We start from the raw sequence: 55,154 nt of genomic DNA on the forward strand, positions 1-55,154 counted from the left end.
TGACGAGCTGCACTGGTTCAACGATTATCATGCCCGCACCCGCGAGGCGCTGATGCCGCTGATCCACGACAAGGACGTCAAGGCATGGCTGGAAAATGCGACCCTGCCGCTGGAATATTGAGGTTTAAAGCCGCGCGGCCCTAGAATCCGATCGTGCGGCGCCAGGCCATGACGGCGAGCCAGGCCGCGACGAGCATCCAGGTGTGCGACACCTTGAGACCGACGATGAGGGCGACGACAAGCGCCAGCTTGGAATCCCAACCGCCGTCGAAGAAGGCCGGTGCGACGATGGTCGTCAGCACTGCGGCAGGGACGGCGTTGAGGGCAGCCTCCATACGCGGCGGGATGCGTTTCATCGTGGTGATGAGCACATAGCCGCCAATGCGCGTTGCATAGGTCGCAACAGCCGATGCGAGGATCACAAGGACCATCTGAAGATCGAATTCCATGTCAGACCTCGTGCGGTTCGTTTTCGGGTTCGGGCTTGAGCGCGCCAGGCAATGGCAGCAGCGCAGCCAAGGTGATGCCGGCCGCAGCACCCAGGCTGACATGCCAGGGTGAGCCGACATAGTGGTAGGCGATCGCAGAGGCGACGGCGCTGACGAGGGCGACCGGCAGGAAGTTGTCGCGGTTGCGGAAGCCGAGCACGATACCGAGGAAATAGGCAGGCAGCAGGATATCTAGGCCGAGCGCCTTCGGGTCGCCGATGAAGCTGCCGAGCAGCCCGCCGAGAAGGCTGACCAGCACCCAAGGCACGTAGATGATGATGCCGAAGCCGAGGTACCAGATGAAGGTGACCGGCTTGCCCTCCTCGCCGCGCTTCACCATCTCGGCGAATTGCGGGTCGACGAGCAGGAAGAAGGTGAAGAACTTCTGCAGCGGCGTGAAATGGCGGAGGTAGCGCGCGATCGCCGCCGAATAGAGAACATGGCGGAAGTTGACGGCGAGAATGGAGGCGACGACGAGCCAGGCCTGGACGTTGTTTCCGAAAAGCTCGATGCCGACCATCTGGCTGGCACCCGCATAGACGGTGGCGCTCATCAGCGTCAGCTCGCCGAGCGACATGCCGTTATCAACGGCAAGGGCGCCGAATAGCGCTGCGAAAGGCGCGGACGCAACGGCGACGGTGAAGCCGCCCCGCAAACCCTCGACGAAATCCGCGCGACTCATCGGCACCTGTCCTTCTTCAAAAACGAACCTGCTCTATGTGCCCAGCGTCTCTGCCGCAATCGAATTTCCTTGATCGATCGATCGATTTCGCTGAACGGTGGGCAGCCCAGACAATGGCAGGAGACAAGACGATGAAGCCGATAGACTTTTCCAAGGAAGATAAGGCGGCGCTGATTGGGCGGATCCAGCACTTCTTCGACAAGGAACTGGATCAGCCGGTCGGGCTGCTCAAGTCGGAACTGGTCCTCGACTTCTTCGCCAAGGAGATCGGCGCCGCCTATTACAAGCAAGGCCTGCAGGATGCACATGCGGCGTTTCTGAAGCGTGCCGACGACCTTGCCGACGATATCTACGGGTTGGAGCAGGCGGCGCGGGACTGAGCCTCAGCCGGCGAGAGCCTTCTGGCTGTCGATGATCTCGATGCCGCGTGCGCGCATCTCGACGATTGCGGCAGCCACCCCTTCCGGCGTGATGCCGCGGCTTGCATCCTCGATGAAGCGGACCTTGATGCCGGGCATCATCTCCAGCGCGTCGAGCGCCGAGAATTTGACGCAATAGTCTGTCGCCAGGCCGCAGACGTCGAGCTCTATTACGCCCTGGTCTTCGAGGAAATCGGAAAGCCCGGTCGAGGCATCCTGGTCGTTGTCGCGGAAGGCGGAATAGCTGTCTACCAGCGGATTTTCGCCCTTCTGCTGGATGAGGTCGATCTCTTCGGATTTCAGCGCCGGATGCAGTTCGGCGTCGAGGGTGTTCTTTACGCAGTGATCCGGCCACATCATCTGCGCCTTGCCGGAAAGCTCGCCCATTTCGAAAGGCTTCTTGCCTGGATGGGATGAGGCAAAGCTTCCGTGGCCGGGTGGATGCCAGTCCTGCGAGGCGACGATCAGATCGTATTTGCCGCTGTCGATCAGCTTGTTTGCGACCGGCACCACCTGATCGCCGTCCGGCACCGGAAGATTGCCGCCCGGGCAAAAACCATTCTGAATATCGACCAGCAATAACGCTTTCATCAGGCGACTCCATACGTTTGCGGTGCAGCATGCCAAGCGGATATGCAGCTATCAACTAGTGGATTCGCAGGTGGTCAAGCGCAAGCTTTTTTTGGAGGAAGCGCGCATGTGCCGCGAGTGAGATGGCAGGACGCGGCCTGCCGGCGCCTCATTCGGGGAAGGCAGGCCCCCAAGCCAATACCAGCGGCACGGGCGGCGATTCAATCGCCGTGCGTTTCGTGGAAGTCGGCCTGGCCGCGCTTCCAGTAGCCTGCTGCTTTGATCCAGGCTTTCGGATGCTGGCGCTCATCGACCATGATGGCGCGCAGGCGCTTGGCGATGAGGATTTCGCAGGCGATCCAGACATAGCCGTCGCCGACGGGAAGCGTGAGGCCACGCAAAGCCTGGTCGAGCTGATCGGTGGTACCGGCCGGTGACGCGCCGCGATGAAGCCAGAGTGTCGTCAGCCTGGCCTTGCTTTCCAGCGCCTGCTCCTCTTCGGGACCTGCAACTTCGGCAACGACGAGCGCATGGGCGGAAGCCGGTAGTTCCTCGAGGCGGCGGCCGATGGCGGGAAGGGCGGTCTCGTCGCCGACAAGCAGATACCAGTCGAAGTCGGTCGCAACCACGAAGGAGCCGCGCGGGCCGCCGACGCCGAGCATATCGCCGGGTTGTGCACGCAAGGCCCATTCGGTTGCGGGGCCTGTTTCGTGGAGCGCGAAGTCGAGATCGAGCTCGCCCGTCACCGCGTCGAAGCGCCGGGGCGTATAATCGCGCAGCGCGGGCTTGTTGGCCGGATCGATCCTGCCTTCGGGACTCATGTCCGGAAAGACCGGTTCTTCGCCGGCGCGCGGCACGAGAATCTTGACATGATCGTCATGGCCGAGGCTGACGAAATCGTGAAGATCCGGTCCGGCGAGCGTAATGCGCAGCATCTGCGGCGTCAGCCTTGCAATGCGGCGGACCACCAGCACGCGCCGCGTGACATCGCGGCGGACGCGCTCGATCCGGTGGCGATTTTCGGTGGTTTTGGAAGCGGTATCTACCGTCATCGGGGGTTCCTTCGTTCGGAACCGGGGGCGCGGGACGCAGACATGCCGCGCCGCTCGCAACCCGGCTCGGGTTCGATCAGCGCGTTGGTTGACGTTAACGCCTACGTGCCGCCGCGTCAGGCGATGCGGCATATGTCCCCGTGTCTAACCGTCGCTCGGCGGCTTGGCAAGGACAAAACATGATTTTCAAATGAAGGTTTTGTATTCCTTCTCTGCATGCCCGGCCGCGAGCGGATTGGACGCCGACCGGCTCATGCATCCACGGGGTGTGTCTCGCCCGCTGGCGAAAACACGGCCATCGCGCTAGATATCTCGTCCGGCCAGGCGAGGAGACCACAATGGCAATCAGCATCGTGCAACTGGGCTCGCCAAGGAGCAAGGACGAGGGCCTGCGCATCGGCACCGTGCGCCGCCCACCGCGCGGCGTGCCAAAGGAGGAGTTTGCGAGCCGCGACTATTACGACGTCTGGCTGCCGATGCTGTCGCCGAGCCAGGAGCTGGTGGCCGAGGCGAAGGCAGCGCAAACCGAAGCCGAGTGGAAGGCCTTTTCCCGGGCCTATCTCAAGGAAATGGCCGCACCCGACGCCAGCCGGGTCCTCGACACGCTGGCCGCACTCTCGCACACCGCCAACTTCGCCGTCGGCTGCTACTGCGAAAACGAAAGCCGCTGCCACCGCAGCCTGCTGCGCGGGCTTCTTGCGGAGCGTGGCGCGCAGCTCAGGGCGAAAGCCAGTGCCTAATCGGCAGATGCGCTCTCTTGCCGATCCCGGTTATTTCTGCCTTCCTTGGCCAAGAACAACAGCCGGGAGCAAGCCATGATCGAGCCAGGGCCAGAAGAGAAGATCGACGCCACCTTCCGCAATGGCTCGCTGACGGCTGCGGGCATCATTCTCGGCTTTTCGCTGAGCTTCATCAGCCGCTGGGTCTCCAACCCAAACGACTGGAGCCGCATCGACATCCTGCCGATGCTGCTCTTGACCGTCGGCATCGCTCTGCAGGTGAAGGTCTTCGCCGACCTTTTGGCGCGGGATTCGCTGATTGCGGCCAAATACGACCGGTCGCGGCGGCTCTTCCTGATCGGATTGGGCATCGTCGCCGTCGGCATCGCGATCGCGCTCGTCAACGATATTCTGGGGATGGGCAAGATGCCGATGCTGGGGTGAGCGGGCATTCATGCCCGCTCCACAAGACGTTCGCCACACGCTTCTACCCGGCCGTCAGGTTTTGCGCAGCGCCGTCGCGTCGCCGTCCGCATGGATGGTTGAAGAGGTCAGGTCCCAATAAGCTTGTTGCAAGCTGCCAGTGCAATGCCCGGATTGCTGAGAACGGCAATCACCAGAGACAGACCAATCACCGATAGTGAATAGCGTTTCATCTCTATCCTCCTATTCCAGCCCGAAGGGAGTATGGGGGGAGGGAGGGCGGAGGGGGAAGTCACGAATGGGTGAGGTGCAGTTGACGCCGATGTCGGAATGAGGCCTTACCCCCCGTTTAAACAACGTCTGGAGCTCTCGTCTGCAACGATTGCCAAATACCGATATACTCAACCTAAATTCCCGGTTGTATTGCAGTGCCTATACGACGATCAAGCTTGGTCCGTATTCAACGGCGCAAATTACTATACGAAGGTGCTTCAAAACACGCCAAGATGAACGTCGCATGGATGATGAAATCAAGGTTGCGTGTGGCGGACCCGAGATGGCGTTTTGCTTCAAGCCATGGGGCGGCATAAACGCGAAAAAAGCTGGCCGTGATGTTTCAGGGTCAGACTTGGGACGAGATGTCTCGTGCCGCGCAGGCCGGCTCGTCAAACCCGCTCCACAAACCCATCCAACACCCTCTTCTGCCCGGCCCGATCAAAATCGATCGTCAGCTTGTTGCCCTCGATCCCGGTAATATTCCCATTGCCGAATTTCAGATGGAAGACGCGGTCGCCCATCTGGAAGCGGGAAGGTTCGGTGGAGGTCGATTTGGCGACGAGTTCGCCTTCGATGGTGCGGCCCTTGGGGCCGCTTTCGCCGTAGCCGATACGTTCGACCGCGTGGCCCGAGCGCGTGCCCCAATTGTCGCGGGTGGCCTCGGTCTTGTTGGCTTGGGCGCGTTTCCAGCCGGGGGTGGAATAGGAATTGGCGAAGGGGTCGGCCTTGTCGAAGCGCGACTGGCCGTAGCCGCCGCGGCCGTAACCGCCGTAGCTCTGCTCGACTTCGGCGACTTCGACATGGGTGTCCGGCAGTTCGTCGAGGAAGCGCGAGGGGATGGTCGATTGCCAGAGCCCGTGGATGCGGCGGTTGGAGACGAACCAGATGTGGCAGCGGCGCTTGGCGCGGGTGATGCCGACATAGGCGAGGCGGCGCTCCTCCTCTAGGCCGGCGCGGCCGCTTTCGTCGAGCGAGCGCTGATGCGGGAAGAGGCCTTCTTCCCAGCCTGGCAGGAAGACAGTGTCGAATTCCAATCCCTTGGCCGAATGCAGCGTCATGATCGAGACGGCGTCGAGGTCTTCGTTCTGCTCGGCATCCATGACCAGCGCGACGTGCTCCAGGAAGCCACGTAACGACTCGAAGCTCTCCATCGAGCGGATGAGTTCCTTGAGGTTTTCCAGCCGGCCGGGCGCTTCGGCCGTCTTGTCGGCCTTCCACATGTCGGTGTAGCCGGACTCCTCGAGGATCTGCTCGGCAAGTTCGGTATGCGGAGTCGTTTCAAGCCTTTGCTGCCAGTTCCTGAAGCTATGCACCACGTCGAAGAGCGCCTTGCGCGCCTTCGGTTTCAGCTCGTCTGTTTCGATGATGTCGGCGGCTGCGGCGAGCATCGGGATGTCGCGGGCACGGGCGTAGTCGTGCAGCGAGCGCACGGTCGTGTCGCCGAGGCCGCGCTTTGGGGTGTTGATGATGCGTTCGAAGGCGAGGTCGTCGGCGGGCTGTGCGACGAGGCGGAAATAGGCCATGGCATCGCGGATTTCGAGGCGCTCGTAAAAGCGCGGGCCGCCGATGACGCGGTAGTTGAGGCCGAGCGTCACGAAGCGATCTTCGAATTCGCGCATCTGGAAGGAGGCGCGCACCAGGATCGCCATGTCGTTGAGGTTATGCTGCTTGCGCTGCAGGGCCTCAATCTCCTCGCCAATGGCGCGGGCTTCCTCTTCGCTGTCCCAGGAGGCATGCACCTGCACCTTGACGTCTTCGGGATCGACGCGGTCGGTGAACAGCGTCTTGCCGAGCCGGCCTTCGTTGTGCGCGATGAGATGCGCGGCGGCGCCGAGGATGTGTTCGGTCGAGCGGTAGTTGCGCTCCAGCTTGATGACCTTGGCGCCCGGGAAATCTTTCTCGAAGCGCAGGATATTGTCCACTTCCGCGCCGCGCCAGCCATAGATCGACTGGTCGTCGTCGCCGACGCAGCAGATGTTGATGGTGGTGCCCATGATCTCTCCCCTTGTGGGGGAGATGTCGGAGGAGCCGACAGAGGCGGGTGTTCTCGCGCCGGTGCCTGAGGGGATATCCCCCTCTGCCCTGCCAGGCACTTCCCCCCCAAGGGGGGAGATCGACTTGCGGCTCGGCCGCTGTGCCAGCAGCCGCAGCCACATGTACTGCGCGGTGTTGGTATCCTGATATTCGTCGACGAGGATATAGCGGAAGCGCTGGTGGTATTCCTTGAGCAGGTCCGGGTTCTTGCGGAAGATGGCAATGGGATGCATCAGCAGATCGCCAAAATCGCAGGCGTTCAAGGTCATCAATCGCGCCTGATAGGCGACGTAGAGTTCGCGTCCCTTGCCGTTGGCAAATGCGCGGGCGTCGCCTTCGGGAATGTCGGCGGGGCCGAGGCCCTTGTTTTTCCACGTATCGATCATGCCGGCGAATTGCTTGGCCGGCCAGCGCTTGTCGTCGAGACCTTCGGCCTGGATCAGCTGCTTGACGAGGCGCACGACGTCGTCGGTATCGAGGATAGTGAAATCGGACCGCAGGTTAACGAGCTCGGCGTGGCGGCGAAGCAGCTTGACGCCGATCGAGTGGAAGGTGCCGAGCCAGGGCATGCCTTCGACGGCGCCGCCGACGAGCAGCGCGATGCGCTCCTTCATTTCGCGCGCCGCCTTGTTGGTGAAGGTGACGGCGAGGATCTGCGAGGGGAAGGCCCGGCCGGTGCTCAAGATATGCGCGATGCGGGTGGTCAGCACGCGGGTCTTGCCGGTGCCGGCGCCCGCCAGCACGAGGACCGGGCCTTCCAGCGTTTCGACCGCTTCGGTCTGTTCGGGGTTCAGGCCTGCGAGGTAATCCGGCCGCTTCCCGCTGTCGCGGGCGGCCATGGCGCGGGCGGCGATCCCTCCTCCGGCTGCAGGGGCGGGCGCCTGCGGCTTGCGCGGCGCTTCGCCCGGTTCTTCGTCGAAGAAGGGGATATCGTCGAAACTATTGCTCATGGCGCGTAATGTAGTGATTCGGGATGGAAAGGCCAGAAAAGATGTTCTCGGTTCATTCCAGCGCCTCCAGGACGAAAGCCGACCGTTGCCGTCGCGGCGCATTGAGGCCGGCGGCAGATGCTTTATCCAATCCCCTAAAGTAGCGATTGGCTATTCAGGCCGGAAATACGCTTCCGCTCAAGCAAAAGTGACCTGTTTTCGTGAGGATGGAGATTACAATTCTGTAATGACCGGCACGTGCGCTTGATGGCCGCTTGTAAAGGGGCGATATTGCCGCAGTCAGGTGGGGAATATGTCTAAAGGCGCTCTTTCGATCGTCCCAGGTCTGCCCCCGCGGTCCCTTCGGAGACGTGAATGGCTTTTTGGAAGCAGTTTGTTCTTTCTCTTATCGTTATTGCGGCCGGCTTTGCCGGATGGATTTTTCTTGTGCCGCGTGCGGCTGATGTTTTGAGAAATGCCGGCGTCCCGGAAAACCTTGTCGCCAAGGTGGCTCCTCCCGTGGAGCCCGGTGGCGGTGCGTCGGGGCAAGGCGAGGGCGCCCAGGGCGGCGGAGGACGCAATGGCGGCGGGCGCAACAACGCCGTTCTGGTCGTGACACAGGCCGTCGTGCAGGGCGTGGTCAACGACCGGCTGAACGCGATCGGCACAGGCGACGCGATCCGCTCGGTGGCGGTGACGCCGCAGGCAATGGGCACGATCCGCGAAATTCTCATCAAGTCCGGCGACAAGGTCAAGCAGGGTCAGGTGCTTGCCAAGCTCGACAGCGAGGAGCAGGTGATCGCCAAGGGGCAGGCCGAAGTGGCGCTGAAGAGCGCGATCGAGAAATCCAATCTCTATCACAACATCAAATCCAGCGTTGCGCGCATGGACGTATTCGATGCAGAGATCGCCGAGCAGGGCGCGCGGCTGCAGCTGCAGGCCGCCGAACTCAATCTCACCCGGCGCAATATCGTGGCGCCGATCGACGGCATCGTCGGCATCGTCCCAGTCAACATCGGCGACAACGTGACCACCAGCACGCCGATCGTGACGCTCGACGACCGCTCGGAAATCCTGGTCGACTACTGGGTGCCGGAGCGCTTCGCCAATACGGTTTCCGTCGGCCAGCCGGTTGAGGTAACGTCGGTCGCGCGGCCGGGACAGGCGTTCAGCGGAGAGGTCCAGGCAGTCGACAACCGCATCGACGCGGCCAGTCGGACCCTGCGCATCCGCGCCAAGATCGACAACCGCGCGGACGAGCTTCGCGCCGGCATGTCCTTCAATGTCAGCATGAAGTTCGCAGGCGACAAATATCCTGCAGTCGATCCGGTTTCCGTTCAGTGGGATTCGCAGGGCTCTTTCGTCTGGCAGGTGGTCGACGGCAAGTCGCACAAGGTGCGCGTCAGCATCGTTCAACGCAATCCGGATTTCGTCCTCGTGAAGGCCGGCATCAAGGATGGGGACGCCATCGTGACGCAGGGCCTGCAGCGTGTCCGCGAGGGCGGGCCGGTGCGGACTGGCAATGAACTGGCCTCGAACAACGGGGTCAAGACACAATGAACGTGACCGTCACCGACCTTCCAGAGAGAGCCTCCGGCAAGCAGACCTTTACCGCACTCTTCGTGCGCCGCCCGATTCTGGCGCTGGTTTTCAATACGCTGATGGTGGTGGCGGGTCTTGCTGCCTATGCCGGGGTCGAAGTGCGCGAACTGCCGGATGTCGACCGCCCGGTCGTGACCGTGCGCACCATGTTCGACGGCGCTGCACCGCAGACGATCGATCAAGAGGTGACGAAGGTCATCGAAGGCGCAGTTGCGCGCGTCAGCGGGCTGAAATCGATCTCCTCGCAATCGCAGTTCGGCCAAAGCCGCGTGACGCTGGAGTTCTCCGATGCCGTCGATCTCGCCGTCGCCGCAAACGACGTGCGCGATGCGATCGGGCGCATCATGGAGCAGCTTCCCGACGATGCCGACGCCCCGCAGATCGTCAAGGCGGATGCGGATTCACAGCCGATCATGCGTCTTGCGGTCACCTCGACCAAGCTCAACATGGATGACCTGACGCTCCTCGTCGAAAACGAGATCGTCGACCGGCTGGCCTCCGTCGATGGCGTTGCCGATGTCGAGCAATATGGCGACCAGGAAAAGATCTTCCGGGTCGATGTCGATCAGGGCGCTCTCGCAAGCCGCGGGCTGACGGTCGGCGATCTGACGGAAGCGCTCGACAACTCCGCCCTCGACGTTCCTGCCGGATCGCTGAAGAGCACGACACAGGACATCGTAGTGCGCGCCACGGCGAGCCTGCAGAAGCCGGAGGATTTCGCCAATGTCATCCTTCAGGACCGCGTGCGTCTCGGCGACGTCGCGACGGTGACGCTCGGGCCGCGTGATGGCGATACGGCGCTGCGCTCCAATGGCAAGCGCGGCATCGGCCTCGGCGTCATCCGCCAGGCGCAATCGAATACGCTCAATATTTCGAGCGGCATCAAGACGGTGGTCGAGCAGCTTTCGAAGACGCTGCCGGAAGGCACGAAGATCGCGATTACCAGCGACGACGCCGTGTTCATCCAGGGAGCGATCCACGAGGTCGTGCTGGCGCTGATCCTTGCCGGCGTCATCGTCACCGGCGTCATCTACCTCTTCCTGCGAGATTGGCGGGCAACCTTGATCCCCGCGGTTAGCATGCCGGTGGCATTGATCGGCACGCTGGCTGCGATCTATCTCGTGGGCTTTTCGATCAATATCCTGACGCTGCTCGCCATCGTCCTGGCGACGGGTCTCGTCGTCGATGATGCGATCGTGGTGCTCGAGAACATCGTGCGGCGGCGCGCCGAAGGCATGGGTCCGCGGGCGGCGGCCGTCCTCGGCACGCGCGAGGTCTTCTTCGCGGTCATCGCGACTACGGCAACGCTTGCCGCCGTCTTCATTCCGCTGTCATTCCTGCCGGGACAGGTGGGCGGTCTCTTCCGGGAGTTCGGCTTCGTGCTGGCCTTCTCGGTCGGTCTCTCGTCGATCGTCGCGCTGACGCTTTGTCCGATGCTCGCCTCGCGCATGCTGACGAAGCCAATGCTGGAGGATCATGGCGCGCTCGGCCACTTCGGCGGGGCGTTTGCACGTGTCTATCAATGGAGCCTGCAGCGTTGCCTCAACGCCCCCTTGGTCGTCATTGTCGCGTCTGTCTTCTTTGCCGGGGCGGCGCTTGTCGCCTTCTCGACGGTCAAGAGCGAGCTTACGCCGAACGAGGACCGCGCCATGGTGATGATGCGGCTCACCGCGCCGCAGGGATCGAGCCTCGAATATACGCGAGACAAGCTGCAGCTCGTCGAAGAATACCTGCAGCCGCTGGTCGACAGCGGCGACATCAGGAACGTCTTTTCGATCTCCGGCCAGGGCGGCTCGGCCAATAGCGGCTTCATGGTGCTGACGCTGGCGCCCTGGGGCGAGCGCGACCGAACGCAGGCGGAGATCGTCCAGGATATCAACCGGGCGGCATCGCGCGTGCCCGCACTTCGCGGTAATGCGATATCCTCGAACAGTCTGCGCATACGCGGCGCCGGCAGCGGCCTGCAGATGGCGCTCGTCGGCAATGACTACGACCGCCTGACGGCTGCCGCCGTCAAGCTGGTGCAGGCGCTGGATGCGACCGGGCAGTATGATACGCCGCGCCTCACCAACGAGCCGACGCAGGCGCAGGTCTCGGTCACGATCGACCGCGAGCGGGCTTCCGATCTCGGCATCGATATCACCGGGCTTTCGACGGCGATGCAGTCGCTGCTCGAGGGACGTTCCGTCGTCGACGTCTTCGTCAATGGCGATGCCTATCCGGTTCTGCTCACTTCGACCATGCGGCCGATCGATGATCCGACGGATCTCGAAAACGTCTTCCTGAAGACCGGCGAGGGCAAGATCGTACCGATGTCGGTCATCGCTTCGATGAAGGAAGGCGCGGTTGCGCCGCAGCTGAACCGTGAATCGCAACTCGCTTCCGTCGCGATCACGGCAGGCCTCAAGGAGGGCATGTCGCTCGGCGATGCCGTCAAGCAGGTGACGGAACTTGCCGAGCCGATCCTGCCGCCAGGGGCGCGTCTTATTCCGCTTGCCGAAGCGGCAACCCTCGAAGAGAACTCCAGCGGCATGGCACTCACCTTCGGCTTTGCGATCGTGATCATCTTCCTGGTGCTGGCGGCGCAGTTCGAAAGCGTGCTGTCCTCGCTGATCATCATGTCGACAGTGCCGCTTGGGCTTGCCTGCGCCGTCTTCGCGCTCATTATCACGGGATCGAGCCTTAACATCTACAGCCAGATCGGCCTCGTGCTGCTCGTCGGCGTCATGGCGAAGAACGGCATCTTAATCGTCGAGTTCGCCAACCAGCTCCGCGATCGCGGGGTAGAAGTGCGCGAGGCGATCGAACGCGCCTGTGCGCTGCGGCTGCGCCCGGTCATGATGACCATGATCGCCACCATCCTCGGCGGCGTTCCGCTGGTCTTTGCGCATGGCGCAGGCGCGGAAGCGCGTATCGCGCTCGGCTGGGTGATCGTCGGCGGACTGGGTTTCGCAACGCTGGTCACGCTCCTTATCACGCCGGTCGCCTATCTGCTGGTGGCGCGCTTTGCCAAGCCACATGCGCATGAGGAAGCCCGTTTGCACGAGGAGATGGCGATTGCGGCACGGCCGAAACCGGTGCCTGATCCCAAGCATCTGCAGGCCGCGGAATAGATTTGACTCCGTCTGCTTTAAACGGCGCCTCCCATCGCGGCGGCGGTTTCGTGGTCAATGAACGGTTGCAAAACAGAATAAATTTCTTCTGAACGTTAGATGTTTCTTAAGCATAAAACGCAATGATCTACCCGTAACCGATCAGATGCCTCCAGCGTTTTGGAGGCTTGCCCACCCGCTGATTTCAGCGCCCGAACATGACGTTTCGCGGACACGGTTCGCTGTTTGTAAGTAGCATGTAGTTGTGTTCGGAGTTCTGTTCCCGTGAGTATTTTTCAACGCACATCTGTCGATGCGGCGCTGCATACGCTTCGTGATATCAACCACAGCCTGACGCGGACGCAGAACCGCGTCTCGTCCGGCTTTCGCGTCGAACAGGCCCGCGACAACGCCGCCTACTGGTCGGTGGCGACGACGGCCCGCTCCGACAATAAGGCGCATGCTGCCATTCAGGATGCGCTCGGTATGGCGGCCGCCACCATGGGTACGGCCTATACGGGCGTTGCGAACGCCGTTGACGTCGTTTCCGAAATCAAGGCGAAACTTGTCGCTGCGACCGAGCAGGGCATCGACAAGGAAAAGATCAATGAGGAGCTGACGCAGCTGAAGGCACAGTTGCGCTCCGTCGCCGAAGCGGCAGCCTTCAACAGCGACAACTGGGTCGTCCTGACGGATGAAGACAATCCTACCGAGCCGAAGCGGATTCCGGCGTCGTATATCCGCAATGCCGACGGCACCGTCACCGTCGGCACGCTGACCTATCATATCGACCTGCCGTCGACGGGCGTCACCACATCGAAGGATGCCCGCTACCTCGTCGACGACCGCTCCGGCGGGAGCGGCGAATACGGCGCTTTGACATCATCCTATTTCGCGACGGAAATGGGCGCTTCGCAGAATTACGTCATGATTTTGAGCAAGGCGGGCAATACCGCCGGACAAGTGGAGATCGGGCTTTCATCCTCGACGACAAAAGATCAGGTCGATGAGATGATCAGCGTAGTGGACGGCATTCTCAGGCAGACGGCCACCGTGGGCTCGGCTTTTGGTGCGCTGGAGAAACGCATCGAGCTGCAGAACGAGTTCGCGAAAACGCTTTTCGACGCGTACAGCTCAGGCATCGGGCGTCTGGTCGATGCCGATATGGAAGAGGAGTCGAGCAAGCTCACGGCGTTGCAGACGCAGCGGCAACTTGGCCTGCAGGCGCTCTCGATCGCCAATGCCAGCTATGACACCGTAAGGCAGCTCTTCCAGAACTTCTAAGCGCATCCGGTCCCGCCTGTCTCGATATTATCAAGCCTGTCGAGACTGCTGTGGCAAATTGGCGATATCCTCGGGATTTGTGCAAGCGAGACGTGTCCATTCCGCTGATTTTGTTTTATCGGAGGGGACGCGTTCATCTTGTTGCCGCATTCCATAATATTTGCTCGGGCCAGCTTCGAACGGAGAGCTTTCTGTCCATGATCAAGAAATTCGTACTTCTGGCGATGACCGCCAGCTACCTGACCGCCTGCACCACGACCGACCCCTATACGGGCGAGCAGAAAATGTCGAATACTGCAGGCGGGGCAATGCTTGGAGCTGTCGGCGGGGCGCTTGCCGGTGCCGCCCTTGGCGGACGCGGGCATGGCCCGCGCAATGCGGCGCTGATCGGCGCGGGCCTCGGCGCGCTCGCAGGCGGCGCGATCGGCAACTACATGGACCAGCAGGAAGCGGAACTCCGCGCCCAGCTCCAGGGCACCGGTATTTCGGTGACGCGTAACGGCGACAACATCATCTTGAATATGCCCTCGAACATCACCTTCGACATCGACCAGGACGCCGTGAAGCCGGGCTTCTATCCGACGCTGAACTCGGTAGCGATCGTGCTCAGGAAGTTCAACCGCACACTGATCGATGTCAACGGCCATACGGATTCCACCGGCAGCCTGCAGCATAACCAGGATCTGTCGCAGCGCCGTGCCCTTTCGGTTGCCGGTTATCTCGGCGGACAGGGTATCGACCAGCGTCGCGTCTCTGCCGTCGGCTTTGGCCCGTCGCAACCGGTCGCGTCGAACGCGACGGAGGCTGGCCGCGCCCAGAACCGCCGTGTCGAGATCCAGATCGCGCCGATCACGCAGAGCTGAGCTGCGCCACATTTATCAACAACGGCCGGGTCATCGCCGGCCGTCTTTCGTTTCAGGCATGCATTGTCGCGCCCTTAGTGATTTTGTCGACGATCTTCTTGCCGGCGCGCAGAGCGACGCCCACGACCTTGGCATCTTCCGGTGCGTATTCGGCAAAGACAGCGCGATTGGCGGCGTCATGGCCGGTTGCAAACATCTCCTCGATGAACAGCGAGGATGAAATCTCGCGTTCCAGCACGCGGCGGTGTATCGCTGAAATCGTCGCCTCATCGGCCGATAGGACGATGATCGGCTGGACTGACATGGCATTGTAGGTGTTGCCGGAGCGGTCCCTGTAGGCCTCACCGATGATCGCCGGATTTTGCCCGGCGATGCCGCTCATCAAAAAGGCGGTTACATTCAGCTTCTGCCATGACGCAAGATTGTTTCGCAGAACGATCGCAATTTTGGTATCAAACATTCCATTCTCTTTCATGCGGTTTCGAGGTCGCGTTGAGCCAGGATGTAACGCCGCAGGTTTTCGAAGGTCTTGAACGTTTGTGCGTGCCAACGGGCGGCGACGGCATTGTGGCCGCGCCAGCCTTTCCCGGCATCGAGCGCATCGAGGCGAAATTCAGCGGAAATGCCTTTGAGCCGCACCGGCACGACACCTATGCGCTCGGAGTGACGCTGAAGGGCGTGCAGACCTTCTCGTATCGCGGCGAAAGGCGCTTCAGCATGCCCGGTCAGGTGATCGTGTTGCATCCAGATGAGGTGCATGACGGCGGGGCGGGCACCGATGACGGGCTGCAATACCGCATTCTCTACCTGGAGCCCGCGCTGCTTGCCGAATGCCTGGAAGCCGAGAAACTCGGGCTGCCTTTTGTCGATCAGCCCGTTATCAGCGATGCGGTTCTTGCCGACGTCCTGCTTGGCGCACTGACCGACCTCGATGGAGAGCTTGACGAGCTTTTCGTCGACGATTTCCTGATGCGCATAGCCGACGGGCTTGTAAGGCACGCGAATGCATTGCGCAGGCTGCCCGCCAGTATAGCCTGGAACCAGGCCCGTTGCGCCCGCGATTACCTTGAAGCCCATGCGACGCGAACGGTGCGTTCCGGCGAGCTTGAATCGTTAACAGGACTCGACCGCTTTACATTGTCGCGGCATTTCCGGGCCGCATTCGCGACCAGTCCCCATCGCTATCTTTTGATGCGGCGGCTGCAGCAGGCACGGACGATGATCGGCGAGGGCGGCGAGCTATCGGACGTCGCCTTTGCCACCGGCTTTGCGGATCAGAGCCACCTGAACCGGCATTTCAAGAAAGCCTACGGCATGACGCCCGGCCAGTGGGCCGCGCTCAGGCGGGGTTTTCAGCCAGGCCGCTCCGCCGCGCGATGAAGCGCGCGAGCATCGGCCCGGTAAACAGGATCACCACAAACCGCCCCACCTGCATCGCCATGACGAAGGGCAAGTCGACATCGCTAGAGGCGGCGATGATGGCAACCGAATCCGCACCGCCAGGGCTGGTCGCGAGATAGGCTGTCAGCGGATCGATGCCCGCGAACATGTGCAGGGCCACGGCCATCAGCCCGCAGATCGACATCAAAAGCAGGATGGAGGCGGAGACGCGCGGCAGAGCGCGGGCAACATGCTTCAGGATCGAACGGGTGAAGCGCAGTCCGATGCTCCAGCCGATCAGGGCATAGCTGATCGCGAGCAGCCACATCGGCAGCTCGATCGTCAGGAGGTCGAAACCCTGCAACAGAGAGCCTGCGAGAAGCGGCAGGATGATGGTGCCACCCTGGACGCGGAAACGGAAGGCGGCATAGACGCAACAACAGGCAAGCAGCACAGTCGCGGCAAATGCCGGCCAGTCGATCGGCGGGAAGAGAACGAGCGGTGGCAGCTCGCCCTCGGCGTCGACCCAGAGACGCGAGACGCCGGAAGCGGCAACGCAGACGAAGACGACGCGCAGATACTGCATGAAGGCGACAAGGCGGGCATCGGCGCCATAGGCCTCCGACATGATGACCATGGCCGAGGCGCCGCCGGGGGAGGAGCCCCAGACGGCTGTGGTGCCGGGCAGCACCTGCAGCCGGGTCAGGAGATAACCGAGCACGCCTGCGATGGCGATCACCGAGACGATGACCAGCATGAAGAGCGGTGCATCCTTGGCCATCGTGGCGAGAATGTCCGGCGTGATGGCGCGCGCCATCATCAGACCGACCAGAGCCTGCCCGAATTGCAAGGGCCAGTAGGGTACGCGCATCTGGCCCTTGCCGATCACCAAGGCGAGAAAGATCGCTGCGATCATCGGCCCAACGAGCAGCGATGCCGGCAGGGCGAAAAGTTCAAGAACGACAACGAGAGCGGTGGAGAGGCTAAGCAGCAGAACCCATCTCGGCAGGCTGGCTTCTCGTATGGCTCGGCTTGTGGCTTTAAACGGCATCGAACGCCTGTCTTTTCCGACCGATGGGCCGCGGTGAACGGCATAGAAATTCATCGGCAGCAACATAAGGACCGGCGGCAGCAGCCGGAAATCTATCGCCGGTATATGGGCAGGTTCAGCCGGCCGCAATTGCGAAATATGGCCAGCTTGGCGAAAATTCCGCCTGGCACGCGCCAGCCGAATAGCAGCGTTGCGGCAGGGGCAGGCTCGGCCTAGAGGCGAACGTTGGCTGCGAGAAAATCGAGCAGTGCGCGGACGCGGGCGGGCAGCGGACCGCCTTGGCCGATATAGACGGCATAGAATTCCTCAAGGTCGCCCGGGTTCAGATCTTCAAGGACAGATACCAGTCTTCCTGCGGCGATATCGGCGCGGACGGTGAAGACGGCAAGGCGCGCGAGGCCGGCGCCGGAAAGTGCCAGGTGGCGCATCCCTTCACCGTCGCCGATCTGAATGCCCGGCGTCACCGGCAAAAGCACCGTGTCGTCTTGATCAAGTAGCGGCCAGCCGCCGATGGCGCGGGAATAAGAAAAGCCGACGCGGCAGTGCCGTTGGAGATCGGCAATCGACTTCGGTTCACCATGGCGGCCAAGGTAGTCCGGCGAGGCGACAATGAACTTGCGGGCCGCACCGAGCTTGCGGGCGATCAGGCTGGAATTCTTCAGCGGTCCGGCGCGGATTGCGACGTCGGCGCGCTCCTCCATGAGATCGACGATCTTGTCGGTGTAGGAAATGTCGAGCGTCACGGCCGGATGAAGCGCCATGAAGGATGGTATGAGCGGGGCGAGCACATGATTGCCGAAGGACGCGCTTGTATTGATACGGATCGGCCCGGCCGCCTGTTCGCCTGCTGAAGCGTAGCGCTCGGCTTCGGCGATATCGGCGAGGATGGAGACGCTTCTTTCGTAGAACGCGCAGCCTTCCGGCGTCAGTTGCAGGCGCCGCGTCGAGCGGTTGATGAGACGTGTGCCAAGCCGGGCTTCGAGGCGGGCGATGAGTTTGCTGACGGCCGACGGCGTCATTCGGCAGGCGGTCGCCGCAGCGGTAAAGCCGCCGAGTTCGACGGCGCGCACGAAGACGTCCATTTCGCCGGAGCGATTGATGTCCTGACGGCTCATGATGAATTCAAATCACAAATGACTTTCTGGCTGGCAATCTATATCGCGCGTTAGTGAGTGTCTATCTCTCCTCAAGACAACAGGAGACAGTCCATGGAATACAGAAATCTCGGTGCATCCGGCCTCAGGGTGCCGGTCTTGAGTTTCGGCGCAGGCACCTTCGGCGGCAGCGGCCCATTGTTCGGCGCATGGGGCAATACCGACGTTTCGCAGGCGCGGCGTCTCGTCGATATCTGCCTCGAGGCAGGCGTCAATCTCTTCGATACCGCCGACGTCTATTCGGCGGGCGCATCGGAGGAGGTTCTGGGGCAGGCGATCGGCGGCAAGCGCGACGCCGTGCTCATCTCCACGAAGATGGCCTTGCCGATGGGGGACGGGCCGGCAGATTGGGGAACCTCGCGCTCGCGGCTGATCAAATCCGTCGATGACGCGCTTCGCCGCCTCGGCACAGATTATATCGATTTGCTGCAACTGCATGCTTTTGATGCCTCGACCCCCGTCGAGGAGATGCTTTCGACGCTCGATCGACTCATTGCTGCCGGAAAGCTCCGCTATATCGGCGCGTCGAATTTCGCCGGCTGGGAGCTGATGAAATCGCTCGCCGTCTCGCAGCGGCACGGCTACGCGCGATACGTAGCCCATCAGGTCTATTATTCGCTCGCGGGCCGGGACTACGAATGGGAGCTGATGCCGCTCGCTGCCGACCAAGGCGTGGGTGCGCTTGTCTGGAGCCCTCTTGCCTGGGGAAGGTTGACCGGCCGGATCCGCCGCGGCCAGCCGCTACCGGAAGGAAGCCGGCTGCACCAGACAGCGGAATTCGGCCCGCCGGTTGATGACGACATGCTCTTCAACATTGTTGACATTCTCGATGAGATTGCCGCGGAGACGGGCAAGACAGTGCCGCAGATCGCCATCAACTGGCTGACCGCCCGGCCAACCGTGTCCAGTGTCATCATCGGGGCGCGCAACGAAGACCAACTGCGCCAGAACCTCGGTGCCGTCGGCTGGTCGCTGACGAAGGAGCAGGTCGAAAGGCTCGAAAAGGTCAGCGCGGTGCCGGCGCCTTATCCGTATTTCCCGTACAGGAGGCAGGAAGGCTTCGCTCGGCTCAATCCTCCGCTCGTTTGAGCCATCTCACGAGACTCTTGACTGGACAGGCGCCATCCGTTGTCCCATACCAACCTGCCCGTGACGGCGGATAGTATGGGAGATCAACAGGATGGCGCTCAGCGATGCAAAGGCTGGAAAACGCAACGAGGAGGGCATTTCGGCGGTCGTCGGCATCTTGAAACAGCGCTTCGGCGAGCGCTTCCAGACCGGCTCATCCTTCCGCGCCCAGCATGCGCATACGACCACCTACATTCCGGCGCAGTTGCCCGACGGTGTGCTGTTTGCCGAGACAGCCGATGACGTGAGGGCCGCCGTCAAGGTCTGTGCCGAACACCAGGTGCCGGTGATCGGCTTTGGCACCGGTTCTTCGCTGGAGGGGCAGGTGAATGCCCCGAACGGCGGGATTTCGATCGACTTCAGCCGGATGAACCGGGTTCTCGAAGTGAATGCCGAAGACCTCGATTGTACCGTCGAGCCGGGCATCACACGCGAGGAACTGAACGTTTATCTCCGCGATACCGGCCTTTTTTTTCCCATCGACCCCGGCGCGAATGCCTCGATCGGCGGCATGGCTTCGACGCGGGCGTCCGGAACCAACGCCGTGCGCTATGGCACGATGAAGGACAATGTGCTCTCGGTCACGGCCGTGACGGCGAATGGCAAGGAAATCCGCACCGCGCGCCGGGCGCGCAAATCCTCGGCGGGTTACGACCTGACGCGCCTTTTCGTAGGCGCCGAAGGCACGCTCGGGATTTTGACCTCGGTGACGCTGCGGCTGCAGGGAATTCCCCAGAAGATCGCAGGCGGGGCTTGCTCCTTCCCGACAATCAAAGCCGCCTGCGACGCGGTCATCATGACAATCCAGATGGGCATTCCGGTCGCGCGCATCGAATTGCTCGATGACGTGCAGATGCGGGCATGCAACGCCTATTCGGGTCTGACTTACGCCGAGAGCCCGACGCTCTTCCTAGAATTCCACGGAAGCGACGAGACCGTCGAGCTTCAATCGGCGCAGTTTGCCGAGATCGCGGCCGAATGCGGTGGCGGCGAATTCCTTTGGACGGCAAACGCCGAGGAACGCAGCAAGCTCTGGAAGGCACGGCACGATGCTTATTGGGCCTGCCGCGCGCTGGCGCCCGGGCTTGCCGCACTTTCGACCGATGTTTGTGTTCCGATATCACGGCTTGCCGATTGCGTTGCCGAGACGCAGGCCGATATCCAGGAACATGGTCTGCTGGCGCCGATCGTCGGCCATGCGGGAGATGGCAATTTTCACGTGCTTCTCCTCTTCGACGACAAGACGGCGGAAGGTGTCGCAGTTGCGGAGAATTTCGTGGTGCGGCTCAACCAGCGGGCTCTCGCGATGGATGGAACGTGCACCGGAGAGCATGGAATAGGACAGGGAAAGATGGCGTTTCTCGAGCAGGAACTCGGCGGTGCCGTCGATCTTATGCGGCTGGTGAAGCAGGCGCTTGATCCTGACAATATCTTCAATCCGGGCAAGATTTTTCATCTTGTCTGAAAACGGAACAATCTCATGATCTTCGGCTTTGCTCCCGGCATGAATGACAGTAGTGTCGGCAACGGAATCCCGAATGGAGAATGCTTGATTTGATGGGCCGGTTCCTCGTCTTTTTGGGGGGAGTGATCGTCGTAGTGCTCTTCGTGGCACTGCTCGCGCCGCTTTTCATCGACTGGACTGACTTTCGCAGGAATTTCGAAGATCAGGCAAGCCGCATCATCGGCAAGAAGGTGACGGTGCATGGCACGGTCGATGCGCGCCTTTTGCCTTTCCCGTCGGTAACGCTGCATGACGTGCGTGTCGGGCAGGAATCCAACGGCCAGCCGATCGTGCAGATCGAGCAATTCGCCATGGATGCCGAACTTGCGCCGTTCCTTTCCGGCGAGGCGCTGATTTTCGATATGCGCGTCGTCAATCCGAAGCTGCGCCTGCGCCTGCTGAAGGACGGCACGCTCGATTGGATGCGCGGCAGCCGGCCGGAGATTCCTGCAAAGACCGTCGTTCTGGAAAGCGTGCATATCACCGGCGGCGACGTGCAGTTCATCGATGATCAGTCGGGCCGCGCCCGCAGCATTACGGGGCTGAACGCGGAAATGTCCGCCCGGTCGCTGGCAGGCCCCTGGCGGATCGAAGGCGATGCGGCGCTCGACGGCGAGCATGGCAGCTTTTTGATTTCCAGCGGACAGCCCGACGAAACCGGGGCGCTGCAGGTCAGGACTCAGCTGATACCCGATCAGCGTCCGGTCAAAATCGATCTCGATGGTCAGCTGAAGCTGGCCGACAGAAAGCCGAATTATCAGGGCCTCATGTCGGCTGCGGTCGAGAACCGTGGCGCAGCCAAATCCGACGACAAGAATGCACTGCCGCCGCGCCTCAAGGGCCGCTTCGAACTGACCAACGAGCGCATCCGGCTTTCCGAGTACCGGATGGAAATCGGCTCAGTGGACGATCCTTATGTGATCACCGGCGAGGCGACGCTCGATACCGGCAACGCGCCCGAGTTCCTGCTGATCGCCGACGGCCAGCAGATCGATGTGAACAGGATCGGCAATCAGGGCGCAGGCGGCAAGACCGCGCGCGATCCCGGCCTGTCCGCCCGGCAGCGGCTCAATTCGCTGATCAGCATCATCGCCCAGATTCCCGTGCCGCAGGTGCAGGGCAAGGCGAGCGTCAAGCTGCCGGCGATCGTTGCCGGGGACACAACCATCCGCGACGTGCAGCTCGATCTGCAGCCGGCCGGCAACGGCTGGACGATCGACAACGCCGTCGGGACGCTGCCTGGGCGCACCCAGGTGGAGGGCCAGGGCCAGCTGACGCTTAGGGGCGACCCTTCCTTCAACGGGCAGATTACCGTTGCCTCCAATCAGCCCTCGGGGCTTGCCTCCTGGCTTGCGGGTTCGGTCGACCCCGCGATCCGTCAATTGAAGCAGGCGGGCTTTTCCGCCGATGTCAGCCTGACGCATCAGCAGCAGCGCTTCAACAATCTGGAGATTGCCATCGGCCCCGCTACGCTGAAGGGCAAGCTGGAACGGCAGGCGCTGGAGAACCAGCCGCCCCTGCTGAACGTCGACCTTGCCGGCGATGCGATCGACCTCGATGCGCTGAGGGCGCTGACGGGCCTGTTCACGGGGCAGGACGCAGGCGAAAATGTGCTCGACCACAAGATTACGGCACAGCTGAAGGCGGATAAGTTCAGCGCCTTCGGCGTCGAGGCAGAGAATGTCGAGACCAGCTTTACGATCGCTGACGGGGCGCTTGCGGTCGACAAGCTGGTCGCCAAAAATCTGGCAGGCGCCGAAATCACCGCCACCGGCCGGGCCGAAGGCTCCTTGCTCGATTACAAGGGCTCGGGGGAGATCACCTTGAAGTCCGCCGATCCGGGACCCTTCTTCACGATGCTGAAGGAGCATTTGCCGCAGCATCCGGTGATGGACCGGCTGGTGCGCAATGCCGCCTGGTACACCAACACGGCGCTGCGCGGTGCGCTGACGCTTGGCGGCGACGAGGGCGACGGGCTTGCGCTGACGCTTGCCGGCGTTTCCAATGGAAGCCGCGTGAACCTCGACTACCGCATGTCGGATCTGTTGGCGCTGACGGGCAAGGGCACGACCAATCTGGAGGCGACGCTTGAAAACAGAACGACTTCGATCCTGTTCGGGCAGGCGGGCCTCGATCCGCTTCCGGTCGAAGCTGACGCCAACGGCCGGCTCGCCCTGAAAGTCCAGGCAAGCGGTACCGATCCGGCCGATGCATCGCTGACCTTTGCGACGGACCGGACGTCCTTTACTGCGAATGGCAAGGTCGATGTCCGTCCCGGGAATTTCATGAACGGCCAGATCGGCGTCTCGCTCGAGAGCGCCGATCTCGATCCGTATCTCGTGATGAACGGCATTGCGCTGCCGCAGATGGGAACCGGGCTGCCTTTCGGGCTGCAAACAACGGCAACCATCGATGGCGACAAGATTGTCTTCTCCGACCTCAAGGGTCATGCCGCCGAAAATCAGTTTTCGGGTGCGCTGACGGTCGATCGCAAGACAGACAGGACGACAGCGAGCGGCGAACTTGCGCTTGACCGCGCCGATGCGACCTGGCTGGGCGAGGCCGTCTATGGCCCGATGACAGATGCTGCGACGGGCGACTTCTCGACCGCAGTACTTGGGCAGCCGGTGTTCAAGGATATGGATGTCAACCTGAAGTTTTCGGCTAAGGAATTCTGGCCGGGATGGTCGGCAGCCGTAACCGGCTTCACCACCAATGCTGTCTACAAGGGCGACGAACTGCAGCTCAACGATGTGAAGGGCGGCTGGGACGGCGGCCAGCTTTCCGGCAACCTGCTTTTCACCAATGCCGAGGGCACCGGCTTCTTCCAAACCAAAGTTTCGCTGTCCGATTCCGATCTTGCCGGCGTCGTCTGGCCGCGCGACGGCGCGCCGGTTGCGAACGGCAAGTTCGGGCTTTCTCTCGGTATGGAAGCCTCCGGCAAGACGATGACGGACCTCGTGAGCTCGCTCACGGGCTCCGGCGAGCTGCGGCTTGGCGAGACCACCGTGCGCGGGTTGAACCTTGCGATCCTGCCGCCGCTACTTGCTGCAACGGATCCGATGCAGGACCAGCTCAATGCCGGAAAGATACATCCGATCGTCGAAACGCTGCTCAACAATGGAGAGGCGAAACTTCCGCCGACGGGCATTCCGTTCAACATCACCGACGGCGTGCTTCGCGTGCAAAACGTCACCGTTGCCAACGAACTCGCCAAGGTGACCGGCAATGCGCAACTCAGCCTGCCGCAGGAGCGCATCAACGCATCCCTGAACATCACTCTCAATCCGGGCGAGGAAGCGCTTGCAGGCGCGGAGCCCGCGCTGCGGCTCAACTATTCCGGATTGCTCGCATCGCCCGGCAGGACGATGGATGTAACCGATCTCGCCGGATATCTGTCGCTTCGTGCATTCGAACGCGAACGCCGCCGTGTCGAGCGGCTGCAGTCGAACGTCCTGGAAAAGCAGCGGTTGCGGCGCGAGGTGGCGCTTTACAAGTTCAACGATGCGCAACGCGTAAGAGCCGCGGCGATCGAGGCCCAGCGCAAGGCCGAAGAGGAGCGCCTGCGCGCGCTTGCCGCGGAAGCTGCGCGGCAAAAGGCCGAGGCGGAGGCGAAGGCCAAAGCGGAGGCTGAAGCAAAGGCGAAGGCGGAGGCCGAGGCGAACGCCGCTGCTGAGGAGGCGGCGCGGCGCGCGCAGCAGCTCAACCAGCCGCCACCGATAACCGGCAACCGGCTGAATTTCGATGCCTTGCCGGGCGTGCCGTTGCCGCAGTAAAGGCTCGCTCTAGCTGCGATTTTTCAACCAGCTCAAGACATGGATCCGCAGCGCGGAGGAGAGGTTGCTTTCCGGCTCTCGCCGGTCGTCGATTTCGGATATGAGGGCCGCAAGCGGAATGGCGCGGGCTGTGGCGATCGCTTTCAGCTCGGCCCAGAATTCGTCTTCCAGCGAGAAGCTAGTGCGGTGTCCATGCAGGCTGGCGGAATGCTTGCGGATCATCGGGCCTTCCACAGGCCGTTTTCGCAGAGTTGACAGATTGAGGGAGGAAATACCGCCAAGCGATTGACTGCGGATTCTTTTCGGCCCCTCTGCGCCGTCATTCGCCGCCTTCGTCCTTTTCGATCCGGCCCTGTCGGTGTGCTTTTTCGGCCTTCTCGTTCAGCGCTTTGGTCAGCTGCTTCTCGGTCTTGGTGCGGCCGAAAAGGATACGATTCTGCTCGGCCTGTTTTTCCTTTTCGGAACGGGCCTGCTTCTTCTTGAACTGGCGGAGATTAACGATTTCTGCGCTCATGGCTTGCCTCCGTCCGGCTGGAAAAGGGCACATGAAAAAGGGAAGCGTCTGCTTCCCTTGATATTTACTGCTTCTTGCGGAAGGCGTCGAGCGAGACGACGGATCCCGGCTTCTTCTCGTCGCCCTCGGCGGGTTTTGCCGCGGACGGTTCCTCGCCTTTTTCGGGTGCGACCGGATAGGCGGTGATTTCGGCCGCGGGAACTTCCTCGCCGTCCGTCAGCGGCACGTCGAATTCGAGTTCAAAATTGACCGAAGGGTCATAGAAGCCACGGATGGCATTGAAGGGGATGACCAGCTTTTCGGGCACGTCGGAGAAGGAAAGGCCGATCTCGAACAGCGATTCGGTGATCTTCAGATCCCAGAACTGGTGCTGGATCACGATGGTCATCTGCTCCGGATACTTGGATTTCAGATGCTGCGAGATGCGGACGCCAGGTGCGCCGGTCAGAAACGTAATGAAGAAATGATGGTCGCCGGGCAAGCGGCCCGTCGTTGCGACTTCGGACAAGACCTTGCGGATCACGCCACGCAGCGCGTCCTGTGCCAGAATGTCGTAGCGGATGTGGTCCTGCCCCATACTTTTCCTGTCTTTCTTTGGTTCGGAAGTCTTTTCACAAGGGTATATGCCATGTCCGGCGGCCTTGGGAAAGGCTAAGTGTCCGAGTCAGCTTCACAAACAATACATGATTTGGACGGCAGGGAGAAGGTGAAGGCTTCTGTTGCCAGGTGCCTTCGGACCCCGCCTTAAGGTGCTAACCAAAAGGACTTAGAGCGGAATTCCCGCACCGCCGTTAGGCAGCGAGAGCATATTCCTTAGCGTTGTTGTCGTTTGCAACTACACTTGTGACCCGATAACGGCGGTATCATGCCGAGCAAAAAGTCGATCTTTACACCCTTGTCGATCCTGTTTCGCCCCCATCAAAAGCAGTCGTGAACCGGCTGTTTTTGGTGGAGGCGCCGGGTACCGCCCCCGGGTCCAATAGGTTTATTACACCGCTCATTTATCGCCATAGCCGGTCCGAAAACCGGCAAGGCTGATATAGTGTTTTCCGAAGCGCATGGAAAGGGGATACGTCACAAAACCGTTGCAGGCAGCATGAGAATTGCCGGGATAAGCCTCCGCACAGTTGGTTTCAGCGGCAGAAGCGCCTAAATTGGGAAACGGAATCGACCGCGACCATATGCTCGCACACGGGGAGACACGGATGCTGCGTCATCCTGAATATCAATATCTAGACATCATGTCCCATCTGCTGGAGAAGGGCGATCGGCGGATGGATCGCACCGGCGAGGGCACACTTTCGACGTTCGGCGCGATGATGCGCTTCGATCTTTCGGACGGCAGCTTCCCGGCGTTTACGACCAAGAAGGTCTTCTGGAAGACGGCGGTGAAGGAGATGCTCTGGTTTTTGACCGGGCAGACGAACATCCAGTCGCTGCTTAAGGAAAACGTCAAGATATGGACGGACTGGCCGCTTGCTGCATACCGCAAGGCGACGGGCGAGGAGATATCCCAGGACGTGTTCGAAAAGCGTGTTCTCGAAGACGACGCTTTCGCGGCGAAATGGGGCGATCTCGGACCGGTCTACGGCAAGCAGTGGAGGCGGTGGCTTGACCGGAACGGGGTGGAGCACGATCAGATCGGCGCGCTCATCCATAGCCTCAAGACCAATCCGACGAGCCGGCGCATGCTGTTCCACGCCTGGAATGTGGGCGAGATTGATCAGATGGCGCTTCCTCCGTGCCATATGACCTATCAGTTTCACGTTGCCGGACTGCAACGCGGCAGCGGCCGGCCGCAGCTTTCCATGCTCGTGAACCAGCGCTCCTGCGATATTTTCCTCGGCGCGCCGTTCAATATATGCCAGCAGGCAGCATTGCTTGCGATGGTCGCCCAGCAGGTGCAGATGGATCGGGGTGAACTCATCTGGGTCGGAGGCGATACGCATCTCTACCTGAACCACCTCGATCAGGCCAAAGAGCAGCTTGCGCGCAAGCCCATGGCCTTTCCCAAGCTGGTGCTGAGGCGCGAGCCCGACGAGATCGACGGTTATCGGATCGACGATTTCGAGGTCGTAGGATATCAGTCGCACGATCGGATCGATGCCCCGGTCGCCGTTTGACGGACGGTCGTCCTAGCGGACCGAGCGCTTGCCGTTGCGATCGGCAAGTGCTTGCTGACTTCCGTGAAGCTCGTTCATGACTTCCGCGAGCCGGCCCGCCTCCTGCTCGTCCAGCCCGTCGAGGATCTGTCCGCCGAACGACGCAGGCGACTCCGTGACGTGGTCCCAGACGATCCATTGATTCATCGGGTCGCAGATCACGTCAAATCGAGGCATCGCATTCGTCATTCACATCAGCCTTCCGTCATCTTTCCGGATTAGTCCGACAGCCGTTAACAGACGCTTTCCGAACCTGCCGAGCATGCGTTCCGTGCGTTTGACGGGGATGATCGGAAAGCCCATAAAATGCCAGGCAAATGCCGTGCCAGGCCTGTCGTTACCGGAGAACCGGCCTTGCCGCCTGTGACAACCCACGCGAAAAGTCCCGCCCCCATGGCGACGATGACGAGGTCGATGCGGCTCGGCCGATCTCTGTCTCCCATAAAACTCAACTTAACGTAGCATTTTCCGGAGTAAAATTGAAACGTACGGCGTGGTTTACGAAATGGTTATGCTGCATTGCGATATCTCGCATTCGGACGTGCCCGCAGGCGTGGACGGGATTTCATCGAGCGTCACTTGCTTGTTGGCCCGCCCGGCGGTAGATCCGGCGGGCCAAGCCGTCACTTCAACCTCAGGAAGTTCATGTCCGACATTAGAAAGACCATCGTCGTTGCCGTGGCCGAAAATGGCGTCATCGGACGCGACGGCGATATGCCCTGGCGGCTTTCGACCGATCTCAAGCGCTTCAAGGCGATGACGCTCGGCAAGCCGCTCGTGGTTGGGCGCAAGACATATGAGAGTTTTGGCAAGCCGCTGCCCGGACGCCCGCATGTGGTGATTTCCCGGCACGCGACGATCGAGCAACCGGATGTGACAATGGCGCGTTCTTTTTCCGAGGCGATCGGCATTGCCGAAAGGCTGGCGCGCGAGACTGGCCAGACCGAGATCATCATTGCCGGCGGCGGAGAAATCTATGCGCAGGCAATGGCGCTGGCAGACCGGATGTGCGTCACGCATGTGCAGACCCATGTTGCGGGCGACACATCCTTCCCTTCGATCGACCCTGCCGCCTGGATGGCAATTGAAGAAATCGATGTACCGGCAGGGGAAAAGGACAATTATCCGACGCGCTTCGTCGTCTATGAGCGCCGCAGCGCCTGAAAACGAAATATTTATCAATAAATATCGCCAAGTTCTTCATGCCGCGTTGAAAGCAGCAGCGGCGATACCTATAACGGTCACAATCGCTTAAAGCCTGCCGCCCCCGCGGGCACGATGCGATTGGGAGTTTAACGAACAACGAGGTTTTGATGCCCTGGAGCAATCAGAATGGCGGCGGCGGCCCATGGGGCGGCGGCGGCGGTAATAATCAGGGACCGTGGGGGCAGGGGCCGAACCGCCCGCGCGGCGGCCGGGGCGGGCCGCCCGATCTGGAAGATATCATCCGGCGTGGCCAGGATCAGCTGCGCAATATCGTACCCGGCGGTTTCAACGGCGGCGTGGCGGTGATTATTGCGGCGGTTCTCGTCGTCTTCTGGCTTTTCCAATGCATCTACATCGTCCAGCCGGACGAGCGTGGTGTCGAGCTTCGCTTTGGCCAGCCGAAGGAAGAGATTTCGACGCCGGGGCTGCATTTCCACCTCTGGCCGATGGAAACCGTCGAGATCGTCAAGGTGACGGTGCAGCAGCAGAATATCGGCGCGACGTCGGCTTCGTCTTCGACAGGTCTCATGCTGTCTGGCGACCAGAATATCCTGAACGTCGAGTTCTCGGTCTTCTTCACCGTGATCGATCCCAAAGCCTATCTCTTCAACGTCGAAAACCCGGCCGAAACGCTGCAGCAGGTGGCTGAAAGCGCCATGCGCGAAATCATTGGCCGGCGCCCTGCGCAGGATGCCTTCCGCAACAACCGCCAGCCGATCGAAACGGAGGTTGCCGCCATCGTGCAGGGCACGATGGACCGTTACAATGCGGGCATTGCGGTAACCGCGGTCACTATTCAGGACGTAGCGCCGCCGCGCGATGTCGCCGATGCCTTCGAAGAGGTGCAGCGCGCCGAACAGGACAAGCAGCGCCTCGTCGAAGAAGCGAACCAGTATGCCAACCAGAAGCTCGGCCAGGCACGCGGCGACGCGGCCCAGATTCGCGAAGCAGCGGCTGCCTACAAGGACCGTGTCGTGAAGGAAGCGGACGGTGAGGCGCAGCGCTTCACTGCCATCAACGAAGAATATTCGAAGGCTCCCGAAGTGACCCGCAAGCGCCTGTTCCTCGAGACGATGGAACAGGTGCTGAAGAATTCCAAGAAGGTCGTGATCGATGAGAAGCAGGGGATCGTTCCCTACCTGCCGCTCAACGAGATCGGCAAACCGGCACAGCAGGGAGGTTGAGCCATGACATCGAACAGACTTCCCGTTATCATCATCCTGCTCGCCGTTGTGCTTGTCATCGCTTATTCCTCGGTCTTCGTGGTCAATGCGCGCGAGCAGGCAATCGTCGTGCGCTTCGGCCAGATCCAGTCGGTGAAGACGGAGCCGGGCATCTACTTCAAGCTGCCTCTCGCCTTCATGGATGCCGATCGCGTCCAGATCGTCGAGAAGCAGGCGCTGCGCTTCGACCTTGATAATATTCGCGTCCAGGTTCGCGGCGGTTCGACGTTCGACGTCGATGCTTTCGTGATCTACGACATCAAGGACGTGCGCAAGTTCCGCGAGACGGTATCGGGCGACCGCGAGGCCGCCGAAGCGCGACTTCGCACCCAGCTCGATTCGTCGCTCCGCCGTGTCTACGGTCTGCGCGACTTTGATGCCGCCCTTTCGGACGAGCGCGTGGCGATGATGCTCGAAGTGCGCGACGACCTGCATGGCGACGCCGAAAATCTCGGCATCAATATCCAGGACGTGCGTATCCGCCGGACCGACCTGACTCAGCAGGTGGCGCCGCAGACTTATGGCCGCATGCGGGCCGAGCGTCTCGCCGAGGCCGAGCTGCTGCGCGCGCAGGGCACCGAAGAGGGCCAGCGGCGCCGGGCTATCGCCGATCGCCAGGTGGTCGAGATCACTGCGGAAGCCCAGCGCGATGCGGAAATCATCCGCGGTCAGGGCGATGCGGAGCGCAACCGCATCTTCGCAGACTCCTTCGGCAAGGATCCGTCGTTCTTCGAGTTCTACCGCTCGATGGCGGCCTATTCCTCCGCGCTGTCGTCCCAGGATACGACGCTGGTGCTGTCGCCGAATACGGAATTCTTCCGGTATTTCGACAATTCCAACGGCACGACGCCTCCGGCTCCACCTCAAGCCCCGGCACCTGCGGTCCCATCAAACTGACGCATCCGGATGCAGGATTTCCTAACAGGAATCGCATTCTTTCTCATCATCGAGGGGCTGGTCTACGCACTGGCCCCTCGTTTTCTTGTCGAGATGGCCCGGCTGCTTCCAACGGTTCCGGAGCGCCAGCTACGCATCTTCGGACTTGGCGCCGTCGTGCTCGGTGTCGTACTTGTCTGGTTCGTCAGACGCTGACGCAGATTGCACGGGATTTCGCGAAAAGGTGATTTCACGCTCCATCATTCCGCCCTATGTTGATGGTCAGACTGCCGCTTTGACCCATAAGAGGAAGCTTGATGGCCCCCACGACACGCCCGACCTTCAGACGATCGCTCGCTCTCCTGGCCGGGGTTGCACTTCTGGCAAATATTGGCCTTACCGGCGCCGCTGAAGCGCAGAGCACGCCTCCGTTGAATGGTCCGGCCTCTGTTGCCGACCTTGCTGAAGGGCTTCTCGATGCGGTGGTGAACATCTCCACCTCGCAGAACATCAAGGGCGATGAAGGTTCCGGCCCGGCGCCGCGCGCACCGGACGGCTCGCCGTTCCAGGAATTCTTCAACGACTTCTTCAATAAGCAGCAGGGCGGCCCGGGCGGCAACCACAATGTCAGCTCGCTCGGCTCCGGCTTCGTCATCGATCCATCGGGTTATATCGTCACCAACAACCACGTGATCGAGGGCGCAGACGACATCGAGGTCAATTTTGCCAATGGCACCAAGCTGAAAGCCAAGCTCATCGGAACGGACACGAAGACCGATCTTTCGGTGCTGAAGGTCGAACCGAGGACGCCGCTGACGGCCGTGAAGTTTGGTGATTCCAGCGATATGCGCATCGGCGACTGGGTGATGGCGATCGGCAATCCGTTTGGTTTCGGCGGGTCGGTGACCGTCGGCATCATTTCCGGCCGCGGCCGCAATATCAACGCAGGCCCGTACGACAACTTCATCCAGACCGATGCGGCGATCAACAAGGGCAATTCCGGCGGTCCGCTCTTCAACATGAAGGGCGAGGTGATCGGTATCAACACGGCGATCATTTCGCCGAGCGGCGGCTCGATCGGTATCGGCTTTTCAGTGCCTTCGGAGCTTGCTGCGGGCGTGGTCAACCAGCTTCGCGAATTCGGAGAAACGCGCCGCGGCTGGCTCGGCGTGCGCATCCAGCCGGTCACTGACGACGTGGCCGACAGCTTGGGTCTCGATACCGCCAAGGGTGCGCTCGTCGCCGGTGTCATCAAGGGCGGGCCGGTCGACAACGGTTCGATCAAGGCGGGAGACGTCATCCTGAAATTCGACGGCAAGCCGGTCAATGAGATGCGCGACCTACCGCGCGTCGTGGCCGAAAGCCCAGTCGGCAAGGAAGTTGACGTCGTGGTCCTGCGCGACGGCAAGGAGCAGACTGTCAAGGTAACGCTCGGTCGTCTGGAGGACAGCGATCAGGCCGCTTCCAACGACGCTGATACCTCTCCGGATGGTGTGATCAATCCTGATCCTGAGGAGAACGACGACATGGACGAGCCGAATCCCGATCAGGATCAGGTTCAGCCGGCACCCGACGGCAAAGGCCAGACCGATCAGCAGGCGCCGGTGACGCCCGATGCCAGGACGCCGAAGGATGTGCTCGGCCTATCGCTGTCGCAGCTCAGCCCCGAGATCCGCAAGACTTTCGGCATTGCGGAAAGCGTGGACGGCGTCGTGGTGACGGAGGTGGCGCCCGGCTCGGCGGCCGCCGAAAAGGGCCTGAAGGCCGGCGATGTGATTGTCGAGGTCGCCCAGGAATTCATGAAGTCGCCGGATGCCGTGGCTGCGAAGGTGCAGTCGTTGAAGCAGGAAGGCCGCCGCAACGCGCAGCTGATGATCGCCTCGGCAAACGGCGATCTGCGGTTCATCGCAGTGCCAATGGAATAACAATGCGCGGAATGGCTGATCCTTTCAGGAACTGCTGAACCGTTCCGCACCGGTGTCTGCGCCGGTGACGTCGACACGACAACAGCACGACATTCTCCTGTCTCTGTCGCGCATGGGTAATCGGTGTCAGCCGATTTTTCGTTCCCATTGCTGACGGCTGATCGCATAGAGCACGTGGCGTTTCAGGTGCGGATGCGTGTCGGGAACGCGGGGATGATCGAAATCGCGGTCCGGATCGTGATGCAGGCCGAGTCGGCGCATGACGGCGGTGGAACGATGATTGTCGGCTACCGCAAAAGAGACGATTTCGGGAGGATCGAACTGGGTGAAACCATGGCGAAGTGATGCTTCTCCTGCTTCCGTCACGTATCCCTTGCCCCAATGCCGTTTCGCAAGACGCCAGCCGATTTCAATGGTGCCTGCCGGCAGGAACGGTTCGAGTTCGGGCTTCCAGAGGCCGCAAAAGCCGATCGGCTCATCGGTTTCCTTCAGTGCCATGGCATAGAAACCAAGCCCTGCCGTGGCGATGGCATCGCGGATATTATCAAGCATCGAATCTGCTTCGGCGCGGTCGCGGCGAAAGGCGAAGAATTCCATCACTTCAGGATCGGAATTTATCTCGTGGAAAAGCGGTCGGTCCGCATCTGTCCAGTTGCGCAAAAACAGGCGGTCCGTCGTCGCGATCACTGTCATGGGGTCACAAAATCCGTCTTTCGGTAGCCCTGGATATAAAGCAGCGCGGTCAGATCGCCGTGGTTGATGCGCATTTTCGCTTCGGCGGCGACGGTGGGTTTGGCGTGCAGGGCGACGCCGGAGCCTGCGAGGTGGATCATGCCGAGATCGTTGGCGCCGTCGCCGACGGCGATTGCGTCTTCGGTGGAGATACCGAGCCTTGCGGTAATTTCGTTGAGTGCATCCACCTTCGCCTGCTTGCCGAGGATCGGCTCGGCGACGAAGCCGGAGAGCAAGGCTCCCTCTTCAAGAAGAATGTTGGCGCGGTTTTCGTCGAAGCCGAGAGTTGCGGCGATCCGGCTGGTGAAGACGGTGAAGCCGCCGGAGACGAGGGCGGTATAATAGCCCTTCGATTTCATCGTGGCGATCAATTCCGGACCGCCGGGCGTCAGCGTGATGCGCTTGGCGATAACCTCATCGATGACTGAAACCGGCAGGCCTTTCAGGAGTGCAACGCGTTCGCGCAGTGCGGGTTCGAAGGCGATCTCGCCGTTCATGGCGCGGGCGGTGATCGCGGCGACCTTGTCCTTGAGGCCGACCTCGGCGGCGAGCTCGTCAATGCACTCCTGCCCGATCATCGTCGAATCCATGTCGGCGATCAGCAGTTTCTTGCGGCGCGTTTCGGCCTCCTGGACAACCAGATCGATCGGTGCGCTGGCGATGGCCGCGAGGATATTCGCCTCCGCCGCTTGCGTATCGGTGCCGTCGCGAAGGGCGATATCGCAGGCGATGCCGTCTGCCAGCCAGTAGAGCCCGGATGCCTTCACGGTTTCGGCAGCCTGTTCGGCGAGACTCGGCGTGAGTACGGGATTTGACGGATTGGCAACAAGCGTGGCAACGAGAGCCATATGGAAAACCTTCTGAGCGCAACAAGTGCGATCCTGATAACCGGGCCGACCGCCAGCGGCAAGTCCGCGCTTGCCGTGGAACTGGCAAAACGCCACGGCGGCGCTGTTGTCAACGCCGACAGCATGCAGGTCTACGGCACGCTGCGCATCCTGACGGCGCGGCCGTCCGAGGCGGAGATGCAGGGCGTGCCACATCATCTGTACGGCCATGTGCCGGCAGGCGCTGCCTATTCGACGGGGACCTGGTTGCGCGATGTCACGGCATTGCTGCCCAATCTGAGTGCCAAGGGACAGTTGCCAGTGTTCGTCGGCGGGACGGGGCTTTATTTCAAGGCGCTGACAGGCGGCCTTTCGGATATGCCGGCGATACCGGAAAACATCCGCAACCGGCTACGGGCGCGCCTGCAGAATGACGGCGCGGAAGCGCTGCATGCCGAACTGGCCATGCTCGATCCAGCCGCTGCCCGCAGTCTCAGCATCCAGGACGGGCAACGCATCGTGCGTGCCTTGGAGGTGCTGGGGGCAACGGGGCAATCGATCCTGCGCTTCCAAGGGCAGGCGGGGCCGCTGATCGTCGATCCGGCGCGTGCGGAAAAGATCATCGTCCTGCCGGAACGCGCCGTGCTCCACCAGCGCATCAACGGGCGCTTCGAGAAAATGCTGGAGCAGGGTGCGGAAGATGAGGTCAAGTCGCTGCTGGCACTCGGCCTTTCATCGGAAATGCCGGTGATGAAGGCGATCGGCGTTTCGCAGATTGCAGCCATGCTGAAGGGCGAGATGACGCGCAGCGAAGTGATCGAGAAGGGTGCTGCTGCGACACGGCAATATGCCAAGCGGCAGATGACCTGGTTTCGCAATCAGATGGACGAAAGCTGGAAGCGCCTGACATCGCCGCAGCCGTGATCAGGGCGTAAGCTTCAAGTCTGTCGGCGCGTTATCATCATTGCGAACGGAAACCGTCGGCCAGGAGATGTCATGAATAATTTTCTCGCAAAAACGCTTGCTTCCATCAATGCTCTGATTGCAATCGTCATTCTGGCGTTCTTCACGCTGTCCGGTGCAACCGCGGCCTCGGCTCAAGGCGGGTCCGGAATGTTCGTGATCGGAGTGATTTTCGGCGCGATCGCCGGCATCGTGGTCGCCGCTCTGGTCTGCGGAACGGTCGCCTTTCTGACGCTGATAGAGCGCCACCTGAGTGTCATTGCCGCTGCAGCCAGGCAATCTCAGGGGCAATGAGCCTCAATCCTTGTTATGGAGGCTCCTGAGCGGCTTCTTGAGAATGCTCTCGCGGAGCGACATGCCGGGTTCGCGGTGCGGGCTGGCAGCCGGATCTTGAGAGAACACCGGCCGCTGGGACGTTGTCTCCTCGCGGCGCATCTCTCGCCGGAGAGCTTCCAGGCGGCTGTCCAAAGATGTTTGCGGTGGTGCGGTTTGCGGCTCGCGCGGCGCATGGCTGCGCGGCAGCATGTCCGGCCTATAGGAATCGGTCGGTGCCAGCGGCGGCGCAGAGACGGATGCCGCATAGGGAGCATCCTCCGACGGCTCTTCGTCGTCGAACAGCATGTCGCTCTGCGCGGCACTGTAGCTTTGCTGGAAAGACGAAATATCCGGCCCGCCGCTGACGGCGCGCATGCGCGTCACGATCTTGCGCAGATCGACCGTATCGGGATCCTCGTCGGAATGCTTGGCGTTCGCCCCGTTCGCCTTCGGCAGCAGATGCTGCTCGACGCGCGAAAAGCGCATGCGCATCGGCACGCTGATCGCCTCGCCGAAGGCGATCGCTTCACCGTTGCCGATCGAGGAAATGAAGCTCGTCGTGGAGATCGACGAATTCGGGATTGCCGAGCGGATGATGTCCTGGTCGCGATCGTTGGCAAGGCGCATGGCAAACAGCGTCGAGCACTGTGAGAGGATCGTCTGGTCGAGTTCGCCGGGGCGCTGCGTGATGATGCCGAGCGAGACGCCGTATTTGCGGCCTTCCTTGGCGATGCGGGCGATGGCCTGGCGCGTCGGGATGAAGCCGAGGTTCGGATCGGCCGGAACATAGCGGTGCGCTTCTTCGCAGACGACGAGCATATGGACGGCGCCGTCGCTCCAGAGCCCGATTTCGAAGGCCATGCGGCACAGGACGGAGGCGACCGAATTCACCACTTCCGACGGGATACCGGAAAGCTGGAACGTGCAGATCGGCCGGTCGTCGCCGGGAATGCGGAATATCTGCGCCACGGTGTCCATGATCGTGTCGCTGATCGTGTTGTTGGAGAACATGAAGTGGTAGCGCGGATCGTTGATCGCCGCGATGATGCGCATCTTCAACGAGCGCAGGAAGGGCTTCTCGGCGCGGCCTTCGAGACGGCCGATGCGCTCGTCGATAAGCGCCAGCAGGTCGGCCATGCGGTAGGGGACCGGCGTATCGGCGGTGATCGAGCTCTTCTCGGTGGTGCGCCGGACGAGCGAATTGTCGCTGCCGCGAAAGGCGCGCTTGGCGTCCGGCATGATGTCGCGAAGCATGTCGAGTTCTTCGGGCACTGGCGCGCGGCCGCGGAAGACGACTTCTGCGAATTCTTCAAGCCGCATCAGCCAGAAGGGCAGATCGAGCGTGTCGGTATCAATGACGACCGAATGCTTCGGGAAAGCGGCTGCGAATTCGTTGTGCGGATCGAGGATCAGGACGCGCAACTTCGGATCGGCTTCGATCGCCTTGTGCAAAAGCAGCGAGACGGCCGTGGATTTGCCGACGCCCGTGGAACCGACGATCGCGAAATGCTTGGAAAGCATCGAGGGGATGTGGATCGCCGCATCGATGCTTTCGTCCTGGGTGAGGTTGCCGATGACCGCCGTCGTCCCGGTGCCAGCGTCGTAGATGCGCATCAGATCGGCAGCGCGGATGCGGTGCGCAATGGCGCCGAGATGGGGATAGCGTGAGATGCCGGTCGAGAATTCCTCGCGGCCGTCTTCCTCGACGCGGACTTCGCCGAGCAGCTCGGTCTCGATCCTGAAATAGTTGTCCTCTCCCTCGCCCCAGGCATGCGTGCCGGTGTTCATGGCGTAAACGAGGGCGACGACGCGGTTCCGGCCGACGCTGACCGAAATCAGGCGGCCGACGGACCAGAGTTCGGTGAGATCGGTGCCGCCGGCCTCTGCGACGGCGGCGATGGTCGCGCGTGAGCCGCTGCACGCGACGACGCGGCCGAGGAAGCGATTCCCGGGGGTTAGATTGTCGCGGCGATCCTGCTCGCTGGCTTTGCCTGACGTTTGCAAGTCGTTGTTGAGCAACGGCCTACTCCCTGCGTTAGCAGGCGATCATATGATCTATCCTTTAACAAAACCCTTCGGGCCTCTTGTTTTTTAAAGGGATAACCGGCGCTACATCTTTTGGCGCCCGCCGTTTTTTTATTTCGGTAAGCGTTGACGCTGTGAAATTTTCTGTCTATCAATTGCGCCCATGAAAATAGCAGCAGCTCTTATTGTGGTGGGAAAGCGCATGGGCAGGATGGTGTAACCATCCGGCGACAGCCACCCATGCGCTAGTTGACAGGCTCCCTCTGGGGCCTTTTTTTATGCCTGAAATCCAGGCTTCCGCACCGAAGACCTCAATTCCAGCAGTCAAAACGGAACAGAAAACATGACGGGCACGGACAACCAGACACCAGACAATCGGATGACAGGAGCGGAGATCGTTCTGCGGGCGTTGAAGGACAACGGCGTCGAACATCTCTTCGGCTATCCGGGCGGTGCGGTGCTGCCGATCTATGACGAGATATTCCAGCAGGAGGAGATCAAGCATATCCTCGTCCGCCACGAGCAGGGCGCCGGCCATGCGGCCGAAGGCTATGCCCGATCGACCGGCAAGGTCGGCGTCATGCTGGTCACCTCCGGTCCGGGCGCAACCAATGCCGTCACGCCGCTGCAGGACGCGCTGATGGACTCCATTCCGCTGGTCTGCCTCACTGGCCAGGTACCGACCTCGCTCATCGGTTCCGATGCCTTCCAGGAATGCGATACCGTCGGCATCACGCGGCCCTGCACCAAGCACAACTGGCTGGTCAAGGACGTCAACGAGCTCGCTGCCATCATCCATGAAGCCTTCCGCATCGCGCAGTCCGGCCGCCCCGGCCCGGTCGTCGTCGATATTCCGAAGGACATCCAGTTCGCGACCGGCACCTATACGCCGCCGGCCGATCATGCGATCCAGAAGAGCTATCAGCCGAAACTCCAGGGCGATCTCAACCAGATTCATGCGGCAATCGAGCTGATGGCCAGTGCGCGCCGTCCCGTCATCTATTCCGGCGGCGGCGTCGTCAATTCCGGTCCGGAAGCCTGCAAGCTGCTGCGCGAGCTGGTCGAACTCACCGACTTCCCGATTACCTCGACGCTGATGGGGCTCGGCGCGTATCCGGCCTCCGGCAAGAACTGGCTGAAGATGCTTGGCATGCACGGTTCCTACGAGGCCAACATGGCGATGCACGATTGCGACGTCATGGTCTGCATTGGCGCCCGCTTCGACGACCGCATTACCGGCCGCATCAACGCCTTCTCGCCGAATTCCAAGAAGATCCACATCGACATCGACCCGTCCTCGATCAACAAGAATGTTCGCGTCGACATCCCGATCCGCGGCGATGTCGCCCACGTTCTGGAGGACATGGTCCGCCTGTGGCGTGCTCTGCCGAAGAGGCCGGAGAAGGGCCAGCTTTCCGACTGGTGGACGAATATCGCCCGCTGGCGTGCACGCAACTCTTTCGCCTATACGAAGAGCAACGACGTCATCATGCCGCAATATGCGCTTGAGCGGCTGTACGAATTGACGAAGGACCGCGATACCTACATCACGACCGAAGTCGGCCAGCATCAGATGTGGGCGGCGCAGTTCTTCGGTTTCGAACAGCCGAACCGCTGGATGACTTCAGGCGGCCTCGGCACGATGGGTTACGGCCTGCCGGCAGCGCTTGGCGTGCAGATCGCCCATCCTGATAGCCTCGTCATCGATATTGCCGGCGATGCTTCGATCCAGATGTGCATCCAGGAAATGTCGGCGGCGATCCAGCACGATGCGCCCATCAAGATCTTCATCATGAACAACCAGTACATGGGCATGGTGCGCCAGTGGCAGCAGCTGCTTCATGGCAACCGGTTATCCAATTCCTATACGGAGGCGATGCCGGATTTCGTGAAGCTGGCCGAAGCCTATGGCGCCGTCGGCCTGCGCTGCGAAAAGCCGGACGATCTCGACGGTACGATCCAGGAGATGATCGACGTGAAGAAGCCGGTCATCCTCGATTGCCGCGTTGCCAATCTCGCCAACTGCTTCCCGATGATCCCATCGGGCAAGGCGCATAACGAGATGCTGCTGCCGGACGAAGCCACGGACGAAGCGGTCGCCAATGCGATCGACGCCAAGGGCCGTCAGCTCGTTTGATATCGAAGGTGAGGAAGCCAAGACAATGAACGCACATCTACAGCCGACAGGCTCCGCCTACTTCATCTCGCCGGAAACCGCAGCCGCCGAGAACCATACGCTCTCGATTCTCGTCGATAACGAGCCGGGCGTCCTTGCCCGCGTCATCGGCCTGTTCTCCGGCCGGGGCTACAACATCGAAAGCCTCACTGTCTCCGAAACCGAGCATCAGGCGCATCTGTCGCGCATTACCATCGTGACACGCGGCACGCCGCATGTGCTGGAGCAGATCAAGGCCCAGCTCGAGCGCATCGTGCCGGTGCACCGCGTCGTGGACTTGACGGTGCGTGCTCGCGAACTCGGGCAGGAGCGCCCGATCGAACGGGAAGTGGCGCTCGTCAAGGTGATCGGGACCGGCGAAACCCGGGCCGAGACGCTGCGCCTTGCCGATGCCTTCCACGCCAAGGTGGTCGACGCGACTGTCGAGCATTTCATTCTGGAGATCACCGGCAAGTCCTCGAACATCGATCAGTTCGTGGCGATCATGAAGCCGCTGGGCTTGATCGAAGTCTGCCGCACCGGCATTGCCGCCATGAACCGCGGTCCGCAGGGAATGTGAACCGGCGTCTGGCCAGCGCGCGGCAGCCTGAAGTCTCAGAGCATTTCGAGCGCCGATTTGCGGGTCGGCGGCGGGAAGGCGGCGTCGAGCGCCGCCCAGTCCTCGTCGCTGATATCGAGCGAGACGCAATCGCGGTTTTCAGCGGCGCGGTCGGCATTCGACGTCTTCGGAATGGCGATCACGCCGTCGCGTTCGAGAAGGAAGGCGAGGGCGATCTGAGCCGGGGTTGCCTGATTGGCCTTGGCGATGCGGATGAGCTCGGGATTGTGCAGGATGCGGCCCTGTTCGATCGGCGAATAGGCCATGACCGGGACACCGTGCTCCTGGCACCAGGGCAGAAGATCATATTCGATGCCGCGGCGCGCGAGATTGTAGAGAACCTGGTTGGCAGCGACGTGCCGGCCGCCCGGAACGGCAAGCAGTTCCTCGATGTCGCCGATATCGAAGTTCGAAACGCCCCAGGCGCGGATCTTCCCGGCGTCCTTCAGGTCCTCGAAGGCTTCGACGGTATCGGCCAGCGGATGCTCGCCCCGCCAATGCAGCAGGTAGAGGTCGATCTGGTCGATGCCGAGACGTGAAAGGCTCCGCTCGCAGGCTTCGATCGTGCCCCTGCGGCTGGCATTCCACGGATAGACCTTGGTGACGATGAACAGGCCGTCGCGCCGGCCCTTGATGGCGCGGCCGACGATGCGCTCGGAATCGCCTTCGCCGTACATTTCGGCCGTATCGATCAGCGTCATCCCAAGATCTATGCCGGCTTTGAGACTTGCGATTTCGCGCTCGGCTTCCGACGCCCGTTCTCCCATGTTCCAGGTGCCCTGGCCGAGAGCGGGGACTTCGATGCCGTTCGGGAAAGTGATCGCCGGGATAGGGTCGTCTAGCATGGCCGAATCTTTCATTTTTCTTTCAAAGATTGCGCAGACGCGTCATCTTTCAAGCAATCCTGTCACCATGACAATGATTATCTGGCTTAGGAAATGCAGGCGGGTTAGCGGACTTCAATCGACAGAGATCGTCGCGGGTTGGCGATACGGGAGGTTCCATGCCGCGGGATACGTTTCTGGCTCTCGTTCTCTTTGCCTTCACGACATCGATCACGCCGGGGCCGAACAACATGATGCTCTTTGCATCCGGGGTGAATTTCGGCTTTCGCCGGACGATCCCGCATATGTTGGGCATCGGCGCCGGCTTTTTCTCGCTGCTTCTCGGCGTCGGCCTTGGGCTCGGCGCGTTGCTGCATACGGTGCCGGCGCTTTACACGACGCTGAAATTTGCGGGCGGCATCTATCTCGTCTGGGTCGCGTGGAAGATCGCGACGTCGCGGGCGCTGAGCGAAGGCAATGACAGCGTCAAGCCGATGTCATTTCTTGCTGCTGCCGCCTTCCAGTGGGTCAATCCCAAGGCTTGGGTCATGGCGGTAACGGCCATGGCGACCTACACCAACCCCGACCTCTATCTCGCCAGCGTGCTGATCGTCGGCCTTGCCTTTGCCGCGGTCAACATTCCAAGCGTTTCGACCTGGGCCGGCTTCGGTTCCGCATTGAGCGAATGGCTGTCCGACCCGGTGCGGCTCAAATGGTTCAACGTCACCATGGCGGTGCTCTTGGTGCTGAGCCTCTGGCCGATGTTGAAATAGAGAAACGTGGACGGCGACCTCCAGCAGAAGCGCTTAGAGGCCGAACCCGCCGATGCCGCCAGACTGAACGATGATCGTCGGGTCGGTAAAGTTGCGGAAGCCCAAGAGCGGAATGTCGCAACGGCGGTCAAACTTGCCGACCGGAGCGGTGCGCTGACAGTTCTCCGCGGATTTATAGGGATGCCCGGGGATCTGATACTCGCCCTTTTTCAGATCGAGATAGTCGTCCGCGCTTGCCCAGGAAGCGAATACAGCGCCGAGCGCTGCTACGGGAAGAGTGATCCTGTTCATCGCAATGCCTTTCCCCTACTTGCGAGATGGCGGAGAATATCACGCAAACCGGATTGGACCTCGGGTGCAATGGGATTAGCCCTTGGGACGCTGCCTAACTTGACCGATGCTAAAATAGGGTAATCGAAGGCTTGCTGACCATCAGCCAGAGGGTGCCGATCACTGCCAAGAAGGCCGGAAACCCGCAGACGAACCAGATGTGGTAGAGCCGGAAATACTCCGCCGGCAGCTGTTCGCCAGCAGTGGCGGCTGCGCGTGCAAGATCGCGGAGCCTGACCTGTATCCAGACGACCGGCAGCCAGAAAAGGCCGGTAACGACGTAGAGGATGAGCGAGAGGGCGATCCAGCCTTCGCAGAGCGGCCAGCCGATGATGGTTGGCAAGCAGATAACCTGTCACCGGCTGGAGAACAGGACCTTGACGAGAGGTCCCAGCGGATCGCGCCAGAGTGAGGGCTCGAGCAGGGTTGCGCCTGCGAGATAGGCAAGGGAGACGGCGAACATGGCGAGAAGGACTTTGCGGGCGATGGGCCGGAAAAGAAGTGCTGCACCAAGCGCGTGTCGACGGCGCACGTGAAAAGCGTGAGCGCCATTGCAGCGGCGGGCGGCATGAAGGGTAGAAGATGCTGACTTGCCGCTTGTGGCAACAGAAGCGGAATGATGCCGGACAGCAGCCAGAACAGAGCGAGGCCGGCGACCATCAGCGGCTTCAGCAGATAGAGGCGCGCGAACCACAGATCCTGAATGCCCGACGGATTGGCTGCCAGCGTGGCCGCGACTGAGCCGCTGCGGATGGCTGGAACCGTTCCATTGCATGTGACGCCCTTGGACATGATGGCCATGGCGGTCGAACGCAAGGGCGAACGCCAGCCGAGGCGCCCCGCAATATCGGCGAGCCAAGTCACGGGTTTTGCCAGAGCTGCTGGGATGGGGATGACGGGCGCGTGCGGAAGGCCTAGCCATTGGCGGTGCAGTTTCACGATTTCGCAGAGCATGAGCGTCTCGCTGGATGCGAGTGCAATATCTTTTCCGGTGGGAATTTCGTCGCAGACTGCTGCGCTGACGGCTGCAGCGACATCTTTGATATCGCGTCTCAACCGGGCTTTGAGAATGGATAAGCGGCAACCCAAAAGGCATTGATGCGAGCGCCCGCAAGAGCGCTGATCGGCCATGGGAATTGCGGCCGACAACGAGTGCCGGACGCAAAATGACGTTAGGTAAACCACTTGACGCAAGGCATCATCGGCGCGGCGTTTTGTGGCGAGGAACGGCAGATCGGCAACTGGAGCATCCGTGTTTGCTGATATCTGGACGATCAGGGGGACGTCCGACGTCTTGGCCGCGGTATAGAGCGCCAGCATCGCATCTGCCTGCGATGCGGCAAGGTCGTCGGAAAACCCGTCCTGCAAGGCGCCTGCGCAAACGACCATATGCTGGTCTGTCAGTGTCTCTTGCCAATCGGCAAGCTGTGGTCATGTGGGCGAGATCGGCACGCAGCCAGCGGACATCGGGCCATTTTCCCGGCGGCCTGGGCCGCTCACAGCATGGCCATCGGCCACCAGACGGGCGGCGACGGCGGAGCCGATGAAACCTGTTGCGCCGAGAATCAGAACGTTCATGCGCCGAGATTATCGAAAAACCGCAAGGCGCATAGATTAGCTTGGCGGGCTGCATTCAAGCGCCTAAAGATAATATCCTATGCGCGGAGGCCTCGTCTTGCACGATCATCCTGATCATAATCACCATCATCATCACGACAACCGCTATTCGGACATGCAGGCGCGGGTGAAGGCGCTGGAGACGGTGTTGACGGAGAAGGGGTTGATCGATCCGGCGGCGATCGATGCGATCGTCGAGACCTATGAGACGAAGATCGGCCCGCGCAACGGCGCCCATGTCGTGGCAAAGGCCTGGAGCGATCCGGCATTCGCCGAATGGCTGAAAAGCGATGCGACGGCGGCAATTGCGAGCCTTGGCTATACCGGACGGCAAGGTGAGCACATGCGCGCCGTCTTCAATACGCCCAAGGCCCATAACCTCATCGTCTGCACGCTTTGCTCCTGCTATCCCTGGTCGGTGCTCGGCCTGCCACCGGTCTGGTACAAGGCGCCGGCCTATCGCTCGCGGGCGGTGATCGATCCGCGCGGCGTGCTTGCCGAATTCGGCCTGACGCTGCCCGCGGAAAAGAAAATCCGCGTCTGGGACTCGACGGCCGAGCTGCGCTATCTCGTCATTCCCGAGCGCCCCGAGGGAACGGAAGGTTTGAGTGAGCAGCAACTTGCCGGTCTCGTCAGCCGCGATGCGATGATCGGGACGGCAATTGCGTCTGCTCCGGGAGCAGCCGCATGAACGGGCCGCACGATCTGGGTGGACAGATGGGGTTCGGGCCGGTCGCGGCTGAAAAAGGCGAGCCGTATTTCCATGCAGAGTGGGAGAAGCGTGCGCTTGGACTGACGCTATCGTGCGGGGCCTTCGGTGCCTGGACGATCGACGAGAGCCGGCATGCGCGCGAGAATATTCCGCCAGCTGATTATCTCTCCGCAAGCTATTACGAAATATGGTTGCGAGCGCTGGAAGTGCTGCTCGATCGGCACGGATTCGCAACCGCTGCGGAGATCGATATCGGCCACAAGCAAACGGCCGGAGCAGTGCCAGAACGGGTTCTGAAGGCGGATATGGTTGCGAACGTTCTGGCGCGCGGCGGCGCTTGCGACCGTCCGGTGGAAACGGCTGCGCGCTTTGCCGTCGGCGAGAAGGTCCGGACAAAGAATTTCAATCCGGAAACGCATACCAGGCTGCCGCGCTACGCACGTGCCAAGAACGGCGTGGTTGAGGCGGTGCAGGGGTCCTTCGTGTTCCCAGACGACAATGCGCATGGCAAGGGCGAGAACCCACAATGGGTCTATACCGTCGTTTTCGATGGCAGGGAAATCTGGGGCGAGGGCGCCGATCCATCGCTGACGGTTTCGATCGATGCCTGGGAGAGCTACCTTGAGCCTTTATGAAATGGCGTCGCCGCTGACGCGATCGCCCCAACTGCCGAAATCCGCCGATGGCGAGCCGGTCTTTCCCGAGCCCTGGGCGGCTGCAGCTTTTGCTATGACAGTGCATCTCCATGAACGCGGTCTCTTCACATGGAGCGAGTGGGCGGAGACGCTTTCGGCCGAACTGCACAAGCCGGGCCGGGCGGTCGATGGCAGCGACTACTTCGACTGCTGGGTCGCGGCGCTATCCTTGCTCCTTGTCAACAAAGGCATCGCCGATGCCGGCGCCATCCTTTCGCTGCAGGAGAGCTGGCAGCGTGCAGCGGAAGCCACGCCGCACGGAAAGTCGATCGAGCTTTCCAACGATCCGCTGCGCTGATCGTCACGACGGGAACTGCTTGTAGCACTCCTCGGCCACCTGCCGCAGCATATCGCGCGAAATCTCGCCGGTAACGGCATAGCCGAGCTCGCCGTCGATCCAGTAGAATGTCTCGACATCGCCGGCGGAGGCGAAACGGAAGCTCGTCGTCCGGTTCGCCTGGTTGCGGCCGATGAGCGCGGTCAGGCGTTCGCCAGCCTGATTCTCGTACATGAACATCGCGCCCGGCTTTCCATCCACCGGCAGCAGCCGTCCGCCGACGAGCCGGAAGCCAAGGGACTGTAGATCCGGCACCTTCAGGTTCGGAATAGAAAGCCGCTTGCCGAGCCAGGTCGCCAGATGCGTTTCCTCGTTGGCGAAGACTTCGACAGGATGGCGGACCTCGCCGACATAGACCAGGAAGGCGTTCTGCGCCTCTGCCGGCAGTGTCTCGGAAGCGGCAAGCTGCAGTTCGGGTTGCTGGACGAGCGGAGGGCCGTAATGACCGGCAAGGGCGCCAAGCGCGAAGAGAGCGACGGCGGCTGCGGCAATGGCCGAACGTCTCGGCCAAACGGAAGCGCCATTTTCCGGCTCGACCAGCAGGATGTCGCTTTCCTTGGATTTTTCGTAAGGCGCGAACATTGAACGGATCGCAGCATTCTGCGCCTGCCACGCCGTCACCTTGGCAGCGTCCTCGGGATTGTCCTGCAGCCAAGCCTCGACACGGGCGCGGGCGTTTTCGGGCAGTTGCCCGTCGGCATAGGCGTGGAGGTCCGCTTCGGGCAGGGTCGAGTTGGTCTCGTTCATTTCGGTCTCCGAAGCGTAATCACATTGTCGGCCTTCATTCGGTCTCCAAGCCGCTGGCGCGCGCGCGACAGGCGCGACATGACGGTGCCGACCGGTATGTCGAGCGCGGCGGCCACCTCGTCGTAGGTATAGCCTTCGATGACAACCAGCATCAGCACGGCGCGGCTTTCCTCCGACAGGCTGTTCAGCGCGTCTTCCAGATGCAAACGCTCTAAGGGATCGGCGGTCGTCTCGGACGAGGGCAGGTCTTCGGCGCTGTCAAGCTCGACCATCATGTTGGGCGGGCTCTGGCGGCGGGTGTTGCGGTAGAGATTGGTCATGATAGTCAGCGCCCAGCCGCGCAGGTTCAGGCCACGCCACTGCGAACGGCGGGCAAGTACTTTCTCGACACAGTCCTGCAGCAGATCCTCGCCGTCGGCGTCGGAGCGGGTGAGGCTTCGCGAATAGCGCCGGAGCGAGGGAAGGAGGGCCAGGATCTGGCCCTCGAATGTTTCGGGTGCGGGTGTCTTCACGCCGGTCCACTCAGGGTTTGGCAAGGTCCCAGTTGCCCCCCACGCCATCGCCGGTGATATCGCCCTTCTTGGTATCCTTCACCCAGAAATAGAGCGGCATGCCGTCCTTGGCCCATTGCTTTGTGCCGTCCTTGCGGTCGATGATCGAATATGCACCATCGGCCTTCGCATCGCCAGCGGCCATCAGCGGCGGCCAGTTCTTGGCGCATTGGTCATAGCAATTGGAAACGCCCTTCGTGTCCTTCTTGAAGGTATAGAGCGTCATGCCGTTTTCGCCGGCGAGCACCTTGCCCTTGGCGGATTCGACGGTCATGACCGGCGCTGCCGCGAATGCAACCGTTGCCGCAGCAGATGCGACGGCGAAAGCGATCACGAATTTTACGGATTTCATGTGGGTCTCTCCTCACGTTCGGCAGCTTTTTTGCTTACCGGAGATGAGACACCGGGAGCAGTGATTTTATTCCATGCGGCGTGAAAGATTTTTTGAATGAATGCCGCGTTTGGTGCCGTGCCGGGAATGACCTGCTTGAACCAGAAACACTCGTCACTTAAATTACCGGCCATCGTTCGTTTCAACAGGATGTGTGCAGCAATGGATTTCAACCCGATCGCAACGCCAATTCGCCTTGCCACCGGGGAACTCCATGTCCATGCCTGCATTCATCACACTCTCCAATCTGTCGTGGTCCACGCCTGACGGCCGGCCGCTTTTCTCAAGTCTCGATCTAAGCTTCGGCGCGGACCGAACGGGTCTTGTTGGCCGCAACGGCGTTGGCAAGACCACGCTTCTCAAGCTGATCTCCGGCGAACTCCAGCCTCAGTCCGGGGCGATTGCATTAGGCGGCCGCTTGGGCGTGCTGCGCCAAAGCGTCCAGGTGGAAGCCGAAGAAACGGTTGGTGATCTCTTCGGCGTGAGCGAGGCGCTCGCCGTCCTTCTGCGTGCCGAGGCGGGCGAGGCGACGGCTGAAGAGCTTGCATCGGCCGACTGGATGCTGGAAGCCCGGATTGCTGCGGCTCTCGATCGCGCGGGGATCGACGCTGAGCCCGAGACGCGTCTTGTGGCACTGTCGGGCGGACAGCGCGCGCGGGCAGGGTTTGCCGCGCTGATCTTCGCCGAGCCCGATTTTCTCATCCTGGACGAGCCGACCAACAATCTCGACCGCGATGGCCGCCAGGCCGTCATCGACCTCATTGCAAACTGGCGGGCGGGGGCAATCGTGGTCAGCCATGACCGGGAATTGCTCGAAACCATGGACGCCATCGTCGAACTGACTTCGCTCGGGGCCACGCCTTACGGCGGCAACTGGAGCCACTATCAGAAGCGCAAGGCTTTAGAATTGGCTGCCGCGCGGCATGATCTCGCCGATGCCGAGAAGCGTGTGGCCGAGGTTGCCCGAAGCGCCCAAGCAACGGCCGAACGGCAAGCTCGCAGGGATCGTATCGGCCGGAAGAAAGCTGCCAGAGGCGACATGCCGCGTATCGTCGCCGGCGGCTTGAAGGAGCGCAGCGAAGCAACGGGCGGCGATAACGCCCGGCTTGCCGACCGCCGGTGTACCCAGGCGCTCGAAGACGCAGGCGCTGCGCGCGAGAAGATCGAAATCCTGCAGCCCTTTTCGGTGACGCTTCCGCCGGCCGGACTGCCTGCCAACAAGGTCGTCCTGAAGATGGATTCGGTGACGGCGGGCTATCGGCCTGCCAAGCCGGTCGTCAGCGATCTTTCCTTCGCCATCGTTGGACCGGAGCGCATCGCCGTCACCGGCCGGAACGGTTCGGGTAAGACGACATTGCTGGCGCTTGTCACCGCGCAGTTGAAGCCCTGGACCGGGACGGTCTCAATCATGACCAAGTTCGCAATGCTCGATCAGCAGGTGAGTCTTCTCGATCCGTCGATTTCGATCCGCGACAACTTCCTGCGGATAAATCCGCGGGCGGTTGAAAATGCCTGTCGGGCGGCGCTCGCCCGGTTCATGTTCAGGGCTGACGCGGCGCTCCTGACCGTATCGACGCTCAGCGGCGGCCAGCTTTTGCGGGCCGGTCTGGCGTGCGTTCTGGGCGGACCGGAACCGCCTTCGCTCCTGATCCTGGACGAGCCGACCAATCATCTCGACATCGATTCGATCGCAGCGGTCGAGAGCGGATTGCGTGCCTATGACGGCGCGCTGCTGGTCGTCAGTCACGACGAAGTCTTCCTGGAAGGCATTGGGATTACGCGCAGGCTGGAGTTGCCTACGGGCCGTTTACCAGCTTGAGGATCAGCTGCTGGATGTTGCCGCCTTGGCCCATTTCGACCTTGTCGAAGTCGCGGCCCTGCTGGCGCTGGTAGCCGGAGAGTTCGCCGAGGCGTTTTGTCAGCACGACGCGGATCTTGCTGCAATCCGGATCGTCAGCAGCGGTGAGGCCGAGGCTGTAGGCTTCAATCGCCGTGACCATATGCTTTATGGTTTCGCCGTGCCAGCGCTCGTGGGCCTCGACGCCAGCAATGAAGCTGTCCCAGCTTGCCTTGGTTGCAGGTGGCAGCTGTGTCGTAGCCTTAGGCAGAGTGTAAGTGATGATCAGTTTCGGCCGCGCCACCGTCAGCCTGCAGGACCTGTCCGCCTGCGGCTCGTATTTCCTGGTCCAGGTGAGCTTGAAGGTCGTGTGCGCGATGACGCGCCCGATGCCAGCCTTCGGGCCGTGTTCGCCGATCGATGCGTAGAGCTCGGCGCCGGATTTGCCAGTGATTGTATAGGGCTTGACCTGTTCGACGGCCTGCCATTCCGCGTGGGCGGCAGCAGGTATCGGCAAGGCCACCATCGTCAGGCAGAATTGAATGCTTCTTCTCACGTGAATCCCTCAGGCAACGGGGCGACACTAAAGGGCGCAAAACCTGGGTTCAAGCGGCTGAAAGCAGGCGACCGCGCGGCGGCGACCTGCGGGCGCACTTTTCCACCTTGCTTCGCGGGCGCGAATCCTGCCAAGTCGCTCCCATGCAATTTGCTCCGCAACAGGACGAAGCCCTGAAGGCCGTTTCGAAATGGCTGAAGGAGGGCCGATCGCCGCTCTTCCGTCTGTTCGGCTATGCCGGAACCGGCAAGACGACGCTTGCCAAGCATTTTGCGGAGAACGTCGATGGCGACGTGCTGTTTGCCGCCTTCACCGGCAAGGCGGCGCAGGTGTTGCGCTCGCGCGGTGCCAGCAATGCCAAGACCATCCATTCGCTGATCTATCGCCCGCGTGGGGAAGAGGCTGTCGAGGACGAGGAAACCGGCAAGACCTCGATGACGCCGATGTTCACCATCAACCGCCAGAGCCCGGTCGCCAAGGCGGCGCTGATCATCGTCGACGAATGCTCGATGGTCGACGAGGCGCTTGGAAAGGACCTGATGAGCTTCGGCACGCCGATCCTGGTGCTCGGCGATCCCGGCCAGCTGCCGCCGGTTTCGGGCGGCGGCTTCTTTACCAATCAGGAGCCGGATTACCTGCTGACGGACATTCACCGCCAGGCGCGCGACAATCCGATCATCAAGCTTGCGATGCAGGTGCGCGAAGGCAACGAGATCATCTATGGCGAGTACGGCACCGCCCAGGTGATCTCCAAGAACGAAGTCAACCAGGCCTTGGTGCTCGATGCCGATCAGGTGCTTGTCGGCACCAACCGCACGCGGCGGCGCTATAACCAGCGCCTGCGCGAGTTGAAGGGCTTCACGGCGGATTATCCGCAGACGGGCGACAAGCTCGTCTGCCTGCGCAACGACCCCGCCAAGGGGCTGCTCAACGGCTCGCTCTGGCAGGTGATGACGTCATCGAAGGAGACGACGAAGCCGGGCATCAACCTGCTCGTGCGGCCGGAAGACGACGACATGGATCGCGGCGCGGCCAAGATCAAGCTGCTGAAGCAGGTTTTCGAGGATGTCGAAGGCGAAATCCCGTGGAATACGCGCAAGCGCTACGACGAATTCGATTACGGCTATGCGCTGACCGTGCACAAGGCGCAGGGCTCGCAGTGGAACAATGTCGTGCTTTTCGATGAAAGCTGGGCCTTCCGCGATACGCGCGAACGCTGGCTTTACACGGCGATCACCCGCGCGGCGGAGACGCTGACGATCGTGCGGTGAAGCTGCGGAAACGGTGGCGGCCGTTGCCGGAACGTCATACCTTGACGATGCCGAGAAGCACTGCCTTGGTGATCGCCTGGAAGCGGTTGTTTGCCCGGAACTTCAGGATGATGTCAGCTTCGAGCGCCTGTGCTTCGTCATGCTTCAGGTCAAGCGCGCGGGCGATGCGCTGCGTCGAGAAGCCTTCGGCCATCAACGAGAGGCAGCGCAGTTCCTCATCCGAAAGCGCGGATTGATCCTCGTTGTCGTTCAGGGGCGGTATCTCGCTGCTGGCGTCGGGGTCGAGTAGATCGCTGACCTGCTGCAGCTGACGGTGTAGCGTCGACATTTCCGCCGTCAGCTCGCGCTTGCGCACGGCGAGCGCCTCCTGGAAGGTTGCCTCTGCTTCCTCCTGCGAGGTGGCACGGCGCAATTCGTCCATCAGTTCCTGAATGACCGCGATCGGCATCCCGGTCTCGCGGCAGACGTTGATGACGGCCATGCGCATCACGTCGTCCTCGCCGTAAACGCGCATCAGGCCGATACGGTTGGCTGACAGCAGTCCTTTCTCTTCGTAGAAATGCAGCGTCCTGTGCGTGACCCCGAATGCGTTCGCCATCTCGGCGATAGGCACCGGTCCCTCAGGCAAATCCGGCGGCAGTGCGGCAGATGGCAGGAACCGGTATCTGGACCGGCGCTCCGAAGCTTTACCGGCGGCGGCACGTTTGGTACCGTCTGGCATGAACCCTCCTGGGGCAAAGTTGCACCTCATGCGGTTTTGCCAGTTGCTTCGAAGGCGCTGCGGAGTGGTGTTTCCTCGAGGCGTGCTTGTCGTCGGGAAGAAGCAGTACGCGGCGTACTTACTCGATACTTATTCTCACGTTATGCGTGAACGGACATTTTTGTAAGTGCTAAAAATAATCGCTTTTAAATAGGATAGCAACGCAGCGTCCGAAAACTAGATATCCAACGTAAAGGTTGGCCGAATAGAGTGCCCGCGGCGGCTGAATTTCTTGCGGCGGAACGGGAAATACTCCTGCGGTACGCCCTTTCCGACCATGCGGGCGTCCATCACAGATTTGCATGCAGCCATATGCGAATCTCGTTGGCCTCGCCTGGCCCATTGGCATAAAAAAGCAGCTCACGCTTATCGCACTGAATGGATCATCGACATGCCGACGACGCTTTCCGTCAATCTCAACGCCATCGCCATGCTACGCAACAGGCGCGATCTGCCCTGGCCGAACGTCGAGGCGCTGGGGCGCATCGCCTTGCAGTCAGGGGCGAGCGGGCTGACCGTCCATCCGCGGCCGGACCAGCGGCACATCCGCTTCTCCGACCTGCCGGTGATCCGCAATCTGATCGACGACGAGTTTCCGAAGGCCGAATTCAATATCGAGGGCTATCCGACGGAGGAATTCCTCGATCTCTGTAGAGGTGCCGCACCCGAGCAGGTGACCCTCGTGCCTGATGATCCATCGCAGGCGACCTCCGACCACGGCTGGGATTTCCGCAAGCACCAGGCTTTCCTCACGGATGTCGTCGCAAAACTGAAGAAGATGGGAACCCGGGTTTCGCTGTTTGCCGACGGCGACGGCGATGCCGAGGCGGTGAAGATCGCCAAGGCGACGGGGGCGGACCGGATCGAGCTTTATACCGGTCCTTATGGCGGCTGCTACGATGCGCCGGAGCGGGAAGGCCCCATTCTCGAAGCGCTCGGCAAGACGGCGGACGCAGCACTCGCAATCGACCTCGGCGTCAATGCCGGCCACGACCTGACGGTCGCCAACCTGCCGCCGCTTGTGAAGCGCATCCCGAAGCTTGCGGAAGTTTCGATCGGTCACGGCCTGACGGCGGATGCACTGGAATACGGCATGGCGGAAACCGTGCGGCGGTTCTGTCGGGCGTGCGGGCAGAAGATTTGAGGGGCAGTGCTTCTTCTTTCGCAGGACGAGGGGCGCGCAATGAGGCTCCAGAGGGTCTCGACGTCTCATCACCCTCATCTCTGTCCTCGGCTTAAACCCGAGGATTGTCACAGAAATCCAGCCACGGGCGCGTCTTCGCCGTGAATGACTCATTTACCTTAGAGGAGCTCCTGCGCCCAACGACTTGGGCTTGCTGGATTCCTGTGACAGCACATGAATGAGAAAAGGCAGGGAAGGGCAAGGCAGCGTCGCCCTGTTTGCCGCTCCCTTGCCTGCGATTGAAGTGCGAGGAGATGCCCGCCTCCCTCCCCATCAACTGACTTGACGAAGGCAGAAATCAAAGCTTACGTCAGCAGAGCCGCCTTGTTTGCAACGAAGAAGTCCTCGAGCTTCTGCGTCTGCTTGCCGGTCAGCGCCCGGAAGTCCTCTGTGAGGAGGTCGAAGTTGCCGGCGCGGATGTTGGCGTCGGCTGAGACCAGCATGTCGGCGACGAAATCGGGAAGGCCTGCGCCGCGCATGCCCTGGCCGAGCTGCTCATCGCTGACCTTGACCGCCTGCAAGGGCTTTCCGACAGCCGCGGCGATGCCGGCGGCGATCTCGTCGGCGGTCAGCGATTGGCTGCCCGTCAGCGTGTAGGTCGCGCTCTCGCCAGTTCCGGAGGCGAGGGCGGCGGCGATTGCCAATGCGCAGTCTTCGCGGGAGATATTGGAAACCTTGCCGTCGCCGCTCGCCGTGTACCAGCTGCCGGACTGCAGGTTATGCGGCATGCCGTGTAGATAGTTGTCGAAATACCAGGCGTTGCGGATGATCGTGTGGGGAATGCCGGCAGCCTTGATGGCGTTCTCGGTGCCGAGGTGGTCCGGCGCGAAAGTCACGAGCGACTTGTCCGGCGAGGGCATCGAGGTATAGGCGATGTGCTTCACGCCGGCTTTCGCCGCAGCCTCCACCGCGGCCCTGTGCTGCGTCAGACGCTGGCCGGGGACGGCGAGCGCGTCGGTGCTGATGATCAGCAGGCGATCGACGTCCTTGAAAGCGGCGTCGAGGCTTGCCGTATCGTCGAAGTCGGCCTTGCGGGTGGCCACGCCCTTGGCGGCGAGCGACGCGAGTTTTGCCGGGTCGCGGGTGGCGGCGATGATGCTTCGGGCCGGAACCTTGTAGGTTTCGAGCAGGTGATGAATGACGCGCCGGCCAAGCTGGCCGGCCGCGCCGGTGACGAGAATCGTTTCGCTCATAGGTCTTCCTCTATGGTGGTCTCAAAAAGAGAGCAGCTCTAAAATAGGAATTGACTTCGAGCTGTAAAGAAGGCAGTTTTTCCGCTCTACGTTACCAAAAGGGAACCATCCCGTTATGAGCGCTATCGTCAATCTGAAGAGCAAGCCGGCCCCCGGCATCCGCCGGGAGATCGATCTCGGAAGTCTCGATTTCGGCAATTGTCCTGTCCGGGACATGATGCAGCAGATCGGCGGCAAGTGGTCGACGCTGCTTTTGGAAGCGCTTGCCGCGCGGCCCTACCGCTTCGGCGAGCTGCGGCGGAAGATACCGGATATCTCGCAGAGGATGCTGACGCAGACGCTGCGCGACCTGCAGCGCGAAGGCTACATCGAGCGGGAGGTGTTTCCGACGAAGCCGCCGAGCGTCGAATACCGGGTCACCGAACTCGGACGCTCGCTTTACGCCACGCTGGCGCTGCTGTTGAACTGGGCGGAAGCAAATCATGACGCCGTTCGCGACGCCCGCGCCCGCTTCGATACCGCTGAAGGTTGAGGCGCGGCTTACTTGCCGCGCCCCTCGGTGAGGAAGAGCAGGAAGGCGAAAGCCGGAAAGCAGAAGCCGATCCAGGCTGTCACCGTCCATCCACCGGCCGCATAAGCCCAGCCGCCGAGCGCCGAGCCGAGAGCGCCGCCGGCGAAGAAGGTCGCCATGTAGAGACCGTTCAGACGGCTGCGATGGTCGGCGCTGATCGCATAGATCGCGCGCTGGCCGCAGACCAGGTTGGTCGTCACGCCGAAATCCAGAAGGATCGCTGCTGCCGTGAGCAGGATGAGCGCGGTCAGTGAGCCGTCGGCGGCGAAATGGCCGATGACGAAGGCCACCATGCCGAGCAGCATGGCAAAGGCCGAAGCGACCTGCGTCAGCCCACGATCGGCCAGGCGTCCGGCAATCGGTGAGGCGACGGCACCGGCAGCGCCGGCGAGCGCGAAGAGCGCGATACCGTTCTGGCTCAGGCCGAAAGAAGCCGGGCTTGCAAGCAAAAGCGGCGTCGTCGTCCAGAACAGGCTGAAGGCACCGAACATGCCGGCCTGATAGAGCGCGCGCCGCTGCAGGATGCGGGAGGTCATCGCAAGGTGCAGCATCGAGGCAAGCAGTGCGCCGTAGCCGAGCTTCGTGTGCGGGACGCGAACCGGCAGACTTGCGCGCAGGATGAGGACCAGCCCGACCGTGACGACCGCGGTGATGTAATAGACCATGTGCCACGACGAGGCTTCGGCGATGAAGCTCGCAAAGGGGCGGGCCAGCATGATGCCGCAGAGAAGGCCGCTCATGACGTTGCCGACGACACGGCCGCGCATCGCATCCGGCGCCATATGGGCGGCGAAAGGCACCAGAACCTGCACGGCGACCGAAGAGAGGCCGATACAGA

Annotated in this window: 54 protein-coding genes, 1 other RNA gene and 4 pseudogenes (2 of these 59 only partly in view); 30 read left to right on the forward strand and 29 right to left on the reverse strand. The window is 61.5% G+C overall.

Translation table 11 applies throughout. The features are described from left to right. On the forward strand, positions 1-121 hold the 3' portion of the coding sequence (locus A3C3_RS0109610) for an aminopeptidase P family protein (RefSeq protein ID WP_028739525.1). The gene continues 1,715 nt to the left of window position 1, outside the view; only the last 121 of its 1,836 coding nucleotides appear in the window; its start codon lies off the left edge, out of view; it ends in the stop codon at positions 119-121. 19 nt (positions 122-140) lie between these two features. Here A3C3_RS0109610 and A3C3_RS0109615 read toward each other — a convergent pair whose 3' ends face one another. Next, a complete protein-coding gene (locus A3C3_RS0109615) occupies positions 141-449 on the reverse strand; it encodes an AzlD family protein (RefSeq protein ID WP_022714392.1) in 309 nt (102 codons plus the stop codon). Position 450: 1 nt separating this feature from the next. Then, entirely contained in the window at positions 451-1,170 is a 720-nt protein-coding gene (locus A3C3_RS0109620; protein ID WP_022714393.1) for an AzlC family ABC transporter permease, read from the reverse strand. Between the two features lie 131 nt (positions 1,171-1,301). Between A3C3_RS0109620 and A3C3_RS0109625 the strand changes: the two genes are divergently transcribed. Continuing rightward, positions 1,302-1,550 carry a DUF2164 domain-containing protein gene (locus A3C3_RS0109625; RefSeq protein ID WP_028739526.1) on the forward strand — a complete coding sequence of 83 codons (249 nt, stop codon included), beginning with the start codon at positions 1,302-1,304 and terminating at the stop codon, positions 1,548-1,550. 3 nt (positions 1,551-1,553) lie between these two features. On the opposite strand, the gene pncA is transcribed toward A3C3_RS0109625, so the two are convergent. Next, the gene (gene pncA, locus A3C3_RS0109630; RefSeq protein ID WP_022714395.1) at positions 1,554-2,180 is read right to left on the reverse strand and encodes a bifunctional nicotinamidase/pyrazinamidase; all 627 of its coding nucleotides are present in this window, start codon (positions 2,178-2,180) and stop codon (positions 1,554-1,556) included. A gap of 200 nt (positions 2,181-2,380) precedes the next feature. Beyond that, complete coding sequence (locus tag A3C3_RS0109635) at positions 2,381-3,211, reverse strand: siderophore-interacting protein (protein ID WP_022714396.1); 831 nt, start codon at positions 3,209-3,211, stop codon at positions 2,381-2,383. A 338-nt stretch (positions 3,212-3,549) separates the two neighbouring features. Between A3C3_RS0109635 and A3C3_RS0109640 the strand changes: the two genes are divergently transcribed. Beyond that, positions 3,550-3,951: a DUF488 domain-containing protein gene (locus A3C3_RS0109640; protein ID WP_022714397.1), complete on the forward strand. Its 402-nt coding sequence runs from the start codon at positions 3,550-3,552 to the stop codon at positions 3,949-3,951. 75 nt (positions 3,952-4,026) lie between these two features. After that, positions 4,027-4,374, forward strand: a complete 348-nt coding sequence (locus A3C3_RS0109645; RefSeq protein WP_022714398.1) for a membrane protein — start codon at positions 4,027-4,029, stop codon at positions 4,372-4,374. 644 nt (positions 4,375-5,018) lie between these two features. On the opposite strand, the pseudogene A3C3_RS48120 reads toward A3C3_RS0109645, so the two are convergent. Beyond that, positions 5,019-6,620, reverse strand: a pseudogene (locus A3C3_RS48120) (ATP-dependent helicase); the annotation flags it as partial. Between the two features lie 132 nt (positions 6,621-6,752). Beyond that, positions 6,753-7,613, reverse strand: a pseudogene (locus A3C3_RS48125) (ATP-dependent helicase); the annotation flags it as partial. A gap of 354 nt (positions 7,614-7,967) precedes the next feature. On the opposite strand from A3C3_RS48125, the gene A3C3_RS0109660 reads away from it, so the two are divergent. The 4 genes from A3C3_RS0109660 to A3C3_RS0109675 all read left to right on the forward strand — a co-directional run bounded on the left by A3C3_RS0109660 (position 7,968) and on the right by A3C3_RS0109675 (position 14,433). Continuing rightward, positions 7,968-9,152 (forward strand): efflux RND transporter periplasmic adaptor subunit, encoded by a 1,185-nt coding sequence (locus A3C3_RS0109660; protein ID WP_022714401.1) that lies wholly within the window; start codon positions 7,968-7,970, stop codon positions 9,150-9,152. Continuing rightward, positions 9,149-12,307, forward strand: a complete 3,159-nt coding sequence (locus A3C3_RS0109665; RefSeq protein ID WP_022714402.1) for an efflux RND transporter permease subunit — start codon at positions 9,149-9,151, stop codon at positions 12,305-12,307. The genes A3C3_RS0109660 and A3C3_RS0109665 overlap by 4 nt, the downstream gene beginning before the upstream one ends. 264 nt (positions 12,308-12,571) lie before the next feature. After that, positions 12,572-13,570: a flagellin N-terminal helical domain-containing protein gene (locus A3C3_RS0109670; RefSeq protein WP_022714403.1), complete on the forward strand. Its 999-nt coding sequence runs from the start codon at positions 12,572-12,574 to the stop codon at positions 13,568-13,570. Positions 13,571-13,767: 197 nt separating this feature from the next. Beyond that, positions 13,768-14,433 carry a YiaD family glycine zipper/OmpA-like lipoprotein gene (locus tag A3C3_RS0109675; RefSeq protein ID WP_022714404.1) on the forward strand — a complete coding sequence of 222 codons (666 nt, stop codon included), beginning with the start codon at positions 13,768-13,770 and terminating at the stop codon, positions 14,431-14,433. 52 nt (positions 14,434-14,485) lie between these two features. Here the strand turns inward: A3C3_RS0109675 and A3C3_RS0109680 are convergent, their stop codons facing one another. Beyond that, positions 14,486-14,893: a DUF2000 family protein gene (locus A3C3_RS0109680; protein ID WP_022714405.1), complete on the reverse strand. Its 408-nt coding sequence runs from the start codon at positions 14,891-14,893 to the stop codon at positions 14,486-14,488. A gap of 32 nt (positions 14,894-14,925) precedes the next feature. Here A3C3_RS0109680 and A3C3_RS0109685 point away from each other — a divergent pair, with 32 nt between their 5' ends. Next, positions 14,926-15,813, forward strand: a complete 888-nt coding sequence (locus A3C3_RS0109685; protein ID WP_022714406.1) for an AraC family transcriptional regulator — start codon at positions 14,926-14,928, stop codon at positions 15,811-15,813. Here the strand turns inward: A3C3_RS0109685 and A3C3_RS0109690 are convergent. Next, complete coding sequence (locus A3C3_RS0109690; RefSeq protein WP_028739528.1) at positions 15,773-16,864, reverse strand: AbrB family transcriptional regulator; 1,092 nt, start codon at positions 16,862-16,864, stop codon at positions 15,773-15,775. The genes A3C3_RS0109685 and A3C3_RS0109690 overlap by 41 nt on opposite strands. A 212-nt stretch (positions 16,865-17,076) precedes the next feature. Continuing rightward, entirely contained in the window at positions 17,077-17,979 is a 903-nt protein-coding gene (locus A3C3_RS0109695; RefSeq protein ID WP_022714408.1) for a LysR family transcriptional regulator, read from the reverse strand. Positions 17,980-18,072: 93 nt separating this feature from the next. On the opposite strand from A3C3_RS0109695, the gene A3C3_RS0109700 reads away from it, so the two are divergent. The 3 genes from A3C3_RS0109700 (at position 18,073) to A3C3_RS0109710 (ending at position 24,426) form a co-directional block, all read left to right on the forward strand. Continuing rightward, positions 18,073-19,107, forward strand: a complete 1,035-nt coding sequence (locus tag A3C3_RS0109700) for an aldo/keto reductase (RefSeq protein ID WP_022714409.1) — start codon at positions 18,073-18,075, stop codon at positions 19,105-19,107. Between the two features lie 91 nt (positions 19,108-19,198). Then, a complete protein-coding gene (locus tag A3C3_RS0109705; protein ID WP_022714410.1) occupies positions 19,199-20,611 on the forward strand; it encodes an FAD-binding oxidoreductase in 1,413 nt (470 codons plus the stop codon). A gap of 89 nt (positions 20,612-20,700) precedes the next feature. Continuing rightward, complete coding sequence (locus A3C3_RS0109710; RefSeq protein WP_022714411.1) at positions 20,701-24,426, forward strand: AsmA family protein; 3,726 nt, start codon at positions 20,701-20,703, stop codon at positions 24,424-24,426. Between the two features lie 9 nt (positions 24,427-24,435). On the opposite strand, the gene A3C3_RS0109715 is transcribed toward A3C3_RS0109710, so the two are convergent. The 4 genes from A3C3_RS0109715 to ssrA form a co-directional block, all read right to left on the reverse strand. Beyond that, complete coding sequence (locus A3C3_RS0109715) at positions 24,436-24,648, reverse strand: ribbon-helix-helix domain-containing protein (RefSeq protein WP_022714412.1); 213 nt, start codon at positions 24,646-24,648, stop codon at positions 24,436-24,438. Positions 24,649-24,745: 97 nt separating this feature from the next. Further along, positions 24,746-24,940 carry a DUF4169 family protein gene (locus tag A3C3_RS0109720; RefSeq protein ID WP_022714413.1) on the reverse strand — a complete coding sequence of 65 codons (195 nt, stop codon included), beginning with the start codon at positions 24,938-24,940 and terminating at the stop codon, positions 24,746-24,748. A gap of 64 nt (positions 24,941-25,004) precedes the next feature. After that, positions 25,005-25,517, reverse strand: a complete 513-nt coding sequence (locus tag A3C3_RS0109725) for an SspB family protein (RefSeq protein ID WP_022714414.1) — start codon at positions 25,515-25,517, stop codon at positions 25,005-25,007. A gap of 128 nt (positions 25,518-25,645) precedes the next feature. Continuing rightward, positions 25,646-26,009: a transfer-messenger RNA gene (ssrA, locus tag A3C3_RS43465) on the reverse strand. A gap of 136 nt (positions 26,010-26,145) precedes the next feature. Here ssrA and thyA point away from each other — a divergent pair. Continuing rightward, positions 26,146-27,063: a thymidylate synthase gene (gene thyA / locus A3C3_RS0109730; RefSeq protein WP_022714415.1), complete on the forward strand. Its 918-nt coding sequence runs from the start codon at positions 26,146-26,148 to the stop codon at positions 27,061-27,063. 12 nt (positions 27,064-27,075) lie between these two features. Here thyA and A3C3_RS0109735 read toward each other — a convergent pair whose 3' ends face one another. Next, positions 27,076-27,291, reverse strand: coding sequence for a hypothetical protein (locus A3C3_RS0109735; protein ID WP_022714416.1), 216 nt, complete (start codon positions 27,289-27,291; stop codon positions 27,076-27,078). Positions 27,292-27,747: 456 nt separating this feature from the next. Here A3C3_RS0109735 and A3C3_RS0109745 point away from each other — a divergent pair, with 456 nt between their 5' ends. The 5 genes from A3C3_RS0109745 (at position 27,748) to A3C3_RS0109765 (ending at position 32,332) form a co-directional block, all read left to right on the forward strand. Then, positions 27,748-28,266 carry a dihydrofolate reductase gene (locus A3C3_RS0109745; protein ID WP_022714418.1) on the forward strand — a complete coding sequence of 173 codons (519 nt, stop codon included), beginning with the start codon at positions 27,748-27,750 and terminating at the stop codon, positions 28,264-28,266. Positions 28,267-28,415: 149 nt separating this feature from the next. Next, positions 28,416-29,492, forward strand: coding sequence for an FtsH protease activity modulator HflK (hflK, locus tag A3C3_RS0109750; protein WP_022714419.1), 1,077 nt, complete (start codon positions 28,416-28,418; stop codon positions 29,490-29,492). A 3-nt stretch (positions 29,493-29,495) separates the two neighbouring features. Then, a complete protein-coding gene (gene hflC, locus A3C3_RS0109755; RefSeq protein ID WP_022714420.1) occupies positions 29,496-30,428 on the forward strand; it encodes a protease modulator HflC in 933 nt (310 codons plus the stop codon). Between the two features lie 9 nt (positions 30,429-30,437). Beyond that, positions 30,438-30,623 carry a DUF2065 domain-containing protein gene (locus A3C3_RS0109760; RefSeq protein WP_022714421.1) on the forward strand — a complete coding sequence of 62 codons (186 nt, stop codon included), beginning with the start codon at positions 30,438-30,440 and terminating at the stop codon, positions 30,621-30,623. Between the two features lie 101 nt (positions 30,624-30,724). Continuing rightward, on the forward strand, positions 30,725-32,332 hold the full coding sequence (locus A3C3_RS0109765) for a DegQ family serine endoprotease (RefSeq protein ID WP_022714422.1): 1,608 nt from the start codon (positions 30,725-30,727) through the stop codon (positions 32,330-32,332). Between the two features lie 126 nt (positions 32,333-32,458). On the opposite strand, the gene A3C3_RS0109770 is transcribed toward A3C3_RS0109765, so the two are convergent. Both A3C3_RS0109770 and serB read right to left on the reverse strand, forming a co-directional pair. After that, positions 32,459-33,025, reverse strand: a complete 567-nt coding sequence (locus tag A3C3_RS0109770) for a GNAT family N-acetyltransferase (RefSeq protein ID WP_022714423.1) — start codon at positions 33,023-33,025, stop codon at positions 32,459-32,461. Beyond that, positions 33,022-33,912 (reverse strand): phosphoserine phosphatase SerB, encoded by an 891-nt coding sequence (serB, locus tag A3C3_RS0109775; protein WP_022714424.1) that lies wholly within the window; start codon positions 33,910-33,912, stop codon positions 33,022-33,024. The genes A3C3_RS0109770 and serB overlap by 4 nt, the downstream gene beginning before the upstream one ends. On the opposite strand from serB, the gene miaA reads away from it, so the two are divergent. Together miaA and A3C3_RS0109785 are read left to right on the forward strand one after the other, a co-directional pair. Beyond that, positions 33,913-34,815: a tRNA (adenosine(37)-N6)-dimethylallyltransferase MiaA gene (miaA, locus tag A3C3_RS0109780; protein ID WP_022714425.1), complete on the forward strand. Its 903-nt coding sequence runs from the start codon at positions 33,913-33,915 to the stop codon at positions 34,813-34,815. A 72-nt stretch (positions 34,816-34,887) separates the two neighbouring features. Then, on the forward strand, positions 34,888-35,148 hold the full coding sequence (locus tag A3C3_RS0109785; RefSeq protein WP_022714426.1) for a hypothetical protein: 261 nt from the start codon (positions 34,888-34,890) through the stop codon (positions 35,146-35,148). Positions 35,149-35,151: 3 nt separating this feature from the next. On the opposite strand, the gene A3C3_RS0109790 is transcribed toward A3C3_RS0109785, so the two are convergent. Then, a complete protein-coding gene (locus A3C3_RS0109790) occupies positions 35,152-37,188 on the reverse strand; it encodes an ATP-binding protein (RefSeq protein WP_022714427.1) in 2,037 nt (678 codons plus the stop codon). A gap of 349 nt (positions 37,189-37,537) precedes the next feature. Between A3C3_RS0109790 and A3C3_RS0109795 the strand changes: the two genes are divergently transcribed. Both A3C3_RS0109795 and ilvN read left to right on the forward strand, forming a co-directional pair. After that, positions 37,538-39,331, forward strand: coding sequence for an acetolactate synthase 3 large subunit (locus tag A3C3_RS0109795; protein WP_022714428.1), 1,794 nt, complete (start codon positions 37,538-37,540; stop codon positions 39,329-39,331). Between the two features lie 25 nt (positions 39,332-39,356). Further along, the gene (gene ilvN / locus A3C3_RS0109800) at positions 39,357-39,929 is read left to right on the forward strand and encodes an acetolactate synthase small subunit (RefSeq protein WP_028739530.1); all 573 of its coding nucleotides are present in this window, start codon (positions 39,357-39,359) and stop codon (positions 39,927-39,929) included. A 35-nt stretch (positions 39,930-39,964) separates the two neighbouring features. Here ilvN and A3C3_RS0109805 read toward each other — a convergent pair whose 3' ends face one another. Beyond that, entirely contained in the window at positions 39,965-40,813 is an 849-nt protein-coding gene (locus A3C3_RS0109805; protein ID WP_028739531.1) for an aldo/keto reductase, read from the reverse strand. Between the two features lie 158 nt (positions 40,814-40,971). On the opposite strand from A3C3_RS0109805, the gene A3C3_RS0109810 reads away from it, so the two are divergent. Then, entirely contained in the window at positions 40,972-41,565 is a 594-nt protein-coding gene (locus tag A3C3_RS0109810) for a LysE family translocator (protein ID WP_022714431.1), read from the forward strand. A gap of 33 nt (positions 41,566-41,598) precedes the next feature. Here A3C3_RS0109810 and A3C3_RS38060 read toward each other — a convergent pair whose 3' ends face one another. From A3C3_RS38060 to A3C3_RS45135, 3 genes and pseudogenes are all read right to left on the reverse strand, one after another. Then, the gene (locus A3C3_RS38060) at positions 41,599-41,856 is read right to left on the reverse strand and encodes a hypothetical protein (RefSeq protein ID WP_022714432.1); all 258 of its coding nucleotides are present in this window, start codon (positions 41,854-41,856) and stop codon (positions 41,599-41,601) included. A 109-nt stretch (positions 41,857-41,965) separates the two neighbouring features. Next, positions 41,966-42,266, reverse strand: a pseudogene (locus A3C3_RS43470) (DUF2269 family protein); the annotation flags it as partial. Beyond that, positions 42,251-43,473 (reverse strand): annotated as a pseudogene (locus tag A3C3_RS45135) (SDR family oxidoreductase). The pseudogenes A3C3_RS43470 and A3C3_RS45135, both read right to left, overlap by 16 nt. Positions 43,474-43,570: 97 nt before the next feature. Here A3C3_RS45135 and nthA point away from each other — a divergent pair. Genes nthA through A3C3_RS0109840 form a run of 3 tightly spaced genes read left to right on the forward strand, consistent with a single transcriptional unit; the run spans position 43,571 to position 45,217 of the window. Continuing rightward, positions 43,571-44,203 carry a nitrile hydratase subunit alpha gene (gene nthA, locus A3C3_RS0109830; RefSeq protein WP_028739532.1) on the forward strand — a complete coding sequence of 211 codons (633 nt, stop codon included), beginning with the start codon at positions 43,571-43,573 and terminating at the stop codon, positions 44,201-44,203. Beyond that, positions 44,200-44,859: a nitrile hydratase subunit beta gene (gene nthB / locus A3C3_RS0109835; protein WP_028739533.1), complete on the forward strand. Its 660-nt coding sequence runs from the start codon at positions 44,200-44,202 to the stop codon at positions 44,857-44,859. The genes nthA and nthB overlap by 4 nt, the downstream gene beginning before the upstream one ends. Position 44,860: 1 nt before the next feature. Beyond that, entirely contained in the window at positions 44,861-45,217 is a 357-nt protein-coding gene (locus tag A3C3_RS0109840) for a nitrile hydratase accessory protein (protein ID WP_022714435.1), read from the forward strand. A gap of 3 nt (positions 45,218-45,220) precedes the next feature. On the opposite strand, the gene A3C3_RS0109845 is transcribed toward A3C3_RS0109840, so the two are convergent. From A3C3_RS0109845 to A3C3_RS45140, 4 genes are read right to left on the reverse strand one after another with little or no spacing between them, the layout of a single operon-like run. Next, a complete protein-coding gene (locus tag A3C3_RS0109845; RefSeq protein WP_022714436.1) occupies positions 45,221-46,003 on the reverse strand; it encodes an anti-sigma factor family protein in 783 nt (260 codons plus the stop codon). Continuing rightward, entirely contained in the window at positions 46,000-46,515 is a 516-nt protein-coding gene (locus tag A3C3_RS0109850) for an RNA polymerase sigma factor (protein WP_022714437.1), read from the reverse strand. The genes A3C3_RS0109845 and A3C3_RS0109850 overlap by 4 nt, the downstream gene beginning before the upstream one ends. Before the next feature lie 10 nt (positions 46,516-46,525). Then, positions 46,526-46,906, reverse strand: coding sequence for a COG4315 family predicted lipoprotein (locus tag A3C3_RS0109855; protein WP_022714438.1), 381 nt, complete (start codon positions 46,904-46,906; stop codon positions 46,526-46,528). After that, complete coding sequence (locus A3C3_RS45140) at positions 46,903-47,148, reverse strand: hypothetical protein (RefSeq protein ID WP_156890780.1); 246 nt, start codon at positions 47,146-47,148, stop codon at positions 46,903-46,905. Before A3C3_RS45140 ends, A3C3_RS0109855 begins: the two co-directional genes overlap by 4 nt. A 17-nt stretch (positions 47,149-47,165) precedes the next feature. Here A3C3_RS45140 and A3C3_RS0109860 point away from each other — a divergent pair, with 17 nt between their 5' ends. Further along, complete coding sequence (locus tag A3C3_RS0109860) at positions 47,166-48,764, forward strand: ABC-F family ATP-binding cassette domain-containing protein (protein WP_028739535.1); 1,599 nt, start codon at positions 47,166-47,168, stop codon at positions 48,762-48,764. On the opposite strand, the gene A3C3_RS0109865 is transcribed toward A3C3_RS0109860, so the two are convergent. Then, complete coding sequence (locus A3C3_RS0109865) at positions 48,742-49,308, reverse strand: DUF922 domain-containing Zn-dependent protease (protein WP_022714440.1); 567 nt, start codon at positions 49,306-49,308, stop codon at positions 48,742-48,744. The genes A3C3_RS0109860 and A3C3_RS0109865 overlap by 23 nt on opposite strands. Positions 49,309-49,481: 173 nt before the next feature. On the opposite strand from A3C3_RS0109865, the gene A3C3_RS0109870 reads away from it, so the two are divergent. Beyond that, on the forward strand, positions 49,482-50,609 hold the full coding sequence (locus A3C3_RS0109870; RefSeq protein WP_022714441.1) for an ATP-dependent DNA helicase: 1,128 nt from the start codon (positions 49,482-49,484) through the stop codon (positions 50,607-50,609). A 34-nt stretch (positions 50,610-50,643) separates the two neighbouring features. Here A3C3_RS0109870 and A3C3_RS0109875 read toward each other — a convergent pair whose 3' ends face one another. Next, entirely contained in the window at positions 50,644-51,330 is a 687-nt protein-coding gene (locus A3C3_RS0109875; protein WP_022714442.1) for a MerR family transcriptional regulator, read from the reverse strand. 430 nt (positions 51,331-51,760) lie between these two features. On the opposite strand from A3C3_RS0109875, the gene A3C3_RS0109880 reads away from it, so the two are divergent. After that, complete coding sequence (locus tag A3C3_RS0109880; protein WP_028739537.1) at positions 51,761-52,513, forward strand: pyridoxine 5'-phosphate synthase; 753 nt, start codon at positions 51,761-51,763, stop codon at positions 52,511-52,513. Between the two features lie 344 nt (positions 52,514-52,857). Here the strand turns inward: A3C3_RS0109880 and A3C3_RS0109885 are convergent, their stop codons facing one another. Beyond that, on the reverse strand, positions 52,858-53,745 hold the full coding sequence (locus A3C3_RS0109885; RefSeq protein WP_022714444.1) for an NmrA family NAD(P)-binding protein: 888 nt from the start codon (positions 53,743-53,745) through the stop codon (positions 52,858-52,860). 115 nt (positions 53,746-53,860) lie between these two features. Here A3C3_RS0109885 and A3C3_RS0109890 point away from each other — a divergent pair, with 115 nt between their 5' ends. Next, the gene (locus tag A3C3_RS0109890; RefSeq protein ID WP_022714445.1) at positions 53,861-54,277 is read left to right on the forward strand and encodes a winged helix-turn-helix transcriptional regulator; all 417 of its coding nucleotides are present in this window, start codon (positions 53,861-53,863) and stop codon (positions 54,275-54,277) included. Between the two features lie 8 nt (positions 54,278-54,285). Here the strand turns inward: A3C3_RS0109890 and A3C3_RS0109895 are convergent, their stop codons facing one another. After that, positions 54,286-55,154: the 3' portion of an MFS transporter gene (locus tag A3C3_RS0109895; protein WP_028739538.1), read on the reverse strand. The gene runs 343 nt beyond the window's last position; 869 of the gene's 1,212 nt are visible here — the last part of the coding sequence; its start codon lies beyond the right edge, outside the window; it ends in the stop codon at positions 54,286-54,288.

The sequence above is a fragment of the Rhizobium mongolense USDA 1844 genome (assembly GCF_000419765.1).
In the GTDB taxonomy this organism is placed as follows: Bacteria; Pseudomonadota; Alphaproteobacteria; order Rhizobiales; family Rhizobiaceae; genus Rhizobium; species Rhizobium mongolense.

What these genes read in the sequence shown, in the direction of transcription:
- A3C3_RS0109615 (WP_022714392.1), bottom strand. Translation starts at nt 449, where the DNA reads ATGGAATTCGATCTTCAGATGGTCCTTGTGATCCTCGCATCGGCTGTT.
- A3C3_RS0109620 (WP_022714393.1), bottom strand. Translation starts at nt 1,170, where the DNA reads ATGAGTCGCGCGGATTTCGTCGAGGGTTTGCGGGGCGGCTTCACCGTC.
- A3C3_RS0109625 (WP_028739526.1), top strand. Translation starts at nt 1,302, where the DNA reads ATGAAGCCGATAGACTTTTCCAAGGAAGATAAGGCGGCGCTGATTGGG.
- pncA (WP_022714395.1), bottom strand. Translation starts at nt 2,180, where the DNA reads ATGAAAGCGTTATTGCTGGTCGATATTCAGAATGGTTTTTGCCCGGGC.
- A3C3_RS0109635 (WP_022714396.1), bottom strand. Translation starts at nt 3,211, where the DNA reads ATGACGGTAGATACCGCTTCCAAAACCACCGAAAATCGCCACCGGATC.
- A3C3_RS0109640 (WP_022714397.1), top strand. Translation starts at nt 3,550, where the DNA reads ATGGCAATCAGCATCGTGCAACTGGGCTCGCCAAGGAGCAAGGACGAG.
- A3C3_RS0109645 (WP_022714398.1), top strand. Translation starts at nt 4,027, where the DNA reads ATGATCGAGCCAGGGCCAGAAGAGAAGATCGACGCCACCTTCCGCAAT.
- A3C3_RS0109660 (WP_022714401.1), top strand. Translation starts at nt 7,968, where the DNA reads ATGGCTTTTTGGAAGCAGTTTGTTCTTTCTCTTATCGTTATTGCGGCC.
- A3C3_RS0109665 (WP_022714402.1), top strand. Translation starts at nt 9,149, where the DNA reads ATGAACGTGACCGTCACCGACCTTCCAGAGAGAGCCTCCGGCAAGCAG.
- A3C3_RS0109675 (WP_022714404.1), top strand. Translation starts at nt 13,768, where the DNA reads ATGATCAAGAAATTCGTACTTCTGGCGATGACCGCCAGCTACCTGACC.
- A3C3_RS0109680 (WP_022714405.1), bottom strand. Translation starts at nt 14,893, where the DNA reads ATGTTTGATACCAAAATTGCGATCGTTCTGCGAAACAATCTTGCGTCA.
- A3C3_RS0109690 (WP_028739528.1), bottom strand. Translation starts at nt 16,864, where the DNA reads ATGCCGTTTAAAGCCACAAGCCGAGCCATACGAGAAGCCAGCCTGCCG.
- A3C3_RS0109695 (WP_022714408.1), bottom strand. Translation starts at nt 17,979, where the DNA reads ATGAGCCGTCAGGACATCAATCGCTCCGGCGAAATGGACGTCTTCGTG.
- A3C3_RS0109700 (WP_022714409.1), top strand. Translation starts at nt 18,073, where the DNA reads ATGGAATACAGAAATCTCGGTGCATCCGGCCTCAGGGTGCCGGTCTTG.
- A3C3_RS0109705 (WP_022714410.1), top strand. Translation starts at nt 19,199, where the DNA reads ATGGCGCTCAGCGATGCAAAGGCTGGAAAACGCAACGAGGAGGGCATT.
- A3C3_RS0109715 (WP_022714412.1), bottom strand. Translation starts at nt 24,648, where the DNA reads ATGATCCGCAAGCATTCCGCCAGCCTGCATGGACACCGCACTAGCTTC.
- A3C3_RS0109720 (WP_022714413.1), bottom strand. Translation starts at nt 24,940, where the DNA reads ATGAGCGCAGAAATCGTTAATCTCCGCCAGTTCAAGAAGAAGCAGGCC.
- A3C3_RS0109725 (WP_022714414.1), bottom strand. Translation starts at nt 25,517, where the DNA reads ATGGGGCAGGACCACATCCGCTACGACATTCTGGCACAGGACGCGCTG.
- thyA (WP_022714415.1), top strand. Translation starts at nt 26,146, where the DNA reads ATGCTGCGTCATCCTGAATATCAATATCTAGACATCATGTCCCATCTG.
- A3C3_RS0109735 (WP_022714416.1), bottom strand. Translation starts at nt 27,291, where the DNA reads ATGACGAATGCGATGCCTCGATTTGACGTGATCTGCGACCCGATGAAT.
- A3C3_RS0109745 (WP_022714418.1), top strand. Translation starts at nt 27,748, where the DNA reads ATGTCCGACATTAGAAAGACCATCGTCGTTGCCGTGGCCGAAAATGGC.
- hflK (WP_022714419.1), top strand. Translation starts at nt 28,416, where the DNA reads ATGCCCTGGAGCAATCAGAATGGCGGCGGCGGCCCATGGGGCGGCGGC.
- hflC (WP_022714420.1), top strand. Translation starts at nt 29,496, where the DNA reads ATGACATCGAACAGACTTCCCGTTATCATCATCCTGCTCGCCGTTGTG.
- A3C3_RS0109760 (WP_022714421.1), top strand. Translation starts at nt 30,438, where the DNA reads ATGCAGGATTTCCTAACAGGAATCGCATTCTTTCTCATCATCGAGGGG.
- A3C3_RS0109765 (WP_022714422.1), top strand. Translation starts at nt 30,725, where the DNA reads ATGGCCCCCACGACACGCCCGACCTTCAGACGATCGCTCGCTCTCCTG.
- A3C3_RS0109770 (WP_022714423.1), bottom strand. Translation starts at nt 33,025, where the DNA reads ATGACAGTGATCGCGACGACGGACCGCCTGTTTTTGCGCAACTGGACA.
- serB (WP_022714424.1), bottom strand. Translation starts at nt 33,912, where the DNA reads ATGGCTCTCGTTGCCACGCTTGTTGCCAATCCGTCAAATCCCGTACTC.
- miaA (WP_022714425.1), top strand. Translation starts at nt 33,913, where the DNA reads ATGGAAAACCTTCTGAGCGCAACAAGTGCGATCCTGATAACCGGGCCG.
- A3C3_RS0109785 (WP_022714426.1), top strand. Translation starts at nt 34,888, where the DNA reads ATGAATAATTTTCTCGCAAAAACGCTTGCTTCCATCAATGCTCTGATT.
- A3C3_RS0109795 (WP_022714428.1), top strand. Translation starts at nt 37,538, where the DNA reads ATGACGGGCACGGACAACCAGACACCAGACAATCGGATGACAGGAGCG.
- ilvN (WP_028739530.1), top strand. Translation starts at nt 39,357, where the DNA reads ATGAACGCACATCTACAGCCGACAGGCTCCGCCTACTTCATCTCGCCG.
- A3C3_RS0109805 (WP_028739531.1), bottom strand. Translation starts at nt 40,813, where the DNA reads ATGCTAGACGACCCTATCCCGGCGATCACTTTCCCGAACGGCATCGAA.
- A3C3_RS0109810 (WP_022714431.1), top strand. Translation starts at nt 40,972, where the DNA reads ATGCCGCGGGATACGTTTCTGGCTCTCGTTCTCTTTGCCTTCACGACA.
- A3C3_RS38060 (WP_022714432.1), bottom strand. Translation starts at nt 41,856, where the DNA reads ATGAACAGGATCACTCTTCCCGTAGCAGCGCTCGGCGCTGTATTCGCT.
- nthB (WP_028739533.1), top strand. Translation starts at nt 44,200, where the DNA reads ATGAACGGGCCGCACGATCTGGGTGGACAGATGGGGTTCGGGCCGGTC.
- A3C3_RS0109840 (WP_022714435.1), top strand. Translation starts at nt 44,861, where the DNA reads ATGGCGTCGCCGCTGACGCGATCGCCCCAACTGCCGAAATCCGCCGAT.
- A3C3_RS0109845 (WP_022714436.1), bottom strand. Translation starts at nt 46,003, where the DNA reads ATGAACGAGACCAACTCGACCCTGCCCGAAGCGGACCTCCACGCCTAT.
- A3C3_RS0109855 (WP_022714438.1), bottom strand. Translation starts at nt 46,906, where the DNA reads ATGAAATCCGTAAAATTCGTGATCGCTTTCGCCGTCGCATCTGCTGCG.
- A3C3_RS0109860 (WP_028739535.1), top strand. Translation starts at nt 47,166, where the DNA reads ATGCCTGCATTCATCACACTCTCCAATCTGTCGTGGTCCACGCCTGAC.
- A3C3_RS0109865 (WP_022714440.1), bottom strand. Translation starts at nt 49,308, where the DNA reads ATGGTGGCCTTGCCGATACCTGCTGCCGCCCACGCGGAATGGCAGGCC.
- A3C3_RS0109870 (WP_022714441.1), top strand. Translation starts at nt 49,482, where the DNA reads ATGCAATTTGCTCCGCAACAGGACGAAGCCCTGAAGGCCGTTTCGAAA.
- A3C3_RS0109875 (WP_022714442.1), bottom strand. Translation starts at nt 51,330, where the DNA reads ATGCCAGACGGTACCAAACGTGCCGCCGCCGGTAAAGCTTCGGAGCGC.
- A3C3_RS0109880 (WP_028739537.1), top strand. Translation starts at nt 51,761, where the DNA reads ATGCCGACGACGCTTTCCGTCAATCTCAACGCCATCGCCATGCTACGC.
- A3C3_RS0109885 (WP_022714444.1), bottom strand. Translation starts at nt 53,745, where the DNA reads ATGAGCGAAACGATTCTCGTCACCGGCGCGGCCGGCCAGCTTGGCCGG.
- A3C3_RS0109890 (WP_022714445.1), top strand. Translation starts at nt 53,861, where the DNA reads ATGAGCGCTATCGTCAATCTGAAGAGCAAGCCGGCCCCCGGCATCCGC.